A 54216-nucleotide genomic window follows, 5' to 3' on the forward strand; every position below is an offset into this window, starting at 1 on the left:
CCAGTAGCTATCCTGCGCTCGCACGCATAACAGCGTGAAATCAATGGCTTATGTTTGTGATCGAGTCAAAGTTCGGGCTAGTGCATCGGATTCGAGGAAGGCGCGGTAGATGCGTTCGGGAGTAGCGCGCAAGACGCGATGAAGACGGACGGTTCCGGTAGTCATGGTGTGATCGCCTTTCAGTGGGGAGGTTGAACATACCCACGACGATTCGGCGACGCGGGTATCGACATGGATTGAGATCGGGAAAACCCGTAGGCGCCACACACGCGGCAGCCATCAAGCGCCGACGGCTTGCCGATACGCGCTCGGCGCAACCCCGATGCTTTCGCGAAAACGGTGGCTGAAATGGCTGGCGTTTGCATAACCGCATTGTTCGGCGACCTGCGTGAGCGACAGCGCGGTGGTACGCAGCAGCGTGCGCGCGCGTTGGAGCCTCCGTTGCGCGATCCACGCAGCGGGCGGGAGTCCGAACGATGTATGGAACATGCGCGCGAGGTGAAACTCCGACAACGCCGCGACGCCCGCCAGTTCACCGAGTGTGAGCGTTTGCCCGAGATGGTTTTCGATGTAATCGCGCAGGCGCCGCCGCGTCGCAACCGACAAACCGCCCTTGAGTGAGGCATCAGTCCGGCGCACGCCTTGGGCGCGTAGCAGCAGGCTCAACACCTGATGCGCGGTTTCATTGGAACGCAGCAGGCCGCCGGGGTCCTGCCAGTCTTCGTTGGCGAGGGTTTGACAAAGGCTCGCAATGCGGGCGTCTTCGAAATAGGTGCGATCGGCTAGCGTCAGTTCGCGAGGCTCGCGATCGAGCTCCTGCACCGCGCGTTGGGTGAAGTGTTCGGGCAGGAAGTACAGATGCATGAAATGCATGTGGCCGCGGACCCACCAGCGCGATTCGTGATCGCCGGGAAGCGCGCAGAGCCGCGCCGGCGCGCCGTAGCGGCCGGGCATTTTCTGACGTTCGGTGCGATAGCCGCCGTCCAGATAACACGAGAGCGTGTGGTGGCCGGGTCGGTCATAGATGGTCTCGGCTTCTTCGGTGTCGCGCGTCCACACCGCGGGCCAACTGATCGCCGAGCCACGCAAACCGGTCAAGATTCGCGTTGGCGCTGCTCAGCGTGTGACAGACCGAATGAAGGCCGAACGGCGTTTCGGTGGAGTCCATCACGGGGGCGGGCGGTCTGGGGTTCACGGGACTGGCGGGATGAAGCTGATGACTGGGTAACCACAGTATACGGCGAGCCACGGGCGGTGGCTTGGCGCCGCCAGGAAGAGCGCAATCCTGGACAAGTGCGGCAGGGCCTGCTGCCGCATAGTTGAGGTTCCGTTTTTATGCTGCAGGCCGTGCCATGAATATGTTGCTCTATGCCGTTACCGTCCTGATCTGGGGCACCACGTGGATTGCGATCAAATGGCAGCTCGGGTCGGTGCCCCCGCCGGTATCGATTGCGTGGCGGTTCTGGATCGCCGCGCTGGTGCTGTTCGCGCTGCTGCGTCTGATGCGTCGTCCGATCTGGCCGCCGCGCGCCGCATGGCGCTACCTGGCCGCGCAGGGACTGGCGCTGTTTTGCGTCAACTTCCTGTGCTTTTACTACGCCGAACAGGTCGTGCCGAGCGGACTCGTGGCGGTGGTGTTTTCGACCGCGCCGCTTTTGAACTCGATCAACGGACGCCTGTTCATGGGCCGCCCCTTGCAGCCCACCGCGATTGCCGGCGCGGCGCTGGGCCTGGTCGGCATCGTCTGCCTGTTCGTTCAACAGATGGCCGGGCATCTCGGCGACCACACTGCGTGGTTCGGCCTCGCGATCGCGTTCCTCGGCACCTTGTGCTTCTCCGCCGGCAACCTGTTGTCGAGCCGGATGCAGTCGATGGGCCTGCACCCGTTCGCCACCAATAGCTGGGCCATGCTGATCGGCGCCGGCGTCCTGACGATAGGCAGCGCGCTGGCCGGCTTTTCCTTCGCCATCGAGCCAGACGCGCGTTATCTGGGCGCGCTCGTCTACCTGGCCGTGTTCGGTTCGGTGATCGGCTTTACGGCGTATCTGATGCTGGTTGGGCGGATCGGGCCGGAACGGGCAGCTTATTGCACCGTGCTGTTTCCGATCGTGGCCTTGGCGGCGTCGACCGTGTTCGAAGGCTATCGGTGGTCCGCATTGGCGGTGGTCGGGCTGGTGCTGGTGGTAGCCGGCAATCTGGTGGCGGTCGACCTGACGCGGCGCATGTTTGGCCGCCGGGCGCAGCCTTCCTGATGGAGCCTCCTGGGCGTCAAGCTCCGGGTGATAACAAGAACTTCACGACTGCGTCGACGAACTCAAGCGGAAACTCGACGTTGGAGAGATGTACCGCTGGCAGCACCAACAACCTTGCGCCCGGGATCGTCTCCGCCATCTGCACGCTGTAACTCGCTGCCGTGACCGTATCGTGCTCGCCCGCGATCACCAGCGTCGGCCGCGTGATGCACGCAACATCCTGCCGCATGTCGGTATCCTGCACGGCGCGCCACGAACCGACCAGACCATGGCGGTTAGTCGTGAGCAGCATCGTACGGAATGTCTCCATCACCGGATCGCACGCCTCAAACATACTCGCCGGAAACCAGTTGTGCAGGAACGTCTCGGCCGTAGCGGTCATGTCGTCGGCCTGGAGAGCCTGGGCGATTGGCGCATCAAACCTGTCCGCAGGTCCAAGATAGGGCGCTGTATTGCTGAGAACGAGCCGGTCGATCCGTGCCGGCGCGTGTATGCCCAGCCACTGCCCGACAATGCCTCCCAGCGAGAGTCCCAGGAAATGCGCTTGCCCGATGCCGAGCGTATCCATCAGCTCGAGAACGTCGTGTCCCAGCCGCGCAAGGGAATACGGCCCCGCAGGAACGCTCGACGCACCATGTCCGCGGGCGTCATAGCGCAGCACCGAGAAATGACGGCCCAGTTCGACAACTTGCCCGTCCCACATACGCAGTGTCGTACCGATTGAATTGGACAGCACCAGCACCGGCTTGTTGTCGTGGCCATCTATCCGGTAGGCAATGCTTACGCCGTCTGATGTCGTGAAGTAGGAGAAATTGTCCATAGGGCTCTCGCAAAAGAAACGCCGCGTCGCACGGTCCGGTTGGCCGCACGTCATTACGGCGCAGGTTCATGGCGTAGAGTATGGACAACGTCGTGTTCCGATAAAATTACAAAATTCGGATACTCTTTGTCAGAAAAAATGACATGAACGATTTCGCCCTGCATGATCTGAAATGCTTCGATGCTGTCATCCGCACGGGCAGTTTCCAGGCTGCCGCGGCCGCCTTGCATCGATCCCATCCGGCGGTGTTCGCTGCGGTGGCGAGGCTCGAAAGCCAGGCAGGTCTGAGTCTGCTCGATCGCGGGAGCTACCGCGTCAAACTAAGCGATGCAGGGCGGTCATTCCATGAACGCATGCAAACGCTCCTGTGCGAAGCCGAGGGTCTGCGTCAATACGCGGCGCAACTGGCCATGGGTGAAGAGAGCGAGCTGCATGTGGTGTTGGGCGATCTGTGCCCCCGCCCGGCAGTGCTCAGGCTACTCGCGCGCTTCTTCGAGACGTGTCCGAACACGCGGCTGCATCTGCATTTCGAAACGGTTGGTGGTCCTATCGAACGCCTCAGGGCTCGCGATGCCGACCTGATGATTCACCGCGTCGACACGACGGACCCGTTTCTGGAGTGGATTGCGCTTTGCAAGGTCCGGCTGATTCCCGTGGTCGCTCCGGGCTTGCTGCCGGTGTCGACGGCCACGACAGTGCGCCCGGAACATCTACGTGACTACACCCAATGCGTCATGCGGGATTCGGCTCGCGTGCCACGTGACGAGCATTTTTTGGTCATCGAGGGGGCGCACCAGATCACGGTTGCGGAGCAGTTCATGAAGAAGGATGTCATTCTGCAGGGCCTTGCATGGGGACATCTGCCGGACTTTCTGATCAATGGAGAAATACGTAGCGGCGAGCTCAAGTCCATTGCGGGCCGGTACTTCCCCGGCCGCGCGGAAACGGTGGTTGCCGCTCGGCGCAGCGACGGGGCGCACGGTCCCGTTGCACAGAGGCTATGGGCGTATTTGCAGGCGAACGCTCCGATGGCGCCCTCTCTGTCATGAAGCCGCGCAAGGGGCGAAGTCCCAGCTCGCGCGCTTGAGGCGCGCGGGAATCGTCGCTCAGTGCAGGGCCGCTTCGGCAATGCCGGCCAGCGCGCTGAGCACGACGACGGCAAGAGGCGGGAGTCGCCACCGTGTCAGCAGGAAAAAGCCGATGACTGCGACGGCAAAGTCGAGCTTGGAGAGAACCGCGCTGGTCCAGACCGGTGAGTAGAGTGCGCTGGCCAGTAGTCCGACAACAGCGGCATTGACTCCTGCAAGCAGCGCGGTCATGGACGGGCGGGCGCGCAGAGCTTGCCAGTAGGGCAGCGCCGCGAGCACGAGCAGGAGACCCGGCAGGAAAATCCCCACGGTGGCCAGCAGCGCACCGGTCCAGTGGTTCGGCGCTTCCGCCATCATCCAGCCGAGAAATGCGGCGAACGTAAAGAGCGGCCCCGGGACCGCTTGCGCGGCGCCATATCCTGCGAGAAAGTCGTTCGACGAGACCAGGCCGGCCGTAACGGTCTGCTGCTGAAGAAGCGGCAGCACAACGTGACCGCCGCCAAACACCAGCGCGCCCGAACGATAGAACGCTTCAAGGACCCTGACGGCCGGATCCGCGTGGAGTGCGACGAGCGCCGGAAGCCCAAACAACAAGACACAGAAGATGATCAGGGCGATAGCGCCCACCGTGCGGGACACGCGGAACTCGTGGGTGTGCTGCGATATGCGAGCGGTGTCTGTCGATGTCGTGGTCCGGCACAACACAAGCCCAAGCACAGCACCAAGGCCGATAACGATGAGCTGCGCATAAACGGTGCTCAGAATGCCGAGTACCGCGACGGCGATTAGCGCGATGCCAGCGCGGCGGTAATCTGGACACAGGCGCCGCGCCATGTCCCAGACTGCCTGGGCGACAACAGCGGCAGCGACGAGCTTGAGGCCGTGGATCAAGCCGCTACCGACCGGGCCGCCGAGGCTCGGAGCAATGGCGGCAAAGCCGATCAAAAGCAGGACTGAAGGCAGCGTGAACCCGCACCACGCAGCGAGTCCTCCGAGCCATCCTGCCCGCAAAAGACCGATCGAAAATCCCACCTGGCTGCTGGCGGGTCCGGGAAGAAACTGACAGAGCCCGACGAGATCGGTGAAGCTTTCGTCATCAAGCCAGCCACGCCGCTCGACGAACTCCCGGCGGAAGTAACCCAGATGCGCAATGGGACCGCCGAAGCACGTCAGTCCGAGCTTGAGAAACACCGCGAGAACTTCCACGACGGCACCCATCCGGCTTGAATGCGGCAAGGCAATATCAGTTTTCATACGTTCACGTGCTACGGGTCACCCTGGCTTCAATGGGATTCGCTGCCGCTGCTGTTGGCATTGGCGCCGGCGCTTGGGGTTCATGGTTCATCGCTGCGGACGTCGGCGCTATCGAGCGTTTCCGATACGTTTCCTTGGCGCGCGTGAACCTGTAGCGTGAGCTTATACCGTTCCTTCATTACGCCGATAAGGCGGTCACCTAGCCACCGGACTCTTGCCTGTCAGACCAGCAAGCCGCCGCCATCGACCGGCAGGATCTGTCCGGTCGCGTAGCCGTTGAGCATGAGGTACACATAGGCCTTCGCGGCCTCCTCCGGCGACGCGCCGCGGGGCACGGGCAGGGGGGCTACCATCGACTGCAGCATGGCCACCGGCATGGTCTGCTTCACGTGGTCGGTGAGGACAATGCCCGGGCATACGGCGTTGACCCTCACCGGGCTGAGATCCATCGCGAGGGCGCGGGCCAGGTATTCGGCCGCGCCCCCCAGGGCAGTCGGCAACGGCGCGCCTTTCATCGGCCGATGCGTGAGCATGCCGCTCGTCAGCGTGATCGAGCCGTCCCCTGGGCGATGGTCCGGCAGCCGTGCTTCACCGCCGCGAGTACGCCCCAGAAGCGGACCTCCAGGAGCGCTCGTGCCTGCTCCAGGTCCAGATCCCGCGAGGAAGCGTAGAACATCGATCCGCCCCAGTCGCCGGCCGTTATCGCCAGATGATCGAATGCGCCGAGTGCTGCGAAGAAGCCGGCAACGCTGGCCTCGTCGCGCACGTCGACGGCACGCCCGGTCGCACCTTGCAGGCGCTCAACGGCCGCGCTGACGTTTGCCTCGCGGCTCGACGCGATAACAACCGCGGCACCCTGGGCACGCGCGAGTCGGGCAACGGCGAAGCCGATTCCTGACGCGCCGCCAATGACGACCACGCGTTTTCCATCGAGTGACATTGCTGTGTCGGCCATCCTGATTCTCCTATGCCATTGAGGTCTTTGTTGCGAATGCCGGAAGAGCTATCGCCACGCTTTTACGAGCGGATGAGGCCGAGGACCTGATGGCAGTTCGCGACCAGTTCACGGACGACCGCGCAGCCGATGAAGCCGGCGGCTCCCGTGACAAAGACGCGCATGTGATGCTCTCCCAGGTGATCGAGCGAGCAATGTACGTGGCAAAATCATCCTGTTAAAGTGGTGACGTTATCCAGGTATACCTCCTAACAGGTTGCACATGGCCCACGCGAACGAGAACGAAAGTGACAACCGGCTCGGCAATTATCTGAAGAACAGGCGGACGAAGCTCGATCCCGCGTCCTTCGGCTTTTCCGGTAGCCGGCGGCGGACGGCGGGACTGCGTCGGGAAGAGGTAGCGCAGCGCGCCAATATCAGCGCGGCCTGGTACACATGGCTGGAGCAGGGGCGCGGCGGCAATCCGTCAGCGGATGTGCTGGACCGTATTGCGAGCGCTTTGATGCTGACCGAAGTCGAGCGTGAACATGTGTTCCTGCTTGGCCTTGGCCATCCGCCCGAAGTCCGCTATCGCGGTGGCGACGCAATCACGCCGCGACTGCAGCGTCTGCTCGAAGCGTTGCCCCATAGTCCGGCGATCGTCAGGACCGCGACGTGGGACGTGATTGCCTGGAACCGCGCGGCCGCGGCCGTGCTCACCGACTACGGCTCCCTGCCGCCCGAACGACGCAATATCCTGCGCATGATGTTCTGCGATCCCGGCGTCCGTGCCGCGCAGTTCGACTGGACAAGCGTGGCCCGCTTCGTGGTGGGCGCCTTCCGGATCGATGCCGCACGCGCAGGCGCCGAGGCCGAGGTGGCGCCGCTCGTCGACGAACTGTGCCGGGCAAGTCCGGAGTTCGCCGCGATGTGGCGAGACAACGAGGTGCAGACCCACGGCGATGGGGTCAAGCATTTGCGCCACCCGGTGCTCGGCCCGATCTCGCTCGAATACTCGTCCTTCGCTGTCGATGGGCGGCCGGATCTTCAAATGATTGTCTACAACCCGGCGACACCGGCCGACCAGGAACTGATCAGGGCTCTGATCGAGAGAACGCCGGTGACAGTTGAGGAGTGAGCCTTGGGCCGGAAAACCCGCGAGGGTGCCGAACCTTCAGAGGCTCACCAGGGCCTTGGGATTGAACGAAGTGGCATGAGTCGTAGTGAGGAATTTGCTGCGAACATTGGGCGAAGTTTTATACAGCGTAGCTGAGCAGAAACAGACAACCTTTGTCGCTACGGAACAGGACATCGGCGGACCCTGTTTCTGCCACGCCTGCCCAGCCGGCGGTCAAAACCTGACCGTTCTGAATGGCTTCGCCTTCCAGCATGAAGATGAATTCCGGTCCTTCATGGTTATGAGTGGGCAAGACGGCGCCGGGCTCGAAGCGCACGAGTTGCATGGCGCGCCCATTTGCCTTGCCCAGGTTTTTCACCGCTACGCCCTTGGCCAATTTCGAGTCTTGCCAAGGGGCGGTGCTGCTGTCGGTGAAGATGAACTTCGCTTCCGGTCGCGCAGTCATGGCCGTCCTCCTGGTCTGGAATTTAGCCGGAGTGTCGCTAAAGCAGGCGCTTTATCCTTGCTTCTGCGCGGCGCACTCAAGCATCGCATCGCCAATCCGATTGTCGAGTGCCTTGAGCGCCTCTCCGGCACCCTGGATATCACGGGCCTCCTTATTCTGGCCGAGCTTGCTCTTGCCCGTTAGCCGCGTGATATCGATTTGCAAACCGACAATCGCCTTGAGCATGGTGTCGATGTATTCCTTCGGCGCGTCACCCATTTTCCAGGGTTCAGGCAGCGTGGCCTCGTGCGTGCGGGTTAGACGGGCGACCACGCCACGCACATATTTTTCGTCGTCGCGAATGGTGATGCGCCCATGGGCGTGAACGACGATGTAATTCCAGGTCGGCACCTGCTTGTGCGCCTCATGCTTGCTCGGGTACCACGTGGGGGAGATATACGCATCGCCGGCGCGGAAGATGACCAGCACCTCGTCGCCATTGGCAACGTCCTGCCACAAGGGATTGCTCCGCGCGACATGTCCATGCAGCACACCCAGGTCGCCTTCGTCCGCTGCAAGCTCAAGCGGAATGTGATTGGCGTCCAGACCGCTCTTGCCGTTGGTAATCAGGCTGCCAAAGGGATTTTGAGCAATGAGTGTGTGCATCACGTCTTTGCGAGACTCATTGAAATGGGCGGGCACGTACATGGTTGCTCCAGTAGGTTTCTGTCCTTCACCTGTGCGAAGGGTGTTCGTCTTGTATGAAGTGTGTACCAAAACTGGTTTATTCTGTAGAGCCAGTTTGAATCACTTTTACTGAACCAGAATCATGGCGCGAACTCCCCTTGTGTTAGACATTCCTGCACTCGGCGCACTCGAACGAGGCGCGGGAAACCTGTCCGGCCAGTTGGCGCAACTACTGCGTGAGGCAATACACAGGGCAGAAATCAGGCCCGGCGACGCTGTGCCGTCCACCCGGCTGCTCGCCGCTTCCTTGAACGTTGCGCGTGGGACGGTGGTGGAGGCCTACGAGCAACTGATCGCCGAGGGCTTTCTGGAGTCGCAAAGAGGGGCGGCCACACGCGTTGCCGAGGCGTTGTCGGAGGCGGGAGCGCGGGTTCGCAAAGCGCACACCGCTCGCGGGCAACCAGCGCGGACCAGCTTGCCTGAACCGGCGGCGCGCTTTGCCCAGGTGGCGCGCGAATTCAGCCCCTTGCCGCAGGTGCCATTTGCTATCTCGGTCCCCGTTGGCCTGACGGCGCCTGCCGATATCTGGCGGCGGCTTGGCAACCGTGTGCGTGCCAAAGGGCCGGGCGCGCCAGCCGGTTACGACGATCCGAAAGGCGCGCTGCCGCTGCGTGAAGCCATTGCTGCCTACGCGCGCAAGTCGCGGTCGGTGCGCTGCGAAGCAGGCCAGGTCATCATCACCAGCGGAACGCAGCAGGGCTTGTATCTCGCGAGTCAGGTATTGCTGGGCGCGAAGGATCAGGCGTGGGTGGAAGATCCTGCGTACCGCGGTATCACTGCCACGCTCGAGAATAACGGTCGGGGCAGTGCAATGATCCGGGTGCCGGTGGACGACGAGGGCATTGATGTTGACGCAGGCATCCGGCAAGCGCCGCACGCGAAAGTGGCGTTCGTGACGCCGTCGCATCAGTATCCGCTCGGCATGCCGCTGAGCATGGCGAGACGTAGCGCGATACTGGCATGGGCACGTACAAACAATGCATGGGTAGTCGAAGACGACTACGACAGCGAGTTCCGGTACGAGGGTTATCCGTTCCCGTCGCTGCATGGCTCGGAGCCTGACCGGGTGGTCTACCTTGGCACGTTCAGCAAGATCCTGTTCCCTTCGCTGCGACTCGGTTATGTCATCGCGCCGCACGATCTGTCCGATGCATTCTGCGGCGCGCGCGTCCTGATGGACCGCCATCCGCCGACTGCGGATCAGCATGTTCTCGCGGCGTTCATGGCGGATGGACACCTCGAGCGGCACATCAGGCGGGTTCGCAATGTGTATGCGAACCATCGGGCACAGCTTATTGCCGCCATCGACAGTCTGCTGCCTCCCGAGGTGGCATGGGTGCAGCCCGGCGACCAGGGCATGCATCTGGTTCTCTGGCTCGAGGAAAGCCTGGATGACCGCGAGGTGGTGGCAATGGCCGCGCGAGCCGGCGTAGCGGTACGAGCGGTATCACCCATGTTCTCGCCGGGGAAGGGCCGGCCCGGCCTGGTTCTCGGATTCGGCGGATTCAGCAACGAACAAATGCAGACCGCCGCTCAGCGGCTCGCGGCAGTCATCACCGACGCCATGAGATCAGGCATGAGACGACGCGTGTAAATGCTGCGGCTCCCACCTGCTTGATATCGGCAAGCGCGGCGGGTCGCAGCTTCGCGCGTCGATACGCATCCCTCCTTCCAGATTTCTCGCTTGACAAAGTAACAGACCTGTCCGTACTATAAAAATTAGTTACAGCTTAGTCACTTTATGGAAATTAGCCATGCGGGTGAAGGAAGAGATTTTCTCAGGCGGTCCCGGGACGTCGTCAATGTCGAGAGCGGGGAAGGTTTCGCGCTCGCGTTCGAAACCAGTATGTAAAGCCGGGGCAGGGTCATGAATCAGTTGAGCGAGCGCTATCTGGAAGATTTTGCAGTGGGGCAGACGTTCGGTTCAGGGCGGTTGCGCATGGAGAAGGAACGGATCCTCGCGTTCGCTGCCGAATTCGATCCACAGCCGTTCCACCTCGATGAGGCGGCGGCGCGTCACTCCATTTTCGGCGGACTGGCCGCGAGCGGCTGGCATACGGCTGCCGTGACCATGCGCTTGATGGTTGAGAGCGACCTTAAGCCGGCGGGCGGTTTCATTGGCGCCGGCCTCGACGAGTGCCGCTGGCCGCGGCCAGTGCGCCCCGGTGACGAGTTACGTGTGGAGTGCGAAGTGATCGAGGTGCGGCCGTCAAAGTCCCGTCCGGAGCAGGGCCTGATCAAGCTCCGAACGACCACGCTGAACCAGGATAACGAGGCCGTGCTGGTGCACGTGGTCAACATGGTCGTGCCGCGCCGCAATCAACATTCGCGTTGATACCGCAAAGCGGGATTGCACGGCAAGGTGTCCGGCCGTGTCGCTACAAGCGCGTGTTGCCACAAGCATCAACCGCCGTGGCACAGGAGTGAATATGGACATCGGTTTCATCGGCCTGGGTGTCATGGGACAGCCCATGGCGCTCAATCTGGCCCGCGCAGGCACACCACTTATTGTCTGGAATCGCTCCGTTGACAAATGCGAGCCTTTGCGAGCGGCGAGCGCAACCGTCGCAACGAATCCTGCCGAGATATTCGAACGGGCTCGCGTGGTATTCCTGATGCTGGTCGACGGCGACGCGATCGACGTCTCCCTCGGCCGAGGCACGTCGCAGTTCAGAGTGAACGTTGCGCACCACACCATCGTCAACATGGGGACAACCTCGCCCGACTACTCGCGCGGACTCGAAACCGACATCCGCAATGTGGGCGGCACCTATGTGGAAGCGCCCGTTTCGGGCTCGCGCAAGCCCGCCGAGGCCGGCCAGCTCGTGGCAATGCTGGCGGGCGAAGACGCAGCCGTCGAAAGCATCCGCCCTCTGCTCGGCCCAATGTGCCAGCAGGCGATTGTGTGCGGTCCGGTTCCGAGCGGGCTTCTCATGAAGCTCGCGGTGAACCTGTTTCTGATGACCACGGTCGCCGGCCTTGCGGAAGCGGCTCATTTTGCCGAACGGCATGGTCTGGACATGCAGCAGTTCCGCGCTATTGTCGACGCCGGTCAGATGGCGAGCGACATCTCACGCGTGAAAATTCTCAAGCTGGTGATGCGTGACTTCGATGTCCAGGGATCGATCACCAATGTGCTGGAGGTTAATCGATTGATTGCGGAAGCGGCCAGGGAAGCCGGGGTCGCGTCGCCGCTATTGGATGTCTGCTACGCGCTATTCGGTGAGACGCAGGCGTTGGGGCACGGGCAGTCCGACATCGCAGCCGTCCTCCACGCACTCGAGGCAAGAACCGATTCCAGTAGATGATCATTCGTACTACTGCGCTTGCCCCTGGTTGCGTGACAGGGCCAGGCAGCGCGCCACTTGTCGCCGGATTGCTTCGCCGAAATGCTAAGCCAACAGTTTCATGACGGCGTCGACGAGGTAGTCCTTCAGATCAGCCGATTTTTCCATCAGGCCGGTGACGTACGCGCCGTTGATGAGCAGTGCGATCTGAGACGCGGTACGGTCGGGGTCCTTGACGCCCAGTTTGCCAACGATGGTTGCAAGCCTGGCCCGCATTTCATCCTTGTTATTCCGGGCGATGACCCGGCCAGGATGGCTGTCGTCAGGAAATTCCGTCACCAGGTTCAGAAACGGGCAGCCGCGATAAGCGGGTCTCCCGATCCGTTCCACTATTCCGGACAGCAGCGCCTCTAGCAAAGCGCGCGGGTCGTCGGGGTGCCGCTCCTCGGTGCGATCCCACCACGCCCAGAATGACCGATCTTTTTCGGCGGCGAAAGCGGCGATCAAATCGTCCTTGGAGCCAAACAGGCGATAAAGACTGGTCTTCGACACACCGGATTGCTCGACGACCGTGTCAACACCGATGGCGCGGATCCCCTCGCGGTAGAACAACTCGCTTGCCGTCGCGAGGATACGCTCGCGCGCGCTCACTTCGCCCTTCAGCGGGGCGCCCCGACGGGGTCGGGCTTCTGCCTTCATATTCGCCAAGCTCCTCTCGTTTCCATTTTCTGATTGACAAAGTAACAGACTTGTCTGTAACGTTCAAGTAAGTAACAGGTCTGTAACTTTAAAAGAGGATGATCATGCGTGCGATCGAGGCAAAAGCTTTCTCGGGCTATGGCGGGCTGCGGCAGTCCGAATTGCCCAAGCCGCAACCGGCAACGGACAGGGTGCTCGTCCGGGTCACGGCAGCCGGTGTCACGCCGCTCGATCACACGATCCTGTCGGGTGGACATCCTCGAGTCAGCGCGCCGCTGGTGCTCGGCAATGAGGGCGCGGGTGTCATCGAGGATGCCGGCGATTCCGGTCTCGCGGTGGGAAGCCGCGTCATGTTCACCGGGCCTTATGGCGTTGCCGAGAACGGCACGTGGCAAGAGTGGCTGCTGGTGAAACCTGAACATCTGGCGCTCGTGCCCGACTCGATCGACGATGTCGTCGCGGCCAGCCTTCCAGTGGCTTACCTGACGGCTCAGATCACGCTGACGCAAGCCGGATTCAAGCCCGGCATGACGGTGCTGGCTCCGGGGATCGGCGGGTCGGTCGGCAACGCGACCTATCAGCTCGCTCGGGCGCAGGGCTCGGCCAAGGTGATCTCGACGGCCGGCAGTGCGGCGAAAGCCGCCAGGGCGAGCGAGTTGGGCTTCGAAGACGTGATCGATCTCTCCACGGAAGCGCTCGCGGACGGCGTTCGCCGGATTACGACCGGCAAGGGCGTCGATATCGTCATCGAGAGCATTGGCGGGACTGTAACGAGTGAGGCGCTGAGCAGCCTCGCTAACGGCGGTGTCCTGACTACCTTAGGCTATTCGGCCGGACGCAAAACCACGATTGATGTGACGGACCTGATCTGGAAACGCGCACGGATGGCCGGTTTCTCCCTGTTCGCCCAATCAGCGGTCACGATTGCCGCGGCGTGGCAGGACATTCTCCCGCTGATCGCCGGCGAATCCGTCAAGCCGATCGTCGAGCGGGTCTACCCCCTCGCCGATGCGGGCGAAGCCCTGCGTCACCTGATAGAGGACCGCCCGTTTGGCAAAGTCATTTTGACGATCTGACCGGCAAGTCTATACGTAGGGTACCTAATTAAATAGCTAATCCTGCCGATACTCTGTGATCGTCATTGTTTTTCAGATTGAGCCGGGCGGCTCCGCCGCCCATCGAGGAATAGGAGGATTTTATGTCGTTTGCCAAGGCTGTAGTTGTGGGTGTCGGTGCAGAGGATGGTCTTGGAGCGGCCATAAGCCGTTGCTACGCAGCCAACGGTCATCACGTCATGGTCGCCGGCCGCACGCTCGAAAAAGTGGAGAAGGTTGCAGCCACGATCCGGCGCAACGGTGGCCGCGCGAGCGCCCATGCCGTCGACACAACGCAGGAAGAGGATGTCATCCGGCTGTTCGATGCTGCAATGGCCGACGACGCGGATGGCGCTCCTGCCGACCTGGTCACCTATAACGCCGGCAAGAATATGAAGATCGATTTTCGGCAGATGGACGCCTCGACGTTCGAGGACTTCTGGCGAATGAACACGCTCGGCGGATTCCTGGTGGGCCGTGAGGCGGCGCGGCGCTTCGCGCCGCTCGGTCGCGGCTCCGTCCTCTTCACCGGGGCCACGGGATCGCTTCGCGGCATGCCTGGTTTTGCGCAATTCGCCGCGAGCAAGGCGGGTCTGCGCATGATCTCGCAGAGCATGGCGCGCGAGTTCGGACCACAGGGCATTCATGTCGCGCACGTCATTGTTGACGGCGCGATCGATGGCGAGCGGGTGCGCTCGCTGTTTCCCGGCGCCTTCGAGCAGCTCGGCGAGAACGGCATGCTCAACACTTCGGCGATCGCTGAGGTTTATTGGCAACTCTATTGCCAGCACCCGTCCGCCTGGACGCAGGAACTGGATGTCCGCCCGTTCAAAGAACAGTTCTGATGTTTTGAAACCAACGATGACATGGAGAAGACAATGAAACTTGTGGGCCCCTGGATTTCCGGATTTACGCGCCGGACCGCTATCACAATGAAGCTGCTCGGAATTCCATTCGAGCATCTCGACCTCAACGCTTATACCGACAAGGAAGCGGTTCGACGCTACAGCCCGATGGGCAAGGTGCCGGCGCTTGCTCTGGATAACGGCGAAATCCTGATCGATAGCGGCGGCATCATTGACATGTTGCACGAGATGGTGGGACCCGAGAAGGCTCTCATCCCGCAGTCCGGCGCCCCGCGTCTCAAGGCGTTGCAACTCATCGGGATCGGCACTGCCATCTATCCGAAGCTCACTGCCTTGTACGACGAAAGCCTGCGGCCGGAAAACTACCGCCTGCAGTCCGCGATAGAGGGCTTCGTCGAACAGGTGATGATTGGGTTCAGGATGCTTGAGGAGGAGGCCGGAGACGGCTGGTATGTGAACGACACGCTCAGCCAGGCCGACATCATGGCCGTTGTCTGCTATCAGGCGGCCGCTCAATTTATCCTCCCCGGGGTTGCCACCGCGGAGAGCTTTCCGCGCCTGGCGGCGTTGTCCGAGCGCGCGATGAAGATCAACGCCTTCGCATCCACCGTGCCGCATCTCTAGACACCTCATCTGGCCCGGTTGTGGTCCGTTCAAGCCGATGCGTATCATTATTTCCTCTTGCTCTTCATGAAAAGAAAGGAAGGTGAGATGCATCACAAATTTGTCATACGGACCGCTACCTGAAGCTCGGCGCAGGAAAGATCGGCGGAAAGGAGTCGACCGTCATTCCTGGACGATTCTTTCCAATCTTGCGTATGACGATCTGATCTCAATACGTCTATTACGTGTTGTCCCCTGCCGGAATTCTCCGCTTCCGCCCAGCAATTCATTTGCTACACTTGATCGGGAAGCAGACCGGTCTGGCGCGCGGTCCGACCCCGATGGCGGGTGAGTTGCGGATCAACTCGACTCCCTTTGACAGCATCAATTTCCGCGCATTCAACACCCATCCGGGCAAAGAGAGAAGGGCCTCACGACTCAGTGTAAGCAGTTCACGAATTCGTTGGCCGGCAATTCGCCATGAAGCGGCTGACCGACTCGACAACTCGAGTACGTTGACGTTTTTTCTGTTCATGGATCTGGCGCCACGATCGCAGGCGCAAGCGTCGGTCCTTCCTCGCAGGCCATGAAATAGTGCGGAGGTGGCGCCATGATTGAGTCTTCCGATTTCCGGAGCAAAAAGTTAGTGCTTAATCATGGAGGCGGCCGTATGCCCGCGCTCGGATTTGGCACGCTGATCCCCGATCCAGCTACGACCACCAGTGCTACCAGAGACGCGCTGGAAGCAGGTTATCGACACTTCGATTGTGCCGAGCGATATCGGAACGAGCGCGAGGTGGGCGAGGCGCTGCGGACAGGGCTTGGTGCCGGAGGGCTCGCACGCGAAGAGATCTTCGTGACCACGAAATTGTGGAACTCCAATCATCGGCCCGAGCGTGTCGAACCGGCTTTCGAGGCAAGTCTTGAAAGGCTCAGGCTCGACTATCTTGATCTCTATCTGATACACACTCCGTTTGCATTTCAACCGGGAGACGAGCAGGACCCGCGCGATGAAAATGGCGATGTCATCTACGACAAAGGCGTGACTTTGCTGGACACGTGGGGAGCGATGGAAGATCTCGTCGACCATGGACGATGCCGGGCCATCGGACTGTCTGACATCGGCCTGGACGAATTGCGGCCGCTCTATGAATCGGCACGAATCAAGCCGGCGGTGGTGCAGGTCGAAGCACATCCGTATCTTCCAGAAACGGAACTGCTGGAATTCTGCAAGGAGAGAGAGATAGTGTTTTTGGCCTTTGCGCCATTGGGTCACGGAATCAGGCCGGGCCCGCTTGAGGATCCGGTCATCTCGCAGATCGCCGCACGAATTGGAAAGACGCCGGCACAGGTGCTGCTTGCCTGGGCGGTCCAGCGTGGCGGGGCTTTGCTTACCACCCCCAAGAATGTGGCCCGCGCGCGCGAGAATTTCGATGTCTCCGCGCTTCCGCCAGACGCGTTCGACAAGATCAACCGGATCCAGACGAGGCAGAGGTTCAACGAAGTCGTCAAGACCGGCAGCCCCGGGTTTATTCCGCGCCGTACTGAATAGACAGACGTGAACGGTATCAGGAGGCGCTCCATGCAGGAAGAAGAAATACGTGAAGCCCTGAATGCTCACTGGCAGGCGTCGGCGGCCGGCGATCTCGACGCAGAACACGATATTTACGATGACGAGGCCGTCTGTGACTATCCCCAATCAGGTGAACGAATCATTGGGCGATTCAATTTGCAGGCACTGCGGAGTCATCATCCAGATAAGCCGTCGGGTTTCGAGGTCAGGCGAATTCAAGGAGAAGGTAATCTCTGGATCACGGAATACGCCATCACCTATCAGGGACGAGCGGCTTACACGGTAAGCATCATGGAGTTCTGCAACGGCAAGGTCCTTCACGAGACCCAGTATTTTTCGGAGCCTTTTGAAGCACCGGGTTGGCGGAGTCAGTGGGTTGAGAAAATTGCGTGATATGGCCTGACCTTGCCGATCGGGCCGCCTCGTCTCAATTGAAGTACGCAATAGTGGCTGTGAAATTCTCGGCACTTCTGATTGTTCGTTAATGCTTGATCGGCTACCAGTTTTCGAGGCCAATGAGTCGACGGCCAAGTGTGGATAAATTAGCCGGCGGCCACGGTTCAGTTCGGTCGTAGCCGGGGCGGTCACGCCACCAGGAAACACAACGCCCCGTGCGCCACGATTCAATGAGTTCCTGCCGATACGCATCACCGCCCGCCGGGTTCATGGTGACGTAGAAGGCGAGTCGCGGGAGGCACGACCTATTCTTCGAGTTGCCGTGCGGTAACCGCGAACTCCAGATTATCAGGTCACCTGTGAGCGCTGGCACCATCACGATCTCATCATCATTCGGCGTGGCTAGCCAGTTCTCCTCGCCATCAACGTCGATACCAGGCGTTCGGGGCCAACGCTCCCGAGCCGTAAGCAGGGAAGGTACGCAACGAAACCCACCCTGATCAGCAGCAGTATCTGTCAGAGCGAGAACGCCTTGCAGAAAATGCGTGCCATCGTCCCAAGGGTCGTGATCCCAATGAATCCCATAGGGCTCGGAATAGCCAGGTTTCCACGGCGGTGTGAATCGGCACGAATCAAGCGATACCCAAAGGTCCTTGGTGTTCCAAAGCGTTGCCCAGATCTGATGCAACGCTGGACATTGCCGAATATCCCACTGCGCCTGATGACCCCAGATCGGCAGAAGATCTTGCATGTCAGCCCCGAACTCATCCCAGCGCTTGTTGTCGTGGATTGGAACATTGAGTTCATGTTCGAGAACATCAACCAATCTCGCACATAGATCAACCGGAACGGCATTGTTGATTTTGATCCAGCCGCATTCATGGAAATGACGCAAATCGATTGCGATACCCATGTTGTCACCTCGATACGGCATTGCCAGGACCATCTAGCTTAGCCCGACACTATCTCCGAAGTCAGTTTGAGAGTGATGACGCACCTGCGAGCGCTTCGGGCGCGCAGTTATAATCGGGCTCGAACGTGGCTATGGAAGTTTTATTCGTGAAAAAAATTGCTGCTTTTGCGCTTGTTGCGCTCGTGCTCACTGGTTGCTCGTCCCCCGAAAAGCAGGCGGAACAAGCCCAGTCATTTGTCCACAACGAAGCCGGCCTGGCTGCCGCGCAACGCAACGCGGCGGTCGATTGCGACGCGTCGAACTGCGACGCCGCTTGGGCGCTTACGAAACGCTATATTGAACAGCATTCCGACACGTCCGTGACGCGTGCGGACGCGGTCGCAATCGACACAGACGTGCCCTCCGGTTCAGGCAAGGTCAGCTTTTCGGCAACTCGTGCTGCGAAAGGTTCGGGCGCAACGCTGACCCTCTTTGCGCAGTGCCGCGGTATGTATGGGCCGGATAGCGCGAAAGGCTCGGACTATGACAAGTGCGCCGGGAAGATCCTCAAGACCCAGAATGGATATGCAGCGTTTCTCAGGGCGCATGCATCTGGTCAGTAAGCGAAGCAACATCCGGTCGGCCTCGTAGAGTGCATTAACTGCGCTCGCCGGACCTCGCCTACGCGCCGGTCAACCACCACAACGGCCGTTCCCTCCGCCGCGAGCGGGTCCAGCGGCCGCCTGCCTGCCACGCCTGCTTTGATCGCCCTGGCGAGCGAACGCCTGGGCAATGGCCGTCCCGATCTTGCCAAGCCCGATGATTGCGTAGCCAATTGAACTCTCCTTTGTGTATTGAAAGGTCTTGTCAGCGACCTTCGGGTCTCAGACCTGGCCGATACCACCATCGGCCATGAGATCCGCACCCGTCACGTAGGAACTCTGACCGGACGCCAGGAAGAGCGCCGCGCTGGCCATCTCCTCAGCCCGAGCGAGTCGACCGAGCGGGACCATGCCCTGGTACATGTTCACGAGATCCGCGCGTGTCTTCGATTGAGAGTCGAGAATCGGGGTATCGGTTACGCCAGGGCTGAGCATGTTGACGCGAATGCCGCGATCCTTGAATTCCGCAGCCCAGGTGCGGGCATAGGAACGCAACGCCGCCTTGGTCGCCGCGTAGGCGGTGTGACCCGGAATGCCCATGACGTGCATGGCCGACGAGACCAGGACGATCGATCCGCCACCGGACATCAGCGGCAGCAGCTTCTGCACCAGGAAGACGGGGCCGCGGGCCATGAGGTTGAATGCCTTGTCGAAATGCTCAGGCGTGAGGGTGTCGATAGAAGCCTGCTCCGTAAAGCCCGCGTTCGACACGATGATGTCGACGAGACCCTTTTCGTTCCTGACCGCGGCAGCGACGCGGTCGAGGTCATCGAGGTCCGCGGCGTCAGCCTGGATAGCGGTGACGTTGCGTCCGATCAGTTTGGCGGCCGCGTCGAGCTGTGGCTGCCGACGGCCGAAGATAAAGACGTGAGCGCCTTCGGCGACAAAGCGCTGCGCGATCGCCAGACCGATGCCGGACGTTGCGCCGCTAATGACGGCGATCTTGCCTGTGAGAGTGGACATTGGAACCTTCTGAGTGACAGGTTCATGGTAATTGCCGTCACTACCAGTGATAATCCGCGGATTTACCATAAGATCTATTCTTCAAGAGAATAGATCAAACGAGGGATGCAATGGATCGGTTCCAGGAATTGAACGCCTTTATCGCCGTGGCCGAAGCGGGTGGTTTTTCCGCCGCGGCGCGTAGGACCGGCGAATCACAGTCCGCCGTCAGTAAGGCCGTCGGCGCGCTGGAGAGACGCCTAGGCGTGATGCTGTTCAACCGGAGCACGCGCAGCGTGACTCTGACAGATCAGGGGCAGAGATACTACGATCGGACCAGACCGCTTGTTGACGAGATGGATGAAGCCGACGGTGAACTGACAAGCAGCACGCTCAATGTCTCGGGTCTGATCAGGATCGCCACGTCTTCTACTTTCGGCCGCCTTCACGTTCTTCCGCTTATACCCGATCTTTTGTCACTCAATCCCGGGCTTCAGGTAGATCTCATTCTTTCGGACTTCGTACGAGATATGGTCGAGGACCGGATTGATCTGGCGATCCGGGTGGGCCCCGTCAACGAACCTGATGCGGTTGTCAGGCGCGTGGCCAGCACTCCCCTCGTATGCGTCGGATCCCGTCGCTACTTCGAGCAATACGGAATACCAAAGACTCCCGCCGAACTCGTTGATCACAATTGCCTTTTATATGGCGGCCTGATGGAGTCAGTGAATTGGCCGTTTGTCGGACCCGAAGGTCGATTCAGCGTGTCCGTTCGCGGAAATCTTTCGTCCAACAGTGTCGAAACGATCCGGGCGGGTGTTCTGGCCGGTGTCGGAATTGGGCTGTTCGCGAAGGTCTCTCTTGCCGATGAACTCCGGCATCCGGACGTGATTACAATTCTCGAAGAATTTATAAGCGAGGTCAGGGACGTCAGCGTCATCTGGCCAAAACGCCGGTTTGTTCCGGCACGCGTGCGCCGCGTGACTGACTTTTTTGCTACGGCCCTCCCGCAGCGTATTTAGGAAAACGGCGTCAATCGGCTGCGCCGGTGCGGTTCTTCGCCGTTTCGAAATGCTCCACGATCAGCCATGTCGAAACCGCGCTGAAATCTCGGCGGACAATTTCAACTTTGTCCCTTGATCCGGTTCCGATGCGCCGCTTGCTTCGCCCGGTTTCCACAAGCCGCCATGCTGCACCAGCGCCGCGCATGCCCCCGGGTGTGATCGGCGAATAGCAGCGTGCAGGTCGGTCCTTCGCATGCCTTAACGTGTGTGAAGTCCTCCTCGCAAACCAGCTTCGCCATGACTTCGCCGATCGGCAGAAGCAGGGACTCCGGCGAACTCCAGCGCCGTGAGCGTTCAAACGTGAGGGCGCCCGCCGCCCCGTGTTCGTGAGCGACGATTTTCCCAAAGGCTTCATCACGCGCGAGCAGCAGGTTTAAAGGCTCCAGCTCTTGCAGGTCCGCAGACCCGAGCGGACGGCCTTTGCGTTCCCGGACGAACGTCCTGAACCATTCACGCAGACTGCGCGCCTGGTCCGCCAGGCGATCGAACTCACCTGGCATTGCGCGCTCGCGCATCGTGCGCAGCACGTCCGCGGGCACCAGTTGCGACTGCGCGAGCCAGGCCAGCAGGCCCTCGCCATCGTCGATCCAGTCGATCGGGACGTCGACGGGTGTGGCCACCGAATTCAAAAAATCCAGGCCGGCCGCATCGGCTATGAACATCGCAGGAAATTGCTGGGACATTGGCTACCTCAAGATAAGTGAAAATAACCTGCTCGGATACTATTGACAGGTTACCACATGATCGAATAACCTTCTCACGTTGGTTAAAGAGGTTACTGAGTCTGACGATTTGCCTGCTGTGAAAGAGCGAACGTCCAGGTTGGTGTTTCCCTGCAATAGGAGAGAAAAATGGCCGAAAGCGATGCGAAGGTAGTACTTGTTCCCGGAGCCTGGGCTGACGGGTCAAGCTGGAGCAAAGTCATAAATGGACTCCAGTCAAAAGGTATTAGTGCGGTTACTGTCCCTGTGCCGTTAACCACCTTGGCCGACGACGTTGCTGCAGTCGACCGGACCTTGGAGAGGGTTGACGGGCCTGTCGTGCTGGTGGGGCACGCCTACGCCGGGGCAGTCATTGGCGCCGTGCGCAATCCCAGGATCAAGGCGCTGGTGTACGTCGCAGCGCTCGCTCCCGACGAGGGGGAAACGGTAGCCGATGTGTTCTATCGAAACGAGCCGCACCCCACGGCGCCAAAGCTCGGTCCTGACAAGAATGGCTTGATCTGGTTACCCCAGGAGGCGTTTGGAGCGGCGTTTGCTCAAAACGCATCGGCGCAGGAGTTGGCGGTGTTGGCCGCGGTCCAGCGCCCGATCTCACCGGCATGTATCAGCGTTCCGGTAGGACGCCCGCTTTGGAAGGACGTGCCGAGCTGGTATTTGCTGGCGGAGCAGGATCACATGATCGTCGCTGAAACTCAGCGCTTCATGTCGGAACGCATGAAGGCGCGGGTGAGCGCGCATCCGGTCGACCACACACCGAGTGTCACGGCGCCCGATCGGGTTGTTGATTTGATTCTTCAGGCCGTGCGTGAAGTGCGCGACTGATAGACCACGAGTTTCGTCCTCTCGACAGGTTCCGCGAGAGTTGTTTATCCCACGAGTTTGACGCCGGTGTTCTTACGCCATTGCTGTATTGCGAAGGGTTGCCGGCGCAACTGCAGGTATCAACGAGGAGATTCATCATGACTGGTATCACGTACCGTACCGCGGATGTCGACGGCTTCAAGATCTTCTATCGTGAAGCAGGGACCGCGGGAGCGCCCAAGCTCCTGTTGCTCCATGGCTTCCCCAGTTCCAGCCACATGTTCCGGGACCTGATCCCGCTGCTGGCCGATCGTTTCCATATCATCGCGCCGGATCTGCCCGGATTCGGCCAGTCGGATATGCCGCCTCGGGAGCAGTTCAAGTACAACTTCGACAACATCGCAGGCGTCATTGATCGCTTTACCGAAGTGGTCGGATTCGATCGTTTTGCGGTCTATGTGTTCGACTACGGGGCGCCGACCGGCTTGCGGATTGCCGCGAGGCATCCCGAGCGCATCACCGCGATCATTTCGCAGAACGGCAACGCCTACGAGGAAGGCCTGAGCGACGGGTGGAACCCTATCCGTGCGTATTGGCAAGACCCGTCCGATGAGAATCGCCAGGCGCTTCGCGGCTTCCTGGCGCCGGAGGCGACACGTTGGCAGTACACCCATGGCGTGCCCGACGAGGCCACTGTGTCGCCCGACGGCACCGCTCTGGACAACTTCTACCTGACGCGCCCCGGCGCCGATGAGGTTCAGCTGGACTTGTTCGGCGACTACAAGAGCAACGTAGCGCTCTACCCAACGTTCCAGGACTACTTCCGCACGCACAAGCCGCGCTTGCTGGCGGTATGGGGGAAGCACGACCCGTTCTTCCTTCCCCCGGGCGCGGAGGCGTTCAAGCGGGACATTCCCGATGCCGTTATCCGCTTCTTCGATACCGGCCACTTCGCCCTCGAAACACATGCTGGCGAGATCGCCGCGGCTATCGGCGAATTTCTCTCTCGATGAACGGGGCTCCCGCGGCAGGCTGGGCCACGCCTGCCGCGGATCGCGCGATCCACGGAGTGTTGCCGCGCGTGCAATCGTTATCGTGAAGATTCGCGAAGCGCATCGAGTCATGGAAGCCACTCTGGCGAACGCAAAAATGGTGGTCGTTCACGACTGAACGCCGACGCGTTCATCAACTCAGGAGAATTGACATGTCAGAAGCAGTCGCTGTTGTTACAGGAGCGAGCCAGGGCATCGGCTTTTCCACAGCGGTACGCCTTGCGCGGGATTTTGATTCGATCGTCCTCGTTGCGCGCAATCGCGCCAAACTTGAGGAGACCGCTGCAGCCGTCAAGCAGGCTGGCGCGGAACCGCTGGTCATTGACCTGGACCTGTCCGACCGGCCGTCGGCGAAGAGGGTGGTGGAACAAACACTCGCCAGGTTCGGGCGTATTGACGCGTTGCTCAATATCGCGGGCGCTGTTCCTCAAGTCGACCTGCTCGAGATGACGGACGAGCAGTGGGATGCAGGCATGGCGCTGAAGTTGCACGGTGCCCGTCGCCTGACCATTGAAGCCTGGCCCGCCTTGAAGGCTTCCAAAGGCTCGGTTGTCTTGATCTCGGGGAATTCCGCACTCTTTCCGAAAGCGCCGTACGCGGCAGTCGGGACGATCAACGCGGCGATCATTGCGCTCGCGAAGGCGTTTTCCGACCAGGGGATCACGGACGGCGTTCAGGTGAACAGCGTGTTGCCCGGACCCGTGATGACAGGGCGCCGGCGGTCTTATCTCGAGCACTGGGCGCCGCTGCACAACATGACGGTCGAAGAAGCAACCGCCAGGTTCCCGCTTGAGGTTGGGATTACACGTTACGGCGAGCCTGAAGACATTGCGGAACTGATGGCATTCCTGGTTTCGCCGGCGGCCCGGTGGATGACGGGTTCCGCCATTCGAATGGATGGAGGCGAAGTCAAGTCGATCTGAGCCCAGGCGAGTGAATCAGCCCGTCCAGGCATAGGGTCCGGTAGCGGGACTTCTAGCTCTTTGGGAGCGTGGATTTGCGGGCACGTTTGCGCGGTTTCGGCTCGACACCCACGCGCGGATCGCGTGCGAGTACGAGTGCCGTCATCCTTTGCGCAACAGTTTCGAACGCCGGATCGTCTTGCGGTATATAAAGCCATTTTCCAAGCACCGGATGCGGCCGCAAAGCGGGCATTTCATTCATCAGCGCGGCGTGGCGCTCTTGCGATGTGCACACCAGCAAGCCGCTCCACGGCGGGTCGCGATCGGCGGCAACCAGACACAAGAGGCCATCGACATAAGCGGCGTCAGAGCCGAACATCCGCTTGGTGATATAGGTTGAATCGCGCTCGAATGCTTCGAAGATCCAGACGAGCGAGTTGCTGATGGAAGAGGGCATTGGCGTGAAGTTCGTGGCGGCGGGGAGCGATTGCCGATTCAATCCTTCATCGGGCGGCGATACAAACCGTCGAAGTCGTACTCGTCAAACACCATCTCGACCGCGTCGGAAAACGGAGGGTGATGTTCGGGGGACGGATAGCCGTTCTCGACCTTCACCGCGACGATAGTACGCGTGCCGATATCGGTGCAGCGCCAAAGCCCTGCTTCGGTGTAGAACTCTGTCCCGATTCGAAAATCGGAATGAGCAAACGTCTCGGTGTCGGCATTGTTATCGGTTTCGGTCATTGATCTTAAGCCCGTAGCTTGATTGTTGAATACGCCAATCATAAGCCATCGCTCCCTGCCAAAGATGGGGCAGCCACGTTTGCCGCCGTAGCGTTTGCGCTCTGCTTCCGCTTCCTCGGGGTCTTGCTGAAGTCGTCGCTGGTGGAGCGACGTATTGCTTTTCGGCGCGCGACATAGGGCCTGTCGATGACAGGCCCGACTCGTTTGATTTCGTCGCTTAGTCGTGCAAGGAGCACACGGGGGTTGGTTGCGTTTGATTTTTGATCTAGTCGCCACCAGCACTGAACTTGCCCAACGAACACTGCGCGCAGCACCTAACTCGCAGCCGTGCGCATGGACCGGTATTCACGCCTGACAATATCCATCAGCTCCGCGACCGACGTGCTCGCGGCCTCCCGCTCATACGTCACGCGGCCGCGTTGCATCAGCATGACGCGGTCCGCAATATCGAGCGTCTGGGCGTAGTTGTGCATGATCATGACAATGGACAGTCCCTGCTTTTCTTTCAGCCGCAGGATCAGGTCGATGATCAATCCCGCCTCGCGCGCACCCATCGCCGCCAGCGGTTCGTCGAGCAGCAGGATCCTCGCATTCGAATTGACGGCACGAGCAACGGCAATCGCCTGGCGCTGCCCACCTGAAAGCTGCTCGACAGGCAGGTCGACCGACGGCACATGCACGCCGATCTCTTCCAGGCATTCTTCCGCACGGCTGCGCATCGCGCGGTTATTCAACAGGCGAAACGGGCCGCGCCGCACGATCTCCCGATTGAGAAACATGTTGTGATAAATGCTGAGCGAATTCGCCAGCGCGAGGTCCTGGTAAACACATTCAATGCCAAGCGACCGGGCGTGATCGACAGAGCGAAGCAGCGTTTCCTCGCCGCCTATAAATAGCTTGCCGCTGGTCTGCTGATGGAAGCCGGTGAGGATCTTGATCAGCGTCGACTTGCCTGCGCCGTTGTCGCCAAGCACGCCCAGAATCTCACCTTGCCTGAGCGTCAGCGACACGCCGTCGAGCGCGGTGACCGCGCCAAAACGCTTGACGATATCTTCGCCTCGCAACACCGGCGTGCCCGTTGTTTCCACCGATGCCGTGCCTGCTGCGTCGGCCATCACAGGTCTCCCTTGCGTGCGAGACGGGCGACGTGGATGTTGAAGATCATGGCCGCCAGGATTGCCGCGCCGAGAATCATGTTGAACGTGAACGCGTTGATGCCGATGAGCGTGAAGCCGTCGTTGAGTATGCCGAGGACTGCTGCGCCAATCAGCCCGCCGATGATCGTGCCCGAGCCGCCGGCGAGCGGCGTGCCGCCGATCACGGCGGCCGCGACCGCCAGGAACATGATCTGGTTGCCGCCTGCCTGGGGATCGATCGAGGTTATCCGGAAACCTTCCAGGATGCCGGTGAAACCGGCAAGCAGCGCGGCAATCACGAAGTTGCCCATTTTCAGGCGCTTGACGTGAATACCCGCTTCGCTCGCACCCAGCTGGTTCGCGCCCGCCGCGATGGTATGCAAGCCCCATCGCGTATGGCGAAGCAACACATGCATGACCGCCGCGATCGCGATCGTCCAGATGATTTCGCTGTAGCCCCACGCGCCCATGAACGCCGCAAAATTCGCCCCCTCCGGAGGCGACACCGGTGTGCCTCGCGAAATAGTCAGGGTAAATCCATTCACGAAGAACAGCGTGCCGAGCGTGGTGACGAAGGAGGGAATGCGCAGGTACACCGTCACCACGCCGTTGATCACGCCGACCACGCCTGCCGCCAGCACGCCGGCCAGCAACGCGAGCCATGCGGGCGCACCCGTCTCGTTGGCGAAGTGCATGATGAACGGCGCGAACGCGAAGACCATGCCGGCGGAAAGATCGATCTCCCCGCCGATCATCAGCATGATTTCGCCGCAGGCAATGATTGCGACCGGCGCGATGAACTGCGAGAGGTTTTCCAGGCTCGCGCTGGTCAGCAGGAAGTCATGGTTGGCCGTCTCGAAGTACGCGCTGAGGATCAGCGCGACCGCAAGGATGCGGATCTCGCTGGATCGCTTCAGCGCGCCCGGCCATAACCTTGGGCGCCGGCCACCAGGGCTTGCATCCGTCACGGGAGTCGTCATCCCTTGATCGCACCCGTGCGCGGCACAATCTGCGGTTTCGTGCTCTTGCCTTCATAGCGCGTCTCCGTGTTCAGGTACGGGTCGACCGTACCCTTGGTGACGAACTTCAGGCCCGTGTTGATATTGGCCGGTCCGACCAGTCCCCCCGAGGCCAGGAAAACGAAGGCTTCGACCACGGTATAAAAACCTTGCACGTAAGGTTGCTGATCGATCGTGAAGTCGAGGAAACCATCGTGGATCAGCTCGACGGTGCGCGGCAACAAATCGAAGCCGCCGCCGTGCACGCCCTTGGAAGGCAGGTTCGAATCCTTCATGACCTGGGCGACGCCCTGGGTGCTGCCTGCATCGACGGCGAACATGCCTTTCAAATCCTGATGCCCCAGGTAGAACGACTTGATCTTCGAGAGTTCCTCGTTGACGGTCGCCCCGGTCGCAATGGTTTGCGCGTCGATTTTCTTGCCTGATTTCTTGATTGCATCGAGTGCACCGTCAAGGCGCGGCTGGATGTTGAGCTGACCAGGCGTTGCGATAAATAGCGCGACGAGGCCGCTGTCCACCAGGCTGACAATGCGCTCGCCCATCTGATAACCCGACAGGTACAGATCCTGGCCTATATACGCGAGGCGCGGGTTGGTGCTGCCGCTGGGGGCATCGGCGTTGTATGCAAATACCGGAATGCCCGCGTCGAGCGCTTTCTGGATCGGCGTGTCGAATGCCTTGGGGTCGACGATAGGCACCGCAATGGCGTCGGCCTTGGCGGCAATGGCCGCGTTGACCGCATTGACCATCTCGGCCACGTCGGCGTTGGCCGAGCCGGTCCATTGGTAATCGAAACCCAGCAAACCGGCCGCGTCCTGAATGCCGTATTGCGTGGGAACGAAGAACGGGTTGGTCGTGACGTGATTGACGAATACGATCTTCCAGCGCTTGTGGGCTGGAAACGGACTGGCTTCCGCGGCTTGCGCCGGTGTGATCGCGCCGCCTAGCAGCGCCAGCGCCGCAGTCAGGCCAGCGCCTTGCAACAACCCGCGACGCACGCTTTGTACTTCACCCGGGTCTTCCCGATCTTGCGCCATGTCCGCCATGTCCCTTCTCCCGTTTCGTAGTTTTTGAACACCTCATTGCACCTGACGGCGCGGGCCGGGAAAGCGCCGGTGCCGGGCGTCGGTACGCTCCGTGAAACGCGCATGCGCAAGCACACGCACGGTCGAATGACGACGTATCGAAATGCTAGAACAGGCACTTGACCAATTAATCAATGTATACCCTTAACTAGTCCGACTATTTTGAAAAGCGGGTTGAGGGCGGGGGCGTTCTGCGATGACCGGAGGCAGTTCAATAGATGGGAGGTGTGCTGGTGAGCCCAGTATTTGGGAACTCCGCGCCGTCTGCCCGGGTTGTATTTTGTTGATCTGCCTGACGGTATCGCTTTCGGAATGGTTGCAAATTCCGGGCGGGGTTGCGTCGTTCAGGGGTGTTCGCTTGCCGATTTATAAATATATGTAGTACTCCGTATATCGTCCGTGCGTTGTTGCCGTAATCAGTTGCCGCTCGCAAAGGCAAGTCGAATTCCTGGTCTCGCCGCGGCGATGTTTACCGAGTCCTGGGGAGCATCAATGCAGTATCTTGGCGAGAAAATCCTTCGCGCGATCGGACTTCGGGTTTGCGAAAAAATCTTCCTTCCTGTCGTCCTCGACGATGAGGCCCTTGTCCATGAAAATCACGCGGTGCGCGACCTTTCGCGCAAAGCCCATTTCGTGAGTGACGCACATCATCGTCATGCCTTCCTGCGCGAGTTCGACCATCACATCGAGCACTTCGTTGATCATCTCGGGGTCTAGTGCAGACGTCGGTTCGTCGAACAGCATCGCGATCGGGTCCATCGACAGCGCACGTGCAATCGCGACCCGTTGCTGCTGGCCGCCCGACAGTTGACCCGGAAACTTGTTCGCATGCGCGCTCAGCCCGACTCGGTCCAGCAGTTTTAACGCCTTCACCGCGGCTTCGTCCTTCGAACGGCCAAGCACCTTGATCTGCGCCAACGTCAGGTTTTCAGTGATCGACAGATGCGGGAACAGTTCGAAGTGCTGGAACACCATGCCCACTTTCGAGCGCAGCTTCGAGAGGTTGGTCTTCCGGTCACCGACCGACTGGCCGTCGATCGTGATCGCACCTTCCTGGAACGGCTCAAGGCCGTTCACCGCTTTGATCAGGGTGGACTTGCCTGAACCCGACGGGCCGCACACCACGACCACTTCCCCTTTTTTGACTTCTGTCGTGCAGCCGGTCAGCACCTGGAAAGGGCCGTACCACTTTGAAACATTGTTGATTGAGATCATCGTGAAATCCATTCCTGGTTGGGCTTCGTGGAACAAAACCACGTAGCGTCGAGGCAGCATGGCCATGTCGCCGGCGGCAGAGTTACCGCTGGCTGTGTCACCGGTGTGCCTGCGCGTGTTGCAACTGCTGCAGCCGCCGCGCATACAGCGTCAGCGGGAAGCACATGGCGAAGTACAGCAGGGCGACCATTCCGTAGATCGGAAACGGGCGGAACGCGGTATTGGTAATCATCGAGCCGGTCTTCGTCAGTTCGATGAATCCAATGATCGACGTCAATGCCGTGCTCTTGACGATCTGCACCAGAAAACCGACGGTCGGCGCGACCGCGATCTTTCTCGCCTGCGGCCACACGATATAGCGCAACTGCTGGCCAAACGTCATGCCGAGACTCGCGCCTGCCGCCCATTGGCCGCGCGGCACCGCTTCAACGCAACCGCGCCAGATATCGGCGAGATACGCGCTGGTATAGAGCGTCAGCGTGACGGTGGCGGCAACCCACGGCGACACTTCCACGCCCAGCAACGGCAGGCCGAAGAAGGCGAGGAACAACTGCATCACCAGCGGCGTGCCCTGGAATAGCTCGACATAGAGCGAGACCACACGGCGCAGCCATGGCAGGGGCGACACGCGCATTGCGAGCAGCACGAGCCCGACAGCACCGCCGCAGACGAAAGCGATCAGCGACAGCAACACGGTCCAGCGCGCGGCGAGCAGCAGATTGCGCGCGATATCCCACAGCGTGAATTCGGTCATTGTGGGCGCTCCGTTGCCAGTGTCTGGGAGCGACGCGAGGCGAACCAGGTCCACCCGTTGCGCCAGTTGGACCGCACAACCGGCGTGCGTGCCGAGCGTCCGGCAAAAAGGCCGCGGCCCAGCCGGTTCAGCAGTTGACGCAAGACGATCGACAGGAACAGATAGGTCGCGGTGACGATCAGGTAGCTCTCGAACGAGCGGAAGTTACGCGACTGGATGAAGTCGGCCGCAGACGTCAGGTCGGGCACGGAGATCTGCGAGACCACGGCGGAGCCGAGCATCACGATCAACACCTGGCTCAGGAGCGCTGGAAACACATTCGCCAGCGCCTGCGGCAGCACCACGTGGCGGAACACCTGGCGTCCCTGCAAGCCCAGCGCCTGCGCTGCCTGCACCTGGCCACGCGGAATCGAGTCGATGCCCGCGCGGACGATTTCGGTCGCATAGGCGCCGAGATTGACCGTCATCGCGAGGATTGCAGCTTGCATTTCGTTGATATGGATGCCGAGACCCGGCAGCCCGAAAAACACAAAGAACAGCTGCACGAGGAACGGCGTGTTGCGTATCAGCTCGACGTACGTTGCGATCAGCGTCCGGGCCCAACGGGGGCCGGCGACGCCGATGCTTGCGCCTGCGATACCGACAAAGCCGCCGAGTACCGTCGATACAGCAGTGAGCCAGAGAGTGACGGCGACGCCCCGCGCGAGCATGCCCGCGTAGATGCCGAAGCCGCTGAAATCGAACACATAGGTCATGGCGGGTTGCTCATGGTCAGGTGAGGGCAGTTAAATCTAATGAAACCGGCTCAATGAAGCGGGCGCGCCGCGATCAGCTTGCAGGCGTGCGCGGGCAATTCGGCCAGCACGGGCATGCCTAGCGTAAGGCCGGGCGTTTCGCGTTGCGTGGTGGCGGCTGTCAGCGTGAAGCCCGCGCAGTCGATCGTCGCTTCCAGCGTGGCGCCGACGTCGCGGATAAACGTGATCGTACCCGCGAGACAGTTAGGATCACTGGTGGTCGAGACATGCTTCACGCAGACATCTTCGGGGCGGATCAGCAGGCGGATGTCCGCCGTGGATTCCGGCGCCCATACGCGATCAGCCACGACGATCTGCTGGCCGCCCGGCAACTGCACGCCGCCGCGTCCGTCATGCGTGACCGGAAGGATGTTGCCGAGCCCGATGAAGTCGGCGACGAACTCGCTGACCGGGTTCCGGTAGATGTCGAGTGGCTTGCCGACCTGCGCAATGCGGCCTTTTTCCATCACGACGATCTCGTCGGCCATCGTCATTGCTTCGCGCTGATCGTGCGTGACCATGATCGTCGTGATGCCAAGGCGCTGCTGCAGCAGGCGGATTTCGACCTGCATTGCTTCGCGCAGCTTGGCGTCGAGTGCGGAGAGCGGTTCGTCGAGCAGCAACAGTTTTGGCGACGACGCTATCGCACGCGCGATCGCCACGCGTTGACGCTGTCCCCCGGACAGTTGCGTGACCGGCCGGTTCGCCATGTGCGGCAGCTGGATCAGTTCGAGCAGTTCAGCGACGCGGCGCCCTTGTGCAGCCTTGCCCATTTTCCGAAGCCGCAGCGGATACGCGATATTTTCGGCTACGCTCATGTGCGGAAACAGCGCCAGCGACTGGAACACCATGCCGAAGTCGCGCTGGTTCGCCGGCAAGTGGGTGATGTCGCGGCCCGCGAAAGTCACGCTGCCGGAGCTGGGTGTCTCGAGCCCCGCGATCATGCGCAGCAAGGTCGTCTTGCCACAGCCGGACGGGCCGAGAAAGCAGACCAGCTTGCCGTCCGGTACGCTCAGGTCGACGTGGTCGACGGCGTACGCGGCGTTGAAGCGCTTGGTCACGGCCTGGAGTGTCAGATGAGTCATGATGTTTCCTTGAATTCTTGCGTGCTCAGAGCGCGACACCTTCGTCGCCAATCAGTTTTTCAAGCAGCCATATCAGCGCAAAGTCGATGGCAACAATAAAGACGGCAAACGAAAACACGGTCGGGTCGAGCGACGACACCGTGCGGCTGTAGAGCCACACCGGCAGCGTCATCGTATTGATGCCGTACAGGAAGAACGTCACCGTGAACTCGTTGAACGAGATGATGAACGCGAACAGCATGCCGGCCAGGATGCCGGGGCGCATCAGCGGCAACACCACGTCGAACATGGCGCGGCGCGGGCTCGCGCCCATCACGCAAGCGGCTTCTTCGAACTCCGGGCCGATCGATGCCGCCGACGCTGCGCAGTTCTTAACCGTGAACGGCAGTGCGAGAATCACGTGCGCAATGATGAGCCGGAACACGCCGAGTTCCACGGGCAGTACGTTGAAGACCAGCAGCAGCGACAGCCCGAGCATCACCAGCGGGTAGACAAGCGGCAGCGCGACGAGCTGTTCGACGGCCGACTTGCCTCGAAACCGGTAGCGACTCAACGCATACGCGGCGGGCACCGAGACCAGCGTAGCAATGATCATTGTCGACACCGCGACGATCAGGCTCGTCGTCAGCGCGGTACCCATGGAAAGCACGTCGCTTGCATCGGGCGAGACGAAGCTGTGCCATGCCGCGCGATACCACTGGAGGCTGTAGCCGGGTGGTGGGAATTCCAGCGTGTCCGAAGCACTGAACGACATCAGGATCATCGTCAGGATCGGCAGGGCGGCAAGGAAGAGGACAATGCCCGCGAGCAACGCCGCAGGCCTGCCGAGCCGGCCCGGCATGGTCGCGGGCAGGAGCCGTGCGCGCGTTGGGAGCGAATTGACGGGGGTGCTCACGCGGATGGCTCCTTGAGACGTTGGGTGTGGCGCACGAGGCTCTGGGAGATCGCCATGACCGCGAGCGTGGCGACCATCAGCACCACACCGGAGGCGGAGGCCGCCGGCCAGTTCAGCAGCGGCGAGACCTCGTCATGCACCAGCACGGCGAGCATCGGCACGCGCCGGCCGCCGAGCAGCAGCGGCACGGCAAACGCGCTTGCGTTGTAAGCGAACACGAGCAGCGCGCCCGATACAAGCCCTGGCATCGCGAGGGGCAACATGATGTGACGCAGCGTCTGCCAGCGCGTTGCACCGAGCGTTGCAGCGGCTTCCTCGTACGAAAGCGACACGGCGCGCATGGCACTGGACAATGGCAGCACGGCGAGCGGAAACGCGGTCTGGATCAAGCCGAGCAGCACGCCATGCTCACGATAAAGCCATTGCATCGGACGCTGGATCACGCCGCTTGCGAGCAATGCGTGATTGAGCAAACCTGCCGGACCGAGGATCACGAGCCAGCCATAGCCTTGCAGCAGCAGATTGACGAGCAGCGGCAACAGCACGCCCGCCAGCAGCAAGCGCCGCGCCAGCCGCGACTCCGTGCGCGCCATGGCAAGCGCGACCGGAATCGCCAGCAGCACCGCGCACACCATGCTCTGAAACGCGAGCCGCAGCGTAAGCCACAGCGCCTTCAGGAAATACGAATCGGCGAGGTTCGCGTAGTTCTGCAGCGTGAACCCGTGCCACTCGTCGCCTTGCGCACCGAAGCTCATGCGCAGGACCACGAGGGCCGCCGCCGCGAGCACCGCGAGAAACGCGAGGATCGGGGCGAGCAGCAGCCACGGCCGCGCAGGGCCAAGCGCGGCTCCGGATCCGGGGGCAACCGGCTGGTCCGGCGCCCCCGGTCCGGCGCGCTGCGAAGAGAGTTCAGCCATCGTGGTCATGCCGAGAAGATCTCGGTGTAGCGCTTGATCCACGCGGCCTGTACCACGGCGAGTGCCTTGTCGTCGTGCAGGACGGACTTCTCCGCGATCTGCTTCGGGCTCGGCACGAACCTGAGGCTCTCGGCGGGAATGATGGCCTTCGAATTCACCGGGCCGTTCAGCACGTCAGCCGCCATCCGGCCTTGCACGCCCGCATCGAGCGAATGGTTGATGAACGCATGAATCAGGTCGAGGTCGCCAGGGTGCGATTTCGGAATCACCGTGAACATCAGCTGCGTGGCGAAGCCTTCCTTCATGCCGTACGTCACGCCCATCTTGTATTCGGGTTTCCTGATCTGGTCGGGAAAGAACGCGGGTGAATAGATACCGCCAATATCGAGTGAGCCCGTGCGAAACAGATCGGCGACCTGATTCGGATTCTCGCCGAGCGTCATCACGCGGTCCTTCAGTTCCATGAGCTTCTTGAAGCCCGGATCGATGTTCTGCTGCGAACCGCCCGACATTTTTGCAGCAATGATCGCCAGGTCGACCGCCTCGGCAAACTCGGGCGGCGGCAAGAACAGGCGACCTGCATATTTGGGATCCCACAGCGCTTCATACGACGAAGGCGGCGTCTTGATGGTCGACGTGTTGTAGATCAGGCCGTCGGACCACAACAAGTAGCCGACACCAAAACCGTCCGCGCCGGTTCGATACCGCGCCTCCAGGTCCTTGAGGTTCGGCAGCTTGTCGAGGTCGGGCTTGACGAGCAGGCCGGCATCGCGGAGACCGGAGGCGCCTACGCCCGCGAGCGTGATCACGTCGTAGGTGGGGCGGTCGCCCGCGGCCTTCACCTTGGCGACCATGCCGGAGGTGCCGTCCGCGCGGTCTGCAATCACCTTCGCGCCGGTTTTTGCCGTGAACGTAGCCGCTATATTGTGCAGCGCGGCTGTGCCTGTATCGTCTGACCAGGTCAGCAGGCGTAGTGTCTTGCCCGAGAAATTGTGTTCCTGGGCTCTGAGGTTGAGGAACGGTGCCGGCAGCGCGGACGCTGCGAGGGCTGCGCCGATCGTCTTGAAGGCTTGCCGCCGTCCTGTGCTGAATTTTTTCATCGCCGACTCCGTGAGTGATTAAGTGAGATGTCCGACCTATGCGCCAGGTGAACGGTCGAATTCGTTTGCATTCGTCCGTGTTTGTCCGTGCATGAAAAATGTTAGGAGCGCAAAATAGCCATCACAATCGATATATCGTCATGTCTGCCATGATGAAAGCGCATGGCTCCGGTGCTTTATCGCTGGTTTTTACAGGCATCGGCATGCCGGACGTGCATGGGAAGCCGCTGGCCACGCAACGGCGGCGTCGCTTGGTAAGCGAAGCGTAATCCGCAAGACGGAGCACGCGCCGGCGGCGAATAAGCAGACGAAAAAAGCAGACGAAAAAAGCAGACGAAAAACAGGCGAAGCAGCCTACGTCCGGTACTTCACCTTCGGCAGCACGCACAACATTTCATACAGCAGGTTCGCCCCGACCAGCGCGGTATTGCCGGACGGGTCGTACGGCGGCGAAATCTCGACCAGGTCGCATCCCACGATATCCAGCCCCCGGCAGCCGCGGATGATTTCAAGCGCTTGCCAGATCGTCAGGCCGCCGATTTCCGGCGTGCCCGTGCCGGGCGCAAAGCTCGGGTCCAGACCGTCGATGTCGAAGCTCAGGTACACCGGGCCGTCACCCAGTTTCGCGCGCACCTCGTCCATGATCGGCGCGACCGATTTGTACCAGCACTCCTCGGCCTGCACGACACGTATGCCGTGCGAGCGCGACCAGTCGAAATCCTCCGCCGTATAGCCGGTGCCTCGAAGGCCGATCTGCGCGACGCGGTTGCCGTCGATCAGACCTTCTTCTATCGCCCGCCGGAACGGCGTGCCGTGAGCGATCTTCTCGCCGAACATGGTGTCGTTCACGTCCGCATGCGCGTCGACATGAACCACGCCGACCGGACCGTATTTCTTCTTCATCGCGCGCAGGATGGGTAGCACGATCGTGTGGTCGCCGCCCATCGTGAGCGGCACGCAGTCGGCCCCAAGGATCTCGTCATACGCTTCGGTGACGATGTCCATGCTCTTCTGCAGATTGAACGTGTTGATCGCGACGTCGCCGATGTCGGCGACCTGGATGCTGTCGAACGGCGCCGCGCGGGTCGCCATGTTGTACGGGCGCAGCAGGCACGATTCGGCCCGGATCGCGCGCGGACCGAAGCGCGCGCCCGCCCGGTTCGAGGTGCCGGTGTCGAGCGGCACGCCGACGAAACAGGCATCGAGCCCCTCGGCCGATGTCGCGCTCGGCAGGCGCATCATCGTCGCCGGCCCCGCGAAGCGCGGCATCTGGTTACCGCCGAGCGGCTGGTTGAAAGAGTTGCCGGAATGGTTATCGTGCTTCATCGCTAATCCTTTTAAGTAGGCGGGCTAGCTGGCCTGACGACGCGTCAGCACCTGCTTGATTTCCTGGAAGGCGGCAAGCCCGAACGGACCCAGCTCCCGCCCGATACTGCTGCGCTTGAAGCCGCCCCACGACGTCTGCGGATAGATCAGTTGCGGCGTGTTGACCCACACCACGCCGGCCGCAAGCGCACGAGCGACCCGTTCGCCGCGAGCTTCATCGGCGGTGACGACGCTCGCCACCAGCCCGTAGTCGCTGTCGTTGGCCATGTCGACGGCTTGCTCTTCAGTGTCGAACGCGCGCACGCACAGGACCGGGCCGAAGATCTCGTCACGCCATAAAGCGCTCATCGTCGGCACGTCGGTGAAAATCGTCGGCGCGATAAAAAAGCCCTGCTCCGGTGCACCGGCTGGGCGGCCGCCACCCGTGACGAGCCGTGCACCGTCCGCTATGCCTTGTTCAATATGGCCGCGCACGCGGTCGAATTGGGCGCGGCTCACAAGCGGCCCCATCCGCACGTCAGGCGCGAACGGGTCGCCCACGACGATCCGCTCTGCGCGCTCGACGAGCCTCGCCAGCAAGGTCGGCAAGAGTGCGCGCGCCACCAGCACGCGGCTCGTCGCCGAACACATCTGGCCGCTGTTGAAGAAACCCCCCGCTTCGACAAGGTCGATCGCCAGGTCGAGATCCGCATCGTCGAACACGATGATCGACGACTTGCCCCCGAGTTCGAGACTCACGCCCTTCAGCGTGTCAGTGGCAGTCTTCATTACCGTCTGGCCGACACTCGTGCTGCCGGTAAACGATATTTTCGCGACCCCGGGGTGGGCGACGAGCGGTGCGCCTACGTCCGCACCGGTGCCCGTCACCGCGTTGAAAACGCCCGCCGGCAAGCCGGCCGATGCGATCACCGAGGCCAGTTCGAGTTCGGGCAGCGGGGTGATTTCGGAGGGCTTGAGCACGACCGTGCAGCCTGCCGCGAGCGCCGGGGCGAGTTTCCACGCCGTGGTTACCATCGGGAAATTCCACGGCACGATGAGCGCGGCCACGCCGGCGGGTTCGCGGAGAATCCGCGCACGGTGCCCGATGCCGGGGATGCCGACTTCGGCACCGCTTATGTCGTCCAGTTGCTCGGCCATTTGAGCGTAATAGCTGAATGTCGCGATCACATCGTCGACGTCCATGTGCGCTTCCGCTTGCGGCTTGCCGTTATTAAGCGATTGCAGCATCACGAGACGCTCGCGCCGCACGTCCACTTCTGCCGCGATCGCGCGCAGGTAGGTGGCACGCTCGGCGCCGGTCGTATGACGCCAGGTACGAAACGCGCGAGCCGCGCACGCTACCGCCCGTTCCACGTCGGGCAGGGTGCCCGCGGCCACGTTGGCCAGGCAGGTTCCGGTCGCAGGGTTAACCACGGCAATCGTGCGGCCCAGTGCGCCGTCGACCCAGTGACCATCTATATAAAGCTGCGTCAGGAATCGAGTGTCGTTCGGCGCGCTCATGCCGGGTCTCCGGGGACGTGGTCGAACCACTTCTGTTCGTCGATTTCGATCAATGTGGGCACGCGGCGCGCAGCCGCCTGCTTCAGTTCGTTGGCCAGCGCGGCAGGCGTATGGGCCGATGCCGCGCAGCAGCCGAAGCCGCGTGCCAGCGCAAGGAAGTCAGGCGTGTAGATGTCAACGCCGATCGGCTCGATATCGCGCTCAACCATGTACTTCTTGATTTCGGCATAACCCCGGTTATTCCAGAGCAGCACGATCACCGGTACAGCAGCTTCAACAGCGCTCGCCAGTTCAGGCAGCGTGAACTGCAGGCCGCCGTCGCCGATCAGGCAGATCACGGGCCGGTTTCCCGACGCAAGCCGCGCGCCGATCGCAGCCGGCAAGCCGTAGCCCAGCGTGCCGTAGCCGGTCGAGGAGTTGAACCACGACCTGGGCGAGGACGCTTCGAAGACGAAATTACCGGCGTAGACGGGGCGCGTTGAATCACCCACGACGATCGCATCGGGGAGGGTATTCAATACGGTGTCGAAGAGCGCGGCCTGCGAGCGGATCGGTGCGTCGTAACCGGCATTGATCGCGGCACGCACGGTACGTACGCGCGACGCGCCCCAGTCGGCCGCGCGCGGCGGCAACGGGCGTGTGGCGAGCCTTTGGTCCAGCACGGCGAGCACGAGTTTCGAGTCGGCGGCAATCGCCACATCAGGCCGGAAATTACGCATGACCTGCTGAGCGTCGATATCGATCCTGATCAGCCTGCCGTCTATGGCAAAGCCGTTATCGAACACCACGTCGTAGTCCGTCTCGCCCAGTTCGGTGCCAACCGCAAGCACGACATCGGCCTCACGCACCAGCGCGCGCGTCGCGGCGAGCGACTGGGTCGAGCCGATCGACAACTCATGGCCGCGCGGCAACAGCCCCTTCGCGTTGATCGTAAGCGCCACCGGCGCCTGCAGGCGTTCGGCCAGCGCGCGCAATTCGGGGGCGGCCCCGGCAGCGCCGCCGCCGGCCAGGATCAGCGGGCGGCGCGCAGTGGCGAGCAAGGCGCTCGCCTCGTCGAGGGCGCGCGGCGCGCCGGCGGGCTTCGAGGGCAGCACTGCCACACCGGATGTCGTGTCCCGCGCAGGCGCGACGATCACGTCGAGCGGAATCTCGATGTGAACCGGCCGTGGCCGCGCGGTCGCGAACACTGCGAACGCGCGGGCCAGGACTTGCGGCAGTTCGTCAGCGTCGAGCAAGGTGTGGGAGAACGCGGTGAGCCCGGCGAATACGTCGCGCTGCGACGGCAGCTCGTGCAGGCGGCCAGTTCCTCCGCCCAGTTGGCGCGTGGTGTTGACGCTGGAAATCACGAGCATGGGGATCGAATCGGCGTAAGCCTGCGCCATCGCGGTCGCGATATTCGTCATGCCCGGCCCGGTGATGATGAAGCACACACCGGGTTTTCCCGTAACCCGCGCATAGCCGTCCGCCATGAAGCCAGCGCCCTGCTCGTGGCGAGGGGTGACGTGGCGCAGCGTCGACGTTGCCAGTCCCCGGTACAGCTCGACGGTATGGACGCCGGGGATGCCGAATACCAGTTCAACACCGTAGTGCTCGAGCAGCCTCACGAGCGCTTCGCCGCAGGTCTGTGTGGCGACTGGCCGGGGCGGGCAGTGTCCGCTCGCGTGACCGAAAAGCGAGATATTTTCAGGCGAATTCATGAGACTCCTGCGGATTGATCCGTTTGATCCGTTGCCGGTACATGCCTTTCTCCGGAGGTTGCGTGTTGATGCATTCTTGGTGCATGCCGCGTGAACGGCAATCGATGAATTTGCATGCGCGCCATGTTCCTGGCTCATGGGCTTATTCATGGGTTTATCCGGAGGAGCGGTGGTTTCGGGAGACGCGGGAAGCTGAATTCGGTGTATTTCGGTGTATATATGGAGGCTTGAACCCGTGTATATATAAAACCCTCTGGCCGGAAAGCACCCGGCAGTCATGATTTTTTCAAATGCGCGAAGGGAACGAAAATGCGCCGCCTGCCGCCGCTGAATGCACTGCAAATCTTCGAAACGGTTGCGCGCCACCGCAGTTTCACGCGCGCCGCCGATCACCTCTGTCTGACGCAAGGCGCCGTAAGCCGCCAGATCCTGACGCTGGAGGAGTACTACGGTTTTCCGCTGTTCACGCGGCACTCGAAGGGGCTCGCGCTGACGAACGAAGGCGAGCAGCTATTGCCGACCGTGAAGGAGAGCTTCTCGCGGATCGAGGAGATTTCGCTGCGGCTGACCCGGCAGCGTACCGACCTCGCGTTGAAGGTACCCACCTGCCTGATGCGCTGGATCCTGCCGAAGATCATGCGCTTCCAGGCCGAGTGCCCTGAGATCCAGTTGCAGCTCACGACCACCTGGCAGCACGACGTCGATTTCCAGGTCGAGCCGTTCGACGCGGCGATCATTTATGGCTCGTCCCCGGGAGTGGACGTTCACTCGATTGCGCTCTTCGACGAGCAACTGACGCCTGTGTGCGCGCCTTCGTTGCTGGAGGAAAAACCGCTCGACAAGGTAGCCGATCTTTCCCGGCATACGCTGCTGCACCCGACCCGCGACCATCGCGACTGGAAGATGTGGCTCGTCCACGCTCAAGCGCCCGAGATCAATGCCGACCTTGGGCAGAGTTTCGAGACGCTCGACCTTGCGACAAACGCGGCGACGCAAGGTTTTGGCGTCGCGATCAGTGACTGCTCGCTCGTGAGCGAGGATGTTGCGTCAAGGCGCCTCACGATGCCGTTCGACATCGTGCTCACGACGGGCGCCCGCTATTACTTCGTCTACCCGGATTGCCTCGCGCACCAGAACAAAGTGAACCTGTTTCGCGAGTGGCTCGGGGCGAATTGAGAGGGCTGAGGACGCGAGGTCCCGGTTATTGGAGCGCAGGCCAGGTCAATCCGGCCGCGCGCGGACCCCGCGTAGAATATGAGCATGATGCCGCGAGAAAACATATCGTTCCCCGTCCGCCTCAAGGCGCGGAAATGGACTTTCACCGTGGTCATCGATATATTTAACCGAATATAACGAAGCTGGGGAGATTGAGTGAGCACTGACACGCAGCAAGCAGTAGGCGAGAAATTCGTTCTCGAATCGATGCGTTACGCGCGCGACAAGACGTGGGAGGTCGTCGAGCAGGTGGTGGCCAGGATTCAACCCGGCATGCTCGAGTCGGAAGCGGTGACCGAGTGCAAGCAGGTCCTGCAGGAACTGGGGATGGAGCGTATCTGGCATCCCATCCTGATCCGGTTTGGAGAAAACACCTTGCGCACGTTCAAGCAACGTTCCGAAGGAGATCCGCGGCTGAAAGACGACGACATCTTCTTTGTCGATCTTGGCGTGGTCTGGAAAGGGCATGAAGGCGACGCGGGTGCGACCTTCGTTGTCGGTGCGGACCCGGAGATGAAGGCGTGCGCGGACGCGGCAAAGACTGTCTTCGATGAGGTCGAACATCATTGGCGAACGACGGGCGCCGGCGGCAAGGCCTTGTATGACTATGCGGCGGAGCGTGCGTCGGCGCTTGGGTGGAAACTGAACCTCGACATCAAGGGGCATCGTGTGAGCGATTTCCCGCACGCGATCTTCAAGTCAGGCGATCTCGGGAATTTCGAGCCGCAGCCGGAAGCCGGGCTTTGGATCCTGGAGATCCAGCTTGCTCATCCCACCAGGCCGTTCGGCTCGTTCTACGAAGACCTGCTTGCCTGAGTCGTCTTGGCGAAGGAAAGCTCACAAGGGACGCAATGTTCATTCGGCAACTCGAGTATCTCGTCACGTTGGCACGCGAAAAACATTTCGCGCGAGCGGCTGAAGCCTGTCATGTCTCCCAGCCTGCGTTGTCGTCGGCTATCCGCACGCTTGAAGCCGAACTTGGGCTGGTCATTGTCGAGCGGACGCGGCGCTTCGTGGGCTTTACGGAAGACGGTGAGCGTGTGCTTGGCTGGGCGAGGCAAACGCTCGCGTCGCTGCAGAACATGCGCCACGATGCGTCCGCTGCGCAGGTCCGCCTGATCGGGACGCTTCGCATAGGCGCAATTCCGACCATCATGCCGGTGACCACCCGCATGCTTGCACCGTGCATGCGCGAGCATCCGCATATGCGCTATGAGGTCCGCTCGCTCAGTTCAGATGCAATCCTGCGGCAGCTGGACGAGTACGAACTGGATGTCGGCCTGACGTATCTCGACGATCAGGTGCAGGCGGGATTCAGCGTATTGCCGCTTTATTTCGAACGCTATCTGCTCTTGTCTCCCACCAGTGCTGACGACAGGTTCGACACAGGCACGGCGCAGTGGAGCGGCTTGGGTGGGTTGCCGCTGGGTCTCCTGACCGCCACCATGCAGAACCGGCAAGTGATCAACGCAGCGTTTCGACGCGAGGGCGTGCAGCCCACCGTGGTTCTCGAAACTGACTCCCTTTTATCTCTCTATGCGCACGTTCAGCATGCCGGGTTGTTCAGCGTGTTTCCGCATAGCCTGCTTAGCGTGTTGCCTGCTGGCAGCGGCGTGCGTGCGTCGCTCTTATTGCCGGAGTTGACCCGCCGCATTGGCCTTATTGCGCGCAATCGCAATGCGCTGCCGCCCCTGGTTGCCGCCATGTGGAAAGCAGCCGAGCAGCTCGATCTGCAAGGGGAGTTCGACGCATTGCTGCCCGAGGCGGCCCACGCATCGCAGGGCGCGGCGACCGTTTAAGGCTCCAGGCCAGCAGCCTTTCGCATACGGTTGTCCGTCTTCATAAGAAGCGCTTATCACCTGATCCATCCAAACGATTGGACCCTCCGCCAGTACTTCGCGACACTGGTTTGCGTCGACGTGCCAGCCCCACGTTCCGACCAAGGCGGTGCCGGGATATCGGCGCCGGTGTTATCCAAATCAGAGTGGAGTGAGACAGTCATGGCCAAGGTTTTATGCGTTTTATATGACGACCCCGTCGACGGTATGCCGAAGAAGTACGCCCGGGACGACATTCCCGCCATCACGAAGTATCACGACGGACAAAGCGCCCCGACACCGAAGGCAATCGACTTCAAGCCGGGCGAGTTGCTGGGCAGCGTATCCGGCGAACTGGGCTTGCGCAAGTTCCTCGAATCGCAGGGACATACGCTGGTTGTGACGTCCGACAAGGACGGCCCCAACTCCACGTTCGAGCGTGAACTGGAAGACGCCGAGATCGTCATTTCGCAGCCGTTCTGGCCGGCGTACCTGACCGCCGAGCGGATTGCCCGCGCCCCAAAGCTCAAGCTCGCGCTGACAGCAGGCATTGGCTCGGATCACGTTGATTTGCAGGCGGCGATCAATCGCGGTATCACCGTAGCCGAAGTGACTTTTTGCAACAGCATCAGCGTGGCGGAGCATGTCGTCATGATGATCCTGTCGCAGGTCCGGAATTATCTGCCGTCGCATGAGTGGGTCAAGAAGGGCGGCTGGAATATCGCGGATTGCGTTTCGCGCGCATACGATCTCGAAGGGATGAACGTGGGTACCGTGGCGGCGGGGCGCATTGGCGCGGCGGTGCTGCGCCGCCTCAAACCCTTCGACGTCAAGCTTCACTATACGGACCGGCATCGTCTGCCGGAACAGGTCGAGCGCGAGCTTGGCGCCACCTGGCATCCGACTGCTGAATCGATGGCGCGTGTCTGCGATATCGTGACGATCAACTGTCCGTTGCACCCGGAAACGGAGCATCTTTTCGACGAGAAGATGATCAGCAAAATGAAGCGCGGTGCTTACATCATCAACACCGCACGCGGGAAGATCGTGGATCGCGACGCCGTGGTGCGTGCGCTGGAATCAGGTCAACTGGCGGGCTATGCAGGCGATGTGTGGTTCCCGCAACCGGCCCCGAGCGATCATCCGTGGCGCACCATGCCGCATCAGGGCATGACGCCGCACACGTCAGGCACCACGCTCTCCGCTCAGGCGCGTTACGCCGCTGGCACACGCGAGATTCTCGAGTGCTGGTTCGCGAAGCAACCCATTCGCGAAGAGTACCTGATCGTCGATGGCGGACGCCTCGCCGGAGTGGGCGCGCACTCATACAGCGCGGGCAATGCGACGACGGGCTCCGAAGAGGCGGCCCGCTTCAAGAAGGCATAACGCCGTGGGCACGCTGGCCCGGTTGTTGAGGGTCGGCGTGCGCATTTCCATGGGCTCTAAATAAGATGAACGAACAGATCGCCCGCGCGGCGCCCGCAGTTCCTCTGGCGCCGTTTAAACAAGCGGCATTCGGTTTCTTAGGTGGTTTTCTGGCGATTGGTGTGATCTCCCTGCTCGGGCACCTGACGAGCAGCCCCTTGGTGATCGCGCCATTCGGTGCGTCGAGCGTCCTGTTATTTGGCGCGCCCGATAGTGCATTCGCTCAGCCTCGCAACCTTGTATTCGGGCATCTGCTTTCCACTGCGGTGGGTTTGGCGGTGTATTGGTTTGCTGGTCCGGGGATATGGCAAATGGCGCTGTCCGTTGGGCTTGCCATTGGTTTGATGCAGCTTGCGCGATGCGTGCACCCTCCTGCGGGCGCTGATCCGCTGGTGATCATGCTTAGCGGCAATGCTTCGGTGGGGTTCTTTTTTGCCCCGGTGCTGAGCGGTGTTTGCCTGCTGCTGGTTATTGCATTGTTGTTCAATAACGTCGTGCGCGGCCGGCGATGGCCCGAGCGATGGTTGTGACCTGGCGGCCCGGTAGCGGCAACGCGTTGCCGCTACCGGCTAAGCGCATGTTCACGCTTAAGCTTATTGCTCGAACCCGTTTCGCTGGTTACGCAATATTCGAATCGAGCTGTTCAGGTGCGCGCGGGCGCTTTCTGCATCGCCCAAGCGCATTTGTTCATACGTGCGCTGTGCGACTTCGTGCGGTACGGGCTTGAGCGGCTGGTTGCTGCTCATGGCCTTGAGCTGAACCTCCGCGGCGCGCTCAAGATAATAGAGGTCGTCCCAGGCCTCCGCGATGCTGGCGCCCGCCACCATCACGCCGTGGTTCTTCAGGAACAGGATGTCGGCGTCGCCCATTGCTTCAGCAATACGATCTCCCTCCGACTCATCCAGGGCCAGGCCGTTGTAATTCTCATCAACGGCAGTGCGGCCATAGAACTTCAGCGCCGTTTGCCCAAGCCACAACAGAGGGGGGCCTTCGATCAGGCACAAGGCCGTTGCGTTCGGCATATGCGTGTGGAAAGCGGCCTTCACCCGCGGTTTCGATCGATGCAAACGGGCGTGGATATAAAACGCAGTGGCTTCCGGCTGACCTTCACCGGCTATCAAGTGCCCCTCGAAATCGCATACGAGCAGGCGTGACGCAGTGATCTCGCTAAATGCATAACCATAGGGATTGACGAGAAACAGGTCGTCGTGCCCGGGCACGACAGCCGAGAAATGATTGCAGACGCCTTCCTCGTAACCCCGTTGCGCCGCAAGCTGGAAGCACGCGGCAAGCTCCAGACGCGCCTGCATGACGGCGTCGGAATCGAGCCTTGCGATATGCGAGAGAGCGGGGGCGCCAGCGACTGAAAGCGAGTGAGCCATGATGATTGATTACCTTGAAAATTTACCAGCCGAGTCTGTTGAATAGCACGGGTACCTGATTGAGCGTTGCAGGCGTAGCATCGGGAGTGTAATCCGGCAGCACCGCGCGGCCGGTACCACGATCGATCCACACGCAGCGAAAGCCGACCTCGCGAGCGGCCGCATGATCGAGATGCGGGCTGGCGCAAATATGGACAACCTCGTCCCTGGTCACGCCAAGCGAGTCAAAAGCATAATCGAATATTTTCCGCGATGGTTTGTACGCACCGGCCTGCTGCGCCGTGACGACACGATCGATCAACCCGCCAAGTTGCGCAACATTCCCGGCGATGATCTCATCATCCGTATTCGACACGATACACAAACGATAACCCGCCTCCTTAAGCTGCTTCAAAGCACCAGTCACTTCGGGAAAGGGCGGCATGGCGGAGATGCTGTCTGTCAGAGCGCGGGCGTCGTCTGCGTCGCTTTGCAAGCCTAGCTCATTGAGTGCAAGACGTAACGCATCCGCGGTTACGCTACGGAACGACCGATGCGGCGATGTTTGCTCAAGCGCATGTTCATGCCGGTCATAGATGCTGATAAACCGGGCCGGATCGACAGCCTCCGTTTGCTTGGCGGACAGGATGCCCCGGACGGCTGCTTGCAATCCTTCGTCCCACTGGATCAGCGTGCCGTAGCAGTCGAAGGTGAGCCACTGCGGTCGGCGGGTGCGTTCAAGCGCGCTAAGAGCCATGGTTTGTTCGCCTGGTGAAGTGACGTAAATGAGTGACTGAGCTCAATTGATGCCGCAAGCGTAGATGGGTTGATCGATATTTGGAAATTAAATTAAACTCTAAAGGTCAATCGAAATTCAAATAACGCGGCGGTCGCTCATGCTAGATCTCGAGTTGTTGAACACCCTGGTTTGCGTGGTCGACGAAGGCAGCTTTACGCGTGCCGGCGAACGCGTGCATCGGACCCAGTCGACCGTGAGCCAGCAGATCCGCAAGCTTGAGGCAGCGGTCGGACGTACGCTGCTGCTGCGTGACCGGACTGGTAATCACGTGAGCGCGACGGAGCATGGAGAGTTGCTCGCGCACTATGCGCGGCGGCTGCTTGCGTTGTCGAGGGAGGCGCAGGACGCGTTGACCAGCGACGTAGCGCTCGAACCGGTACGCATTGGCGTACCTGAGGATTTCGACGCGCGGCGCATGTCGGCCATGCTGTCGGGCTTTGTGAAAATGAAACCCGGCGTGCGGCTTGAAACAGTAAGCGGCATGAGCGTCGATCTCCAGCGCAAGCTGGCGGCGGGCGAGGTCGAGATTGCGCTGCTCAAGCGCGAGCCGGGTAGCGGAGAGTGCCTGGCGTCGTGGCCCGAGTCGCTGGTGTGGGTAAAAGGAGAAGGCGTTGAACTGACGGACGAACCGATCCCGCTAGCTTTGTTTCCACAAGGGTGTGTGTACAGGCAGCGTGCCATCCGCGGCCTGGACAAAGCGCGCCGGCGCTGGCGCGTGGCTTTCGGCAGTCATAGCCTGACCGGCATCCAGGCGGCTGTTTCATCGGGGCTCGGGGTGTCGGTCTTGCCCACCACCGCCCTGCTTCCCGAGCACCGCATCTGCACGGGGTTGCCGGACTTGCCGCCAACCGAGCTTGCATTGGTGAGCTCGGGCGGCGCGCTTAATGCGGTCCAGCAGGCATTGATCGAATTTCTGCGTGCAGAGATCAAGGCTTAGTACAGGGCGTCGTCTAAGTGTGGTGCTCCTGATTCAACCTCCGGTTCTACCGCTCCCATGGCATACGCAACGCAGCGTTTCGCAAGAATATCCGCTGGATCCACTAACGTGATCGCCCGTCCGCCAGCACTTAGCCATTGAGCGCCGGGAAGCAGCAACGGCAACTCTGTACACCCGAGGATCACAACGTCGATTCCTTCCTCGGCCAGGCCCTCCAGCGCTGCGCAGATATCGTCCATACACTGTCCGCTGACGAAACCCGCCTTCACCCCTGCCTCGCCATAGATCGCGTTCATCACCCTGTTCTGCAGCGCCGGACCGGGCAGGACCTGCCGCAAGCCTTGCGCGCCGGTACACACCGCTTGCCACCGTGCCCATGTCGAGCGCCTGGATACGCCGGCTGAAACCAGACTGCGTGACATTGCGAACCTCAGCGGCACGCGAGAAACTTTGGTACTGGGCAAGAGCAACAAAGTCCTCGATCCATTTAATCTCCATACCGCTCCCTTCCGGCTTCTCAAGGAGAAGCGAGTGTGTGCATATCGGTGACTCAACTAGCCATGTAATACCAGCCATGTAATGAATCGCAAGAATTTGCCAAGCGCGCCCGGGCGAGTTCAAGCGAGTTGATCCAGTCGCTACGATTGTATGCGAGGGCAATTCAACTTACCGCCGCAAGCCAATGGCTAGCGAGTCTTAGGTGCGTCCAGGGTACTTAGGAGCGCAATCTGTTATTGCACTTCAATGGGAACGTGGCCGAAATTTGTTGACAAGCGTTAAGCGATATCTGAAACTCAATACCATGCTGAAGCTCACGTCCGTAGTGGTAATTAAACGAATGAACGCCCTGTGGGGTGCTTCATCGGGGACGTGTTTGCATTAGAAATAGCTAAATATGCGCAAACACCAGGCCCTACCGAAAAACGGTTGGGCCTTTTTTTTGTGGTGCCTCCGTCTTTCGGTTTAATTGACGGAGAAGATGATGGTTGGATCAAACGATCGGTTTGTTTTTCGAGCGGCGCATGAAACCTCGGCTTCAGCGCATGCACTGTTGCCGGAGATGGTCGTTCGTTTTGTTCTGCAGCCGGGCCAGACCGCCTCATGGCGCGTGCAGTCGGACTCCGAGTTGCGCGTGGGAACGGCAAGGGTCTGGGTTACGCGCATTTTCTCGCCCTACGACCACTGGCTGCAAACGGGTGACGTACTTCGCTTGACGCGAGGAGAGCGCATCTGGCTAAGCACCGACGCCAACATAGCGGCGGAGATTTCGTTGACAAGCGCGTATGCTGTTGCACGCAGACCGCTATTCAAGTGGGTCGAGTGGCTAAGAAATTGCATCGCTGATATTTCTCTATTGCGATCGCGCTAGTCGCTTAGCTTCTTAGCGGCTTAGCGACTTGGCGGCCGGTCCTATTCCGGCCGCCGGTCAGGGAACTGGCGACGAATGAATAGCCAGGGTCAACGGCATCAGACTTAAGGGGACATTTCATGCTTCAGGTTTGGGGGCGGCGCAATTCGTCCAACGTTCAGAAGGTCATGTGGCTGATCGGCGAGCTTGATTTACCGCATGAGCATATTCCCGCTGGGGGGAGCTTCGGCCTGACGCAGAGCGCCGGGTTCCTGGCCATGAATCCGCACGGGCGTGTGCCGGTCATTAAAGACAGCGACGGTACGATTGTGTGGGAGTCGCACAGCATCTTGCGATACCTGGCGGCGCGTTATGGCAGCCCGCGTTTCTGGAGTGACGACGCGGGTCAGCGGTCGCAGGTGGACCGCTGGATGGACTGGTCCCAGAGCACCTTGCAGCCAGCCTTCCTGACGGGGGTGTTCTGGGCCTTTTACCGGACGCCGGAGGCTTTACGCAATGCGAAGAGCATTGAAGAGAACCTGGGTCGTTGCGCGCAGTATTTCCAGTTGCTCGACCGGGTGCTGGCCGAGCGGCCCTTTATTGCGGGAGACGATCTGAGCCTCGGCGATATCGCGGCAGGCTCCAACCTTTATCGTTATTTCGAACTGGATATCAAGCGTCCTGACGTTCCAAATGTGCAGGCCTGGTATGAACGGCTTCAGCTTCGCCCGGCGTTCCGCGAGCATGTGATGGTCCCGTTCGATGAATTGTTCGGGCGGCTCACTTTTTAGCAGGGTCACGCTGTCTTGAGACGGCAGGGCCCCAGGCAGATGTCACTTGCGCTCGTGTATATGCTCGACCAGATAATCGATCAATGCCCGCACCTTGGGCGGCAGGAAGCGATTAGGCGGATACAGCAACCACACCGAGCCTACATAGGCCAGCGCTTCGAGGTCCCAGTCGGCGAGCACTTGCACGAGTTCGCCGCTCTCCAACGCTCCCATTGCGGTGAATTCCGGCAGGCTCGCAATGCCGAAATCCTGCTGCGCCGCTTCGAGTCGCGCGCCCGCATGATTCGCTATATATCGCCCGCTCACCTCTACGGTCTGTGTCTGAGTGCCGCGCCGAAACCGCCAGCGGTTGTCGTCGGCGGTTTCACCCAGATAGAGGCAGTCATGCTGCGCAAGATCGCGCGGGTGCGTGGGCGTACCGCGTGCACGCAGATATTCTGGCGACGCACACAGCACCCAGCGTACCGAACCGAGCCGCCGTCCCGCGAGACCGGGTGGCGGATGATTCGTCAGCCGGATCACGAGATCGAGATCGTTCTCGAGCGGATCGACCTCATGGTCCGCGTATAGCAACTGGAGATCGACCTCCTCATACATGCGCAAAAAACCCGGGACCAGCGGATGAATCACCGTTTTCGCGAAGGCTGTCGGCGCGCTCACGCTGACCTTCCCCTGCGGCCGGCCGACCAGCGAACCGGCTGCATCCACGGCGCCCGACGCGGCGCTCACGATGTCCCGGCAAAAGCGCACCACCTGCTCGCCCGATGCGGTCACCTTCACCTTGCGCGTGGACCGTTCGAGCAGCCGCGTGGCGAGCGCTTCCTCAAGACGTTTGATCTGGCGGCTGACCGTTGAGGGTGTGCTGCCGAGCTGGCGTGCGGCCACGGAAAAGTTGCCGGCATCGACAACGCGGGCGAATACGGCCATGTCGGGCAGCAACGCAAAGAGTTCTGTTGGATTCATCGGGCCGTTGCGAGTGGGGCGCAGGATTAATGCATCTGCGACATAAAGGCTTTGCGCATGGACCCGATTATCGCTGCACGCGCAACGCTCGACAATACGGACTTATCTCCCGAGGTCCGAATATGTCCAAGCAAGACCGCCTGCTCTTATTGTCCGACCTGATGCTGCTGGTGGTCGCGGTGGTCTGGGGCACCAGTTATGGAATCGTAAAGAGCGCGCTCGTGTTCTATCCGGTGCTGGGTCTGCTGACGCTGCGATTCGGCATTACGTTTGTCATGTTGTCGCCTGCGTTGCGCAGTTTGCGTCATGCCGACGTGCGTACCTTGCGCGGCGTATTCATTGCAGGCGTGCTGCTGCTGGGCATTTTCTTAAGCGAAACCTTTGGGGTGCTGCTGACGCGCGCCTCCAATGCGGCGTTCCTGATCAGCCTGTGCGTGGTGCTGACGCCGCTGGTCGAGTGGATGATGCTCAAGCGCAGGCCCGGGAGGATTGAATGGGCGGCGGTGGCGCTATCGCTGTTGGGGGCATGGTTGCTTGCCGGAGACGGAGCGGTCGTGCTAAATCCAGGCGATGCGCTGATCCTGCTGGCGGCCTTGCTGCGTGCGCTGAATGTCTGTGTGACGAAACGAGTGTTGCGTGACTCTACGCTGCCGCCTTTGTCAGTGACGGCCGTGCAGTCGGGTGTGGTCGCGTTTGGCAGTGCGGCTGTGGCGCTCGTATTCGCGCCGCAGCAGTGGCAGCACGTGCCGTCGTTTGCCGGGCACATGCCGTTTTGGGCCGGCGTGTTTTATCTGGTTTTTGCGTGCACGCTGTTTGCATTCTTCGCGCAGAACTACGCGATCAAGCGCAGCAGTCCAACCCGCGTTGCCTTGCTGATGGGGAGCGAACCAGCGTTCGGCGCGTTGTTTGCCTGGTTTTGGCTGGGTGAGAAGATATCGCTTGTTGCATGGGTCGGCGGCGGGTTGATTGTGGTGGCATCCATGCTGGCGACAGTGCGCTGGCGCAAGGCGGTAACCGTTGGCGTTCCTCGTGCTTCAGAGGTTGTGTCTTGACGCAGAGTTGATCTCCGTGGCCCGCAGACTCGCGTTCTCGATCGCTGCTCTTGCCCCGGCTTTCAACTGCGTGACCGCTTCAATCAGCGCGTGCCGGAACATCTCGTTCGAGGCAAGTTCGGCTCTAAAGACATCGCGGCAACCGAGCAGCGCATCGACAAGGCTTTCCGGCGCGTTTCTCGCGTCTCCCACGTTTCCCACGTTTGTCGCAAGCGCGGTCAACCGCGAGGCCAGCGGATCGCTGATAACGAAAGTGGTGCCGTCGTCGGCACGTCCGCGCAAGAAAACGAACCACGCTGCTACGCCAAGCGCGAGTCTCGAGATTGGCTGGCCGCGCTCCAGGCGCGCCGCAATGGTCGCGAGAAGGCGCGGCGGAATCTTCTGGCTGCCATCCATGGCAATCTGCGCGCAGCGGTGTTTCAGCGCCGGGTTCGCATAGCGTTCGAGCAACGCGTCGCGATATGCCATCAGGTCGAACGATGCCGGCACGCTCAAGGTCGGTGCTATCTCGTGCGTCATCATCGAATGGATCAGTGCACGCAGTGGTGCGAAGGAAATTGCTTCATCGATGGTTGCGAACCCCGCCAGCATCGACAAGTAAGCGAGTGTCGAATGGGTGCCGTTCAGCATGCGCAACTTGGCGAGTTCGAACGGCATGACGTCATCCACGAGTTGCGCGCCCACCTGTTCCCATGAGGGACGTCCGGCAGGAAAGCGGTCTTCGATCACCCATTGACGAAACGGCTCGCACGGAACCGGCACCTCGTCGCGAAGCCCAAGCGCAACGGCTGCGGCATCACGGTCGGCGTCCGTAGTTGCGGGAACGATGCGATCCACCATCGTCGACGGGAACGCGACTTCGAGGTCGATCCAGGTTGCCAGCGCTTCATCAAGCACCCGGGCATGAGAGCAGACCACCTGGCGCAATGCCGCGCCGTTGTGCGAAAGGTTGTCGCAAGAAAGTACGGTGAATGGCGCCATGCCGGCATCGCGCCTTGTTTTCAATGCTGCGACGAGGATGCCCGGTACCGTGCCGGGCTCGCCCGGATGCTCCAGATCATGTGCAATGCCGGGATGACCGAGGTCGACGTCGCCCGTCTTCGTGTTGCGGCAATAGCCCTTTTCAGTGACCGTCAGCGAGACGATCCGCACGTGAGGGGCGGCGAGCAGGTCGAACAGCCGCGCGCGGTCATACGGTAGCGCGAGCACTTCACGCAGCGCGCGAATCACAGTCGTCTTCACGCCCTGCGGCCCGCGTTCCACAACGCTATACAAGCCATCCTGCGCCATCAACGCATCGCGCTTGGTCACGTCACCCTGCAGCGTGACGCCGCAGATTGCCCAGTCGCCGCCAACGGCCAGCATGGCCTCTTCCGTATAAACCGCTTCGTGCGCCCGGTGAAAATTTCCGATGCCCAAATGAACGATGCCAAGGTGCGGTTCGCGCCACTCTGGCGCCAGCAGATGATCCTCGATTGATGGGAGCGTTTTGAGGCAAAGCACGGATTCATCGGTCATTTTAGGTAGCCTGGAGCGGGAAAACCCTTGGTTGACGATTAAGTCTACTTGTATGGTAGCATCAATTCCATTGATCGCACCTCAAGGAAATCCCCATGAAAATCGTCCGCGCCGATGTCATCGTCAGTTGTCCGGGACGCAATTTCGTCACGTTGAAAGTGGTGACCGACGAAGGGGTATATGGCATTGGCGACGCCACCCTCAATGGCCGCGAACTGGCCGTGGCTTCGTATCTGAAGGATCACGTGTGTCCGCTGCTGATCGGCCGCGACCCGGGGCGCATTGAGGACATCTGGCAGTTTTTATACAAGGGCGCTTACTGGCGTCGCGGCCCGGTGACCATGACTGCCATCGCCGCGGTGGACATGGCGCTGTGGGACATTCTCGGCAAGGTCGCGAACCTTCCCTTGTACAAGCTGCTGGGCGGCGCGTCGCGTGAGAGCGTCATGGTCTACGGGCATGCGACCGGACGTGACATTCCTGAAGCTCTCGACCGCTATGCGGAGCACGTGGAGGAGGGGTACCAGGCTATCCGCATTCAATGCGGTGTGCCGAACATGCGCTCGGTGTATGGCGTATCGAAGGGAACGGGCATGTATGAGCCAGCCACCAAAGGTGCGGCGGAAGAGCAGACCTGGTCGTCGGAAAAGTATCTCGACTTCGTGCCCAAGCTCTTCGAAGCGGTACGCGACAAGTTCGGATTCGATACCCATCTGCTGCACGACGTGCATCACCGTCTCACACCAATAGAAGCAGCACGGCTGGGTAAATCCATCGAGCCATATCGTTTGTTCTGGATGGAAGACCCCACACCTGCTGAGAATCAGGCCGGTTTCCGGCTGATTCGGCAGCACACGGTGACGCCGATCGCGGTGGGCGAGGTATTCAACAGCATCTGGGATTGCAAGCAACTGATTGAAGAGCAGTTGATCGACTACATTCGCGCCACGCTCACGCATGCGGGCGGCATTACGCACCTGAAGCGCATCGCGGATTTTGCCTCGCTTTACCAGGTTCGCACGGGTTGCCACGGCCCGTCCGATTTGTCGCCGGTCTGCATGGGCGCGGCGCTGCATTTCGACTTGTGGGTGCCGAACTTCGGCGTGCAGGAATACATGGGTTTTCCGAAGGAAGCGCTGGATGTTTTCCCGCATGCATGGACCTTCGACCGGGGCACGATGCATCCCGGCGAAGCACCTGGTCATGGCGTGGATATCGACGAAGAACTCGCAGCGCGTTATCCCTACGATCCGGCTTACCTGCCGGTTGCACGGCTCGAAGACGGCACGCTCTGGAACTGGTGAGCGGCGGCGTTTGATAGAACCGCCCGGCAGAAACGCCCGGTAGAAAAATCAGGAGACAGGCAATGGCAGATCAGAACAACAGCGCGATGTTACGCCGCGTCGCCTTTGCATCGACGATCGGCACCGCTGCCGAGTACTACGATTTTTTCGTCTATGGCACGGCTGCAGTGCTCGTGTTCGGCGCGAAGTTTTTCCCCAGCAGCGACC

Annotated in this window: 56 protein-coding genes and 5 pseudogenes (1 of these 61 only partly in view); 28 read left to right on the top strand and 33 right to left on the bottom strand. The window is 61.0% G+C overall.

Features of this window, described 5'->3' with window-relative positions; all coding sequences use genetic code 11:
• Window positions 1–66: 66 nt before the first annotated feature.
• Together AWB69_RS49610 and AWB69_RS25980 are read right to left on the bottom strand one after the other, a co-directional pair.
• Window positions 67–165 (bottom strand): annotated as a pseudogene (locus AWB69_RS49610) (polyketide cyclase); the annotation flags it as partial.
• Window positions 166–279: 114 nt separating this feature from the next.
• Window positions 280–1168: pseudogene (locus AWB69_RS25980) on the bottom strand (helix-turn-helix domain-containing protein).
• A 184-nt stretch (window positions 1169–1352) separates the two neighbouring features.
• On the opposite strand from AWB69_RS25980, the gene AWB69_RS25985 reads away from it, so the two are divergent.
• Window positions 1353–2252 carry a DMT family transporter gene (locus AWB69_RS25985; protein WP_062089700.1) on the top strand — a complete coding sequence of 300 codons (900 nt, stop codon included), beginning with the start codon at window positions 1353–1355 and terminating at the stop codon, window positions 2250–2252.
• A 16-nt stretch (window positions 2253–2268) separates the two neighbouring features.
• Here AWB69_RS25985 and AWB69_RS25990 read toward each other — a convergent pair whose 3' ends face one another.
• Window positions 2269–3072 (bottom strand): alpha/beta fold hydrolase, encoded by an 804-nt coding sequence (locus AWB69_RS25990; RefSeq protein WP_062089701.1) that lies wholly within the window; start codon window positions 3070–3072, stop codon window positions 2269–2271.
• A 143-nt stretch (window positions 3073–3215) separates the two neighbouring features.
• Between AWB69_RS25990 and AWB69_RS25995 the strand changes: the two genes are divergently transcribed.
• Window positions 3216–4121, top strand: a complete 906-nt coding sequence (locus tag AWB69_RS25995; RefSeq protein ID WP_062089702.1) for a LysR family transcriptional regulator — start codon at window positions 3216–3218, stop codon at window positions 4119–4121.
• Between the two features lie 57 nt (window positions 4122–4178).
• Here AWB69_RS25995 and chrA read toward each other — a convergent pair whose 3' ends face one another.
• The 3 genes and pseudogenes from chrA to AWB69_RS47990 form a co-directional block, all read right to left on the bottom strand.
• The gene (gene chrA / locus AWB69_RS26000; RefSeq protein WP_062089703.1) at window positions 4179–5414 is read right to left on the bottom strand and encodes a chromate efflux transporter; all 1236 of its coding nucleotides are present in this window, start codon (window positions 5412–5414) and stop codon (window positions 4179–4181) included.
• Between the two features lie 221 nt (window positions 5415–5635).
• Window positions 5636–6336: pseudogene (locus tag AWB69_RS50855) on the bottom strand (SDR family oxidoreductase); the annotation flags it as partial.
• A 95-nt stretch (window positions 6337–6431) separates the two neighbouring features.
• On the bottom strand, window positions 6432–6533 hold the full coding sequence (locus AWB69_RS47990) for an NAD-dependent epimerase/dehydratase family protein (RefSeq protein ID WP_156528975.1): 102 nt from the start codon (window positions 6531–6533) through the stop codon (window positions 6432–6434).
• A gap of 98 nt (window positions 6534–6631) precedes the next feature.
• Here AWB69_RS47990 and AWB69_RS26010 point away from each other — a divergent pair, with 98 nt between their 5' ends.
• Complete coding sequence (locus AWB69_RS26010) at window positions 6632–7486, top strand: helix-turn-helix transcriptional regulator (RefSeq protein ID WP_062089706.1); 855 nt, start codon at window positions 6632–6634, stop codon at window positions 7484–7486.
• Window positions 7487–7604: 118 nt separating this feature from the next.
• Here the strand turns inward: AWB69_RS26010 and AWB69_RS26015 are convergent, their stop codons facing one another.
• Both AWB69_RS26015 and AWB69_RS26020 read right to left on the bottom strand, forming a co-directional pair.
• Window positions 7605–7931 (bottom strand): cupin domain-containing protein, encoded by a 327-nt coding sequence (locus tag AWB69_RS26015; RefSeq protein ID WP_062089707.1) that lies wholly within the window; start codon window positions 7929–7931, stop codon window positions 7605–7607.
• A gap of 51 nt (window positions 7932–7982) precedes the next feature.
• Entirely contained in the window at window positions 7983–8618 is a 636-nt protein-coding gene (locus AWB69_RS26020; protein ID WP_062089708.1) for an FMN-binding negative transcriptional regulator, read from the bottom strand.
• A 121-nt stretch (window positions 8619–8739) separates the two neighbouring features.
• Here AWB69_RS26020 and pdxR point away from each other — a divergent pair, with 121 nt between their 5' ends.
• From pdxR to AWB69_RS26035, 3 genes are all read left to right on the top strand, one after another.
• Window positions 8740–10251, top strand: a complete 1512-nt coding sequence (gene pdxR, locus AWB69_RS26025; RefSeq protein WP_062089709.1) for a MocR-like pyridoxine biosynthesis transcription factor PdxR — start codon at window positions 8740–8742, stop codon at window positions 10249–10251.
• Between the two features lie 273 nt (window positions 10252–10524).
• Entirely contained in the window at window positions 10525–10992 is a 468-nt protein-coding gene (locus AWB69_RS26030) for a MaoC family dehydratase (protein WP_062089710.1), read from the top strand.
• A gap of 94 nt (window positions 10993–11086) precedes the next feature.
• The gene (locus AWB69_RS26035; RefSeq protein WP_062089711.1) at window positions 11087–11965 is read left to right on the top strand and encodes an NAD(P)-dependent oxidoreductase; all 879 of its coding nucleotides are present in this window, start codon (window positions 11087–11089) and stop codon (window positions 11963–11965) included.
• A gap of 84 nt (window positions 11966–12049) precedes the next feature.
• Here AWB69_RS26035 and AWB69_RS26040 read toward each other — a convergent pair whose 3' ends face one another.
• A complete protein-coding gene (locus tag AWB69_RS26040) occupies window positions 12050–12643 on the bottom strand; it encodes a TetR/AcrR family transcriptional regulator (protein WP_062089712.1) in 594 nt (197 codons plus the stop codon).
• A gap of 104 nt (window positions 12644–12747) precedes the next feature.
• Here AWB69_RS26040 and AWB69_RS26045 point away from each other — a divergent pair, with 104 nt between their 5' ends.
• The 6 genes and pseudogenes from AWB69_RS26045 (at window position 12748) to AWB69_RS26065 (ending at window position 17172) form a co-directional block, all read left to right on the top strand.
• Complete coding sequence (locus AWB69_RS26045) at window positions 12748–13719, top strand: quinone oxidoreductase family protein (protein ID WP_063977913.1); 972 nt, start codon at window positions 12748–12750, stop codon at window positions 13717–13719.
• A 122-nt stretch (window positions 13720–13841) separates the two neighbouring features.
• Window positions 13842–14582, top strand: a complete 741-nt coding sequence (locus AWB69_RS26050) for an SDR family NAD(P)-dependent oxidoreductase (protein ID WP_062089713.1) — start codon at window positions 13842–13844, stop codon at window positions 14580–14582.
• 33 nt (window positions 14583–14615) lie between these two features.
• Window positions 14616–15227 carry a glutathione S-transferase family protein gene (locus AWB69_RS26055; protein ID WP_062089714.1) on the top strand — a complete coding sequence of 204 codons (612 nt, stop codon included), beginning with the start codon at window positions 14616–14618 and terminating at the stop codon, window positions 15225–15227.
• Between the two features lie 116 nt (window positions 15228–15343).
• A pseudogene (locus AWB69_RS49615) lies at window positions 15344–15433 on the top strand (GNAT family N-acetyltransferase); the annotation flags it as partial.
• A gap of 383 nt (window positions 15434–15816) precedes the next feature.
• Window positions 15817–16758, top strand: a complete 942-nt coding sequence (locus AWB69_RS26060; protein WP_062089715.1) for an aldo/keto reductase — start codon at window positions 15817–15819, stop codon at window positions 16756–16758.
• A 30-nt stretch (window positions 16759–16788) separates the two neighbouring features.
• Complete coding sequence (locus AWB69_RS26065; RefSeq protein WP_062089716.1) at window positions 16789–17172, top strand: nuclear transport factor 2-like protein; 384 nt, start codon at window positions 16789–16791, stop codon at window positions 17170–17172.
• Window positions 17173–17275: 103 nt separating this feature from the next.
• Here AWB69_RS26065 and AWB69_RS26070 read toward each other — a convergent pair whose 3' ends face one another.
• On the bottom strand, window positions 17276–18088 hold the full coding sequence (locus AWB69_RS26070) for a phytanoyl-CoA dioxygenase family protein (protein ID WP_062089717.1): 813 nt from the start codon (window positions 18086–18088) through the stop codon (window positions 17276–17278).
• A 146-nt stretch (window positions 18089–18234) separates the two neighbouring features.
• On the opposite strand from AWB69_RS26070, the gene AWB69_RS26075 reads away from it, so the two are divergent.
• The gene (locus AWB69_RS26075; RefSeq protein ID WP_062089776.1) at window positions 18235–18690 is read left to right on the top strand and encodes a putative periplasmic lipoprotein; all 456 of its coding nucleotides are present in this window, start codon (window positions 18235–18237) and stop codon (window positions 18688–18690) included.
• Between the two features lie 261 nt (window positions 18691–18951).
• Here AWB69_RS26075 and AWB69_RS26080 read toward each other — a convergent pair whose 3' ends face one another.
• Window positions 18952–19692 carry an SDR family NAD(P)-dependent oxidoreductase gene (locus tag AWB69_RS26080; RefSeq protein WP_062089718.1) on the bottom strand — a complete coding sequence of 247 codons (741 nt, stop codon included), beginning with the start codon at window positions 19690–19692 and terminating at the stop codon, window positions 18952–18954.
• Between the two features lie 110 nt (window positions 19693–19802).
• Here AWB69_RS26080 and AWB69_RS26085 point away from each other — a divergent pair, with 110 nt between their 5' ends.
• A complete protein-coding gene (locus tag AWB69_RS26085; RefSeq protein ID WP_062089719.1) occupies window positions 19803–20693 on the top strand; it encodes a LysR family transcriptional regulator in 891 nt (296 codons plus the stop codon).
• Between the two features lie 101 nt (window positions 20694–20794).
• Here AWB69_RS26085 and AWB69_RS26090 read toward each other — a convergent pair whose 3' ends face one another.
• Window positions 20795–21418 carry a CGNR zinc finger domain-containing protein gene (locus AWB69_RS26090; protein WP_062089720.1) on the bottom strand — a complete coding sequence of 208 codons (624 nt, stop codon included), beginning with the start codon at window positions 21416–21418 and terminating at the stop codon, window positions 20795–20797.
• Between the two features lie 168 nt (window positions 21419–21586).
• On the opposite strand from AWB69_RS26090, the gene AWB69_RS26095 reads away from it, so the two are divergent.
• From AWB69_RS26095 to AWB69_RS26105, 3 genes are all read left to right on the top strand, one after another.
• Complete coding sequence (locus AWB69_RS26095) at window positions 21587–22279, top strand: alpha/beta fold hydrolase (protein WP_062089721.1); 693 nt, start codon at window positions 21587–21589, stop codon at window positions 22277–22279.
• Window positions 22280–22416: 137 nt separating this feature from the next.
• On the top strand, window positions 22417–23271 hold the full coding sequence (locus tag AWB69_RS26100; RefSeq protein ID WP_062089722.1) for an alpha/beta fold hydrolase: 855 nt from the start codon (window positions 22417–22419) through the stop codon (window positions 23269–23271).
• A gap of 191 nt (window positions 23272–23462) precedes the next feature.
• The gene (locus AWB69_RS26105; protein ID WP_062089723.1) at window positions 23463–24233 is read left to right on the top strand and encodes an SDR family oxidoreductase; all 771 of its coding nucleotides are present in this window, start codon (window positions 23463–23465) and stop codon (window positions 24231–24233) included.
• Between the two features lie 52 nt (window positions 24234–24285).
• Here the strand turns inward: AWB69_RS26105 and AWB69_RS26110 are convergent, their stop codons facing one another.
• The 15 genes from AWB69_RS26110 to AWB69_RS26180 form a co-directional block, all read right to left on the bottom strand.
• Complete coding sequence (locus AWB69_RS26110) at window positions 24286–24669, bottom strand: hypothetical protein (protein ID WP_062089724.1); 384 nt, start codon at window positions 24667–24669, stop codon at window positions 24286–24288.
• Between the two features lie 38 nt (window positions 24670–24707).
• Window positions 24708–24956: a hypothetical protein gene (locus AWB69_RS26115; RefSeq protein WP_082913596.1), complete on the bottom strand. Its 249-nt coding sequence runs from the start codon at window positions 24954–24956 to the stop codon at window positions 24708–24710.
• Between the two features lie 314 nt (window positions 24957–25270).
• Window positions 25271–26071 (bottom strand): ATP-binding cassette domain-containing protein, encoded by an 801-nt coding sequence (locus AWB69_RS26120; protein ID WP_062089726.1) that lies wholly within the window; start codon window positions 26069–26071, stop codon window positions 25271–25273.
• Window positions 26071–27072, bottom strand: a complete 1002-nt coding sequence (locus AWB69_RS26125) for an ABC transporter permease (protein ID WP_082913593.1) — start codon at window positions 27070–27072, stop codon at window positions 26071–26073. The genes AWB69_RS26120 and AWB69_RS26125 overlap by 1 nt, the downstream gene beginning before the upstream one ends.
• Window positions 27069–28148 (bottom strand): sugar ABC transporter substrate-binding protein, encoded by a 1080-nt coding sequence (locus AWB69_RS26130; protein WP_062089777.1) that lies wholly within the window; start codon window positions 28146–28148, stop codon window positions 27069–27071. The genes AWB69_RS26125 and AWB69_RS26130 overlap by 4 nt, the downstream gene beginning before the upstream one ends.
• Window positions 28149–28685: 537 nt before the next feature.
• Window positions 28686–29411, bottom strand: a complete 726-nt coding sequence (locus AWB69_RS26135) for an amino acid ABC transporter ATP-binding protein (RefSeq protein ID WP_062089779.1) — start codon at window positions 29409–29411, stop codon at window positions 28686–28688.
• A 97-nt stretch (window positions 29412–29508) separates the two neighbouring features.
• Complete coding sequence (locus AWB69_RS26140) at window positions 29509–30165, bottom strand: amino acid ABC transporter permease (RefSeq protein ID WP_062089727.1); 657 nt, start codon at window positions 30163–30165, stop codon at window positions 29509–29511.
• A complete protein-coding gene (locus AWB69_RS26145; protein ID WP_062089728.1) occupies window positions 30162–30920 on the bottom strand; it encodes an amino acid ABC transporter permease in 759 nt (252 codons plus the stop codon). Before AWB69_RS26145 ends, AWB69_RS26140 begins: the two co-directional genes overlap by 4 nt.
• A 50-nt stretch (window positions 30921–30970) precedes the next feature.
• Window positions 30971–32044, bottom strand: a complete 1074-nt coding sequence (locus AWB69_RS26150; protein ID WP_062089729.1) for an ABC transporter ATP-binding protein — start codon at window positions 32042–32044, stop codon at window positions 30971–30973.
• A gap of 25 nt (window positions 32045–32069) precedes the next feature.
• A complete protein-coding gene (locus AWB69_RS26155; protein WP_407923060.1) occupies window positions 32070–32885 on the bottom strand; it encodes an ABC transporter permease in 816 nt (271 codons plus the stop codon).
• Window positions 32886–32935: 50 nt separating this feature from the next.
• Window positions 32936–33856: an ABC transporter permease gene (locus tag AWB69_RS26160; protein ID WP_062089780.1), complete on the bottom strand. Its 921-nt coding sequence runs from the start codon at window positions 33854–33856 to the stop codon at window positions 32936–32938.
• Window positions 33857–33861: 5 nt separating this feature from the next.
• Window positions 33862–34956 (bottom strand): ABC transporter substrate-binding protein, encoded by a 1095-nt coding sequence (locus AWB69_RS26165; RefSeq protein WP_062089731.1) that lies wholly within the window; start codon window positions 34954–34956, stop codon window positions 33862–33864.
• A gap of 354 nt (window positions 34957–35310) precedes the next feature.
• On the bottom strand, window positions 35311–36282 hold the full coding sequence (speB, locus tag AWB69_RS26170; RefSeq protein WP_062089732.1) for an agmatinase: 972 nt from the start codon (window positions 36280–36282) through the stop codon (window positions 35311–35313).
• 24 nt (window positions 36283–36306) lie between these two features.
• The gene (locus AWB69_RS26175) at window positions 36307–37782 is read right to left on the bottom strand and encodes an aldehyde dehydrogenase family protein (protein WP_062089733.1); all 1476 of its coding nucleotides are present in this window, start codon (window positions 37780–37782) and stop codon (window positions 36307–36309) included.
• The gene (locus tag AWB69_RS26180; protein WP_082913594.1) at window positions 37779–39479 is read right to left on the bottom strand and encodes a 5-guanidino-2-oxopentanoate decarboxylase; all 1701 of its coding nucleotides are present in this window, start codon (window positions 39477–39479) and stop codon (window positions 37779–37781) included. Before AWB69_RS26180 ends, AWB69_RS26175 begins: the two co-directional genes overlap by 4 nt.
• 309 nt (window positions 39480–39788) lie before the next feature.
• Here AWB69_RS26180 and AWB69_RS26185 point away from each other — a divergent pair, with 309 nt between their 5' ends.
• From AWB69_RS26185 to AWB69_RS26205, 5 genes are all read left to right on the top strand, one after another.
• On the top strand, window positions 39789–40655 hold the full coding sequence (locus tag AWB69_RS26185; protein WP_062089734.1) for a LysR substrate-binding domain-containing protein: 867 nt from the start codon (window positions 39789–39791) through the stop codon (window positions 40653–40655).
• Between the two features lie 195 nt (window positions 40656–40850).
• On the top strand, window positions 40851–41510 hold the full coding sequence (locus AWB69_RS26190) for a M24 family metallopeptidase (protein WP_062089735.1): 660 nt from the start codon (window positions 40851–40853) through the stop codon (window positions 41508–41510).
• A gap of 35 nt (window positions 41511–41545) precedes the next feature.
• Window positions 41546–42493: a LysR family transcriptional regulator gene (locus AWB69_RS26195; protein WP_062089736.1), complete on the top strand. Its 948-nt coding sequence runs from the start codon at window positions 41546–41548 to the stop codon at window positions 42491–42493.
• A gap of 201 nt (window positions 42494–42694) precedes the next feature.
• Entirely contained in the window at window positions 42695–43897 is a 1203-nt protein-coding gene (locus AWB69_RS26200; protein ID WP_062089737.1) for an NAD-dependent formate dehydrogenase, read from the top strand.
• Between the two features lie 65 nt (window positions 43898–43962).
• Window positions 43963–44466 carry an HPP family protein gene (locus AWB69_RS26205; RefSeq protein ID WP_062089738.1) on the top strand — a complete coding sequence of 168 codons (504 nt, stop codon included), beginning with the start codon at window positions 43963–43965 and terminating at the stop codon, window positions 44464–44466.
• A 63-nt stretch (window positions 44467–44529) separates the two neighbouring features.
• Here AWB69_RS26205 and AWB69_RS26210 read toward each other — a convergent pair whose 3' ends face one another.
• Complete coding sequence (locus tag AWB69_RS26210) at window positions 44530–45318, bottom strand: aldolase (RefSeq protein ID WP_062089739.1); 789 nt, start codon at window positions 45316–45318, stop codon at window positions 44530–44532.
• Between the two features lie 22 nt (window positions 45319–45340).
• Complete coding sequence (locus AWB69_RS26215; protein WP_062089740.1) at window positions 45341–46054, bottom strand: haloacid dehalogenase type II; 714 nt, start codon at window positions 46052–46054, stop codon at window positions 45341–45343.
• Window positions 46055–46193: 139 nt separating this feature from the next.
• Between AWB69_RS26215 and AWB69_RS26220 the strand changes: the two genes are divergently transcribed.
• A complete protein-coding gene (locus AWB69_RS26220) occupies window positions 46194–47033 on the top strand; it encodes a LysR substrate-binding domain-containing protein (protein WP_062089741.1) in 840 nt (279 codons plus the stop codon).
• On the opposite strand, the gene AWB69_RS48795 is transcribed toward AWB69_RS26220, so the two are convergent.
• Window positions 47030–47455: an aspartate/glutamate racemase family protein gene (locus tag AWB69_RS48795; RefSeq protein WP_197500328.1), complete on the bottom strand. Its 426-nt coding sequence runs from the start codon at window positions 47453–47455 to the stop codon at window positions 47030–47032. The two genes, AWB69_RS26220 and AWB69_RS48795, sit on opposite strands and share 4 nt — an antisense overlap.
• Window positions 47412–47531: pseudogene (locus AWB69_RS46035) on the bottom strand (LysR family transcriptional regulator); the annotation flags it as partial. The gene AWB69_RS48795 and the pseudogene AWB69_RS46035, both read right to left, overlap by 44 nt.
• Window positions 47532–48015: 484 nt before the next feature.
• Between AWB69_RS46035 and AWB69_RS26230 the strand changes: the two are divergent.
• Together AWB69_RS26230 and AWB69_RS26235 are read left to right on the top strand one after the other, a co-directional pair.
• Window positions 48016–48402 (top strand): DUF2917 domain-containing protein, encoded by a 387-nt coding sequence (locus AWB69_RS26230; protein ID WP_062089743.1) that lies wholly within the window; start codon window positions 48016–48018, stop codon window positions 48400–48402.
• A 119-nt stretch (window positions 48403–48521) separates the two neighbouring features.
• Window positions 48522–49172 carry a glutathione S-transferase family protein gene (locus AWB69_RS26235; RefSeq protein ID WP_062089744.1) on the top strand — a complete coding sequence of 217 codons (651 nt, stop codon included), beginning with the start codon at window positions 48522–48524 and terminating at the stop codon, window positions 49170–49172.
• 42 nt (window positions 49173–49214) lie between these two features.
• On the opposite strand, the gene AWB69_RS26240 is transcribed toward AWB69_RS26235, so the two are convergent.
• Window positions 49215–50135, bottom strand: coding sequence for a LysR family transcriptional regulator (locus tag AWB69_RS26240; protein ID WP_062089745.1), 921 nt, complete (start codon window positions 50133–50135; stop codon window positions 49215–49217).
• Between the two features lie 122 nt (window positions 50136–50257).
• Here AWB69_RS26240 and AWB69_RS26245 point away from each other — a divergent pair, with 122 nt between their 5' ends.
• The gene (locus tag AWB69_RS26245) at window positions 50258–51187 is read left to right on the top strand and encodes a DMT family transporter (protein WP_062089746.1); all 930 of its coding nucleotides are present in this window, start codon (window positions 50258–50260) and stop codon (window positions 51185–51187) included.
• On the opposite strand, the gene AWB69_RS26250 is transcribed toward AWB69_RS26245, so the two are convergent.
• The gene (locus AWB69_RS26250; RefSeq protein WP_062089747.1) at window positions 51170–52705 is read right to left on the bottom strand and encodes a mannitol dehydrogenase family protein; all 1536 of its coding nucleotides are present in this window, start codon (window positions 52703–52705) and stop codon (window positions 51170–51172) included. The genes AWB69_RS26245 and AWB69_RS26250 overlap by 18 nt on opposite strands.
• A gap of 95 nt (window positions 52706–52800) precedes the next feature.
• On the opposite strand from AWB69_RS26250, the gene manD reads away from it, so the two are divergent.
• Both manD and AWB69_RS26260 read left to right on the top strand, forming a co-directional pair.
• Window positions 52801–54009, top strand: a complete 1209-nt coding sequence (manD, locus tag AWB69_RS26255; RefSeq protein WP_062089748.1) for a D-mannonate dehydratase ManD — start codon at window positions 52801–52803, stop codon at window positions 54007–54009.
• Window positions 54010–54071: 62 nt separating this feature from the next.
• Window positions 54072–54216, top strand: partial view of an MFS transporter gene (locus tag AWB69_RS26260; protein WP_062089749.1) — the 5' portion only. The gene runs 1226 nt beyond the window's last position; the window shows 145 of its 1371 coding nt (coding positions 1–145); the start codon lies at window positions 54072–54074; its stop codon lies off the right edge, out of view.

The sequence above is a fragment of the Caballeronia udeis genome (assembly GCF_001544555.2).
GTDB lineage: Bacteria > Pseudomonadota > Gammaproteobacteria > Burkholderiales > Burkholderiaceae > Caballeronia > Caballeronia udeis.

What these genes read in the sequence shown, in the direction of transcription:
- AWB69_RS26135 (WP_062089779.1), bottom strand. Translation starts at nt 29,411, where the DNA reads ATGATCTCAATCAACAATGTTTCAAAGTGGTACGGCCCTTTCCAGGTG.
- AWB69_RS26245 (WP_062089746.1), top strand. Translation starts at nt 50,258, where the DNA reads ATGTCCAAGCAAGACCGCCTGCTCTTATTGTCCGACCTGATGCTGCTG.
- AWB69_RS25995 (WP_062089702.1), top strand. Translation starts at nt 3,216, where the DNA reads ATGAACGATTTCGCCCTGCATGATCTGAAATGCTTCGATGCTGTCATC.
- AWB69_RS26040 (WP_062089712.1), bottom strand. Translation starts at nt 12,643, where the DNA reads ATGAAGGCAGAAGCCCGACCCCGTCGGGGCGCCCCGCTGAAGGGCGAA.
- AWB69_RS47990 (WP_156528975.1), bottom strand. Translation starts at nt 6,533, where the DNA reads ATGCGCGTCTTTGTCACGGGAGCCGCCGGCTTCATCGGCTGCGCGGTC.
- AWB69_RS26060 (WP_062089715.1), top strand. Translation starts at nt 15,817, where the DNA reads ATGATTGAGTCTTCCGATTTCCGGAGCAAAAAGTTAGTGCTTAATCAT.
- AWB69_RS26195 (WP_062089736.1), top strand. Translation starts at nt 41,546, where the DNA reads ATGTTCATTCGGCAACTCGAGTATCTCGTCACGTTGGCACGCGAAAAA.
- AWB69_RS26235 (WP_062089744.1), top strand. Translation starts at nt 48,522, where the DNA reads ATGCTTCAGGTTTGGGGGCGGCGCAATTCGTCCAACGTTCAGAAGGTC.
- AWB69_RS26155 (WP_407923060.1), bottom strand. Translation starts at nt 32,885, where the DNA reads ATGCCGGGCCGGCTCGGCAGGCCTGCGGCGTTGCTCGCGGGCATTGTC.
- manD (WP_062089748.1), top strand. Translation starts at nt 52,801, where the DNA reads ATGAAAATCGTCCGCGCCGATGTCATCGTCAGTTGTCCGGGACGCAAT.
- AWB69_RS26070 (WP_062089717.1), bottom strand. Translation starts at nt 18,088, where the DNA reads ATGGGTATCGCAATCGATTTGCGTCATTTCCATGAATGCGGCTGGATC.
- AWB69_RS25985 (WP_062089700.1), top strand. Translation starts at nt 1,353, where the DNA reads ATGAATATGTTGCTCTATGCCGTTACCGTCCTGATCTGGGGCACCACG.
- AWB69_RS25990 (WP_062089701.1), bottom strand. Translation starts at nt 3,072, where the DNA reads ATGGACAATTTCTCCTACTTCACGACATCAGACGGCGTAAGCATTGCC.
- AWB69_RS26085 (WP_062089719.1), top strand. Translation starts at nt 19,803, where the DNA reads ATGGATCGGTTCCAGGAATTGAACGCCTTTATCGCCGTGGCCGAAGCG.
- AWB69_RS26165 (WP_062089731.1), bottom strand. Translation starts at nt 34,956, where the DNA reads ATGAAAAAATTCAGCACAGGACGGCGGCAAGCCTTCAAGACGATCGGC.
- AWB69_RS26150 (WP_062089729.1), bottom strand. Translation starts at nt 32,044, where the DNA reads ATGACTCATCTGACACTCCAGGCCGTGACCAAGCGCTTCAACGCCGCG.
- AWB69_RS26035 (WP_062089711.1), top strand. Translation starts at nt 11,087, where the DNA reads ATGGACATCGGTTTCATCGGCCTGGGTGTCATGGGACAGCCCATGGCG.
- AWB69_RS26220 (WP_062089741.1), top strand. Translation starts at nt 46,194, where the DNA reads ATGCTAGATCTCGAGTTGTTGAACACCCTGGTTTGCGTGGTCGACGAA.
- AWB69_RS26230 (WP_062089743.1), top strand. Translation starts at nt 48,016, where the DNA reads ATGGTTGGATCAAACGATCGGTTTGTTTTTCGAGCGGCGCATGAAACC.
- AWB69_RS26215 (WP_062089740.1), bottom strand. Translation starts at nt 46,054, where the DNA reads ATGGCTCTTAGCGCGCTTGAACGCACCCGCCGACCGCAGTGGCTCACC.
- AWB69_RS26240 (WP_062089745.1), bottom strand. Translation starts at nt 50,135, where the DNA reads ATGAATCCAACAGAACTCTTTGCGTTGCTGCCCGACATGGCCGTATTC.
- AWB69_RS26045 (WP_063977913.1), top strand. Translation starts at nt 12,748, where the DNA reads ATGCGTGCGATCGAGGCAAAAGCTTTCTCGGGCTATGGCGGGCTGCGG.
- AWB69_RS26120 (WP_062089726.1), bottom strand. Translation starts at nt 26,071, where the DNA reads ATGGCCGACGCAGCAGGCACGGCATCGGTGGAAACAACGGGCACGCCG.
- AWB69_RS26180 (WP_082913594.1), bottom strand. Translation starts at nt 39,479, where the DNA reads ATGAATTCGCCTGAAAATATCTCGCTTTTCGGTCACGCGAGCGGACAC.
- AWB69_RS26080 (WP_062089718.1), bottom strand. Translation starts at nt 19,692, where the DNA reads ATGTCCACTCTCACAGGCAAGATCGCCGTCATTAGCGGCGCAACGTCC.
- AWB69_RS26105 (WP_062089723.1), top strand. Translation starts at nt 23,463, where the DNA reads ATGTCAGAAGCAGTCGCTGTTGTTACAGGAGCGAGCCAGGGCATCGGC.
- AWB69_RS26100 (WP_062089722.1), top strand. Translation starts at nt 22,417, where the DNA reads ATGACTGGTATCACGTACCGTACCGCGGATGTCGACGGCTTCAAGATC.
- AWB69_RS26250 (WP_062089747.1), bottom strand. Translation starts at nt 52,705, where the DNA reads ATGACCGATGAATCCGTGCTTTGCCTCAAAACGCTCCCATCAATCGAG.
- speB (WP_062089732.1), bottom strand. Translation starts at nt 36,282, where the DNA reads ATGAAGCACGATAACCATTCCGGCAACTCTTTCAACCAGCCGCTCGGC.
- AWB69_RS26130 (WP_062089777.1), bottom strand. Translation starts at nt 28,148, where the DNA reads ATGGCGCAAGATCGGGAAGACCCGGGTGAAGTACAAAGCGTGCGTCGC.
- AWB69_RS26140 (WP_062089727.1), bottom strand. Translation starts at nt 30,165, where the DNA reads ATGACCGAATTCACGCTGTGGGATATCGCGCGCAATCTGCTGCTCGCC.
- AWB69_RS26145 (WP_062089728.1), bottom strand. Translation starts at nt 30,920, where the DNA reads ATGACCTATGTGTTCGATTTCAGCGGCTTCGGCATCTACGCGGGCATG.
- AWB69_RS26175 (WP_062089733.1), bottom strand. Translation starts at nt 37,782, where the DNA reads ATGAGCGCGCCGAACGACACTCGATTCCTGACGCAGCTTTATATAGAT.
- AWB69_RS26200 (WP_062089737.1), top strand. Translation starts at nt 42,695, where the DNA reads ATGGCCAAGGTTTTATGCGTTTTATATGACGACCCCGTCGACGGTATG.
- AWB69_RS26205 (WP_062089738.1), top strand. Translation starts at nt 43,963, where the DNA reads ATGAACGAACAGATCGCCCGCGCGGCGCCCGCAGTTCCTCTGGCGCCG.
- AWB69_RS26050 (WP_062089713.1), top strand. Translation starts at nt 13,842, where the DNA reads ATGTCGTTTGCCAAGGCTGTAGTTGTGGGTGTCGGTGCAGAGGATGGT.
- AWB69_RS26115 (WP_082913596.1), bottom strand. Translation starts at nt 24,956, where the DNA reads ATGACCGAAACCGATAACAATGCCGACACCGAGACGTTTGCTCATTCC.
- pdxR (WP_062089709.1), top strand. Translation starts at nt 8,740, where the DNA reads ATGGCGCGAACTCCCCTTGTGTTAGACATTCCTGCACTCGGCGCACTC.
- AWB69_RS26020 (WP_062089708.1), bottom strand. Translation starts at nt 8,618, where the DNA reads ATGTACGTGCCCGCCCATTTCAATGAGTCTCGCAAAGACGTGATGCAC.
- chrA (WP_062089703.1), bottom strand. Translation starts at nt 5,414, where the DNA reads ATGAAAACTGATATTGCCTTGCCGCATTCAAGCCGGATGGGTGCCGTC.
- AWB69_RS26015 (WP_062089707.1), bottom strand. Translation starts at nt 7,931, where the DNA reads ATGACTGCGCGACCGGAAGCGAAGTTCATCTTCACCGACAGCAGCACC.
- AWB69_RS26095 (WP_062089721.1), top strand. Translation starts at nt 21,587, where the DNA reads ATGGCCGAAAGCGATGCGAAGGTAGTACTTGTTCCCGGAGCCTGGGCT.
- AWB69_RS26055 (WP_062089714.1), top strand. Translation starts at nt 14,616, where the DNA reads ATGAAACTTGTGGGCCCCTGGATTTCCGGATTTACGCGCCGGACCGCT.
- AWB69_RS26030 (WP_062089710.1), top strand. Translation starts at nt 10,525, where the DNA reads ATGAATCAGTTGAGCGAGCGCTATCTGGAAGATTTTGCAGTGGGGCAG.
- AWB69_RS26065 (WP_062089716.1), top strand. Translation starts at nt 16,789, where the DNA reads ATGCAGGAAGAAGAAATACGTGAAGCCCTGAATGCTCACTGGCAGGCG.
- AWB69_RS26110 (WP_062089724.1), bottom strand. Translation starts at nt 24,669, where the DNA reads ATGCCCTCTTCCATCAGCAACTCGCTCGTCTGGATCTTCGAAGCATTC.
- AWB69_RS26010 (WP_062089706.1), top strand. Translation starts at nt 6,632, where the DNA reads ATGGCCCACGCGAACGAGAACGAAAGTGACAACCGGCTCGGCAATTAT.
- AWB69_RS26185 (WP_062089734.1), top strand. Translation starts at nt 39,789, where the DNA reads ATGCGCCGCCTGCCGCCGCTGAATGCACTGCAAATCTTCGAAACGGTT.
- AWB69_RS48795 (WP_197500328.1), bottom strand. Translation starts at nt 47,455, where the DNA reads ATGTCACGCAGTCTGGTTTCAGCCGGCGTATCCAGGCGCTCGACATGG.
- AWB69_RS26090 (WP_062089720.1), bottom strand. Translation starts at nt 21,418, where the DNA reads ATGTCCCAGCAATTTCCTGCGATGTTCATAGCCGATGCGGCCGGCCTG.
- AWB69_RS26125 (WP_082913593.1), bottom strand. Translation starts at nt 27,072, where the DNA reads ATGACGACTCCCGTGACGGATGCAAGCCCTGGTGGCCGGCGCCCAAGG.
- AWB69_RS26160 (WP_062089780.1), bottom strand. Translation starts at nt 33,856, where the DNA reads ATGGCTGAACTCTCTTCGCAGCGCGCCGGACCGGGGGCGCCGGACCAG.
- AWB69_RS26210 (WP_062089739.1), bottom strand. Translation starts at nt 45,318, where the DNA reads ATGGCTCACTCGCTTTCAGTCGCTGGCGCCCCCGCTCTCTCGCATATC.